This window comes from Blochmannia endosymbiont of Polyrhachis (Hedomyrma) turneri (genome assembly GCF_000973505.1).
In the GTDB taxonomy this organism is placed as follows: Bacteria; Pseudomonadota; Gammaproteobacteria; order Enterobacterales; family Enterobacteriaceae; genus Blochmanniella.
Window position 1 is genome coordinate 57,672 of record NZ_CP010048.1, and the last position, 57,671, is coordinate 115,342.

46 protein-coding genes, 3 tRNA genes, 1 other RNA gene and 1 pseudogene (2 of these 51 cut by a window edge) are annotated in these 57,671 nt (G+C 29.0%); 37 read left to right on the forward strand and 14 right to left on the reverse strand.

Annotated elements, in window-relative coordinates; translation table 11 throughout:
• Positions 1-269, forward strand: partial view of a 50S ribosomal protein L13 gene (gene rplM, locus BTURN675_RS00225; protein WP_046288603.1) — the 3' portion only. It extends 178 nt beyond the left edge of the window; the window shows 269 of its 447 coding nt (coding positions 179-447); its start codon lies off the left edge, out of view; its stop codon occupies positions 267-269.
• A gap of 53 nt (positions 270-322) precedes the next feature.
• Complete coding sequence (rpsI, locus tag BTURN675_RS00230; RefSeq protein ID WP_046288604.1) at positions 323-724, forward strand: 30S ribosomal protein S9; 402 nt, start codon at positions 323-325, stop codon at positions 722-724.
• Between the two features lie 117 nt (positions 725-841).
• Here rpsI and dolP read toward each other — a convergent pair whose 3' ends face one another.
• Positions 842-1,432 carry a division/outer membrane stress-associated lipid-binding lipoprotein gene (dolP, locus tag BTURN675_RS00235; RefSeq protein ID WP_052722563.1) on the reverse strand — a complete coding sequence of 197 codons (591 nt, stop codon included), beginning with the start codon at positions 1,430-1,432 and terminating at the stop codon, positions 842-844.
• A gap of 373 nt (positions 1,433-1,805) precedes the next feature.
• On the opposite strand from dolP, the gene rsmI reads away from it, so the two are divergent.
• From rsmI to BTURN675_RS00245, 3 genes are all read left to right on the forward strand, one after another.
• Positions 1,806-2,654, forward strand: coding sequence for a 16S rRNA (cytidine(1402)-2'-O)-methyltransferase (gene rsmI / locus BTURN675_RS00240; protein ID WP_046288605.1), 849 nt, complete (start codon positions 1,806-1,808; stop codon positions 2,652-2,654).
• Between the two features lie 72 nt (positions 2,655-2,726).
• An RNA gene (gene rnpB, locus BTURN675_RS03185) (RNase P RNA component class A) lies at positions 2,727-3,143 on the forward strand.
• Positions 3,144-3,419: 276 nt separating this feature from the next.
• Positions 3,420-4,082: a DedA family protein gene (locus BTURN675_RS00245; RefSeq protein WP_046288606.1), complete on the forward strand. Its 663-nt coding sequence runs from the start codon at positions 3,420-3,422 to the stop codon at positions 4,080-4,082.
• 72 nt (positions 4,083-4,154) lie between these two features.
• Here BTURN675_RS00245 and BTURN675_RS00250 read toward each other — a convergent pair.
• The 4 genes from BTURN675_RS00250 to rpsU form a co-directional block, all read right to left on the reverse strand.
• Positions 4,155-4,229, reverse strand: a tRNA-Ile gene (locus tag BTURN675_RS00250).
• Between the two features lie 52 nt (positions 4,230-4,281).
• Positions 4,282-6,138, reverse strand: a complete 1,857-nt coding sequence (rpoD, locus tag BTURN675_RS00255; protein ID WP_046288607.1) for an RNA polymerase sigma factor RpoD — start codon at positions 6,136-6,138, stop codon at positions 4,282-4,284.
• Between the two features lie 392 nt (positions 6,139-6,530).
• Complete coding sequence (gene dnaG, locus BTURN675_RS00260; RefSeq protein WP_046288608.1) at positions 6,531-8,285, reverse strand: DNA primase; 1,755 nt, start codon at positions 8,283-8,285, stop codon at positions 6,531-6,533.
• A 229-nt stretch (positions 8,286-8,514) separates the two neighbouring features.
• Complete coding sequence (rpsU, locus tag BTURN675_RS00265; RefSeq protein WP_046288609.1) at positions 8,515-8,730, reverse strand: 30S ribosomal protein S21; 216 nt, start codon at positions 8,728-8,730, stop codon at positions 8,515-8,517.
• Between the two features lie 240 nt (positions 8,731-8,970).
• On the opposite strand from rpsU, the gene tsaD reads away from it, so the two are divergent.
• Positions 8,971-9,978, forward strand: a complete 1,008-nt coding sequence (gene tsaD / locus BTURN675_RS00270) for a tRNA (adenosine(37)-N6)-threonylcarbamoyltransferase complex transferase subunit TsaD (RefSeq protein ID WP_046288610.1) — start codon at positions 8,971-8,973, stop codon at positions 9,976-9,978.
• Between the two features lie 77 nt (positions 9,979-10,055).
• Here tsaD and plsY read toward each other — a convergent pair whose 3' ends face one another.
• On the reverse strand, positions 10,056-10,658 hold the full coding sequence (gene plsY / locus BTURN675_RS00275; RefSeq protein WP_046288611.1) for a glycerol-3-phosphate 1-O-acyltransferase PlsY: 603 nt from the start codon (positions 10,656-10,658) through the stop codon (positions 10,056-10,058).
• Between the two features lie 514 nt (positions 10,659-11,172).
• On the opposite strand from plsY, the gene BTURN675_RS00280 reads away from it, so the two are divergent.
• Positions 11,173-11,532, forward strand: a complete 360-nt coding sequence (locus tag BTURN675_RS00280; protein WP_046288612.1) for a dihydroneopterin aldolase — start codon at positions 11,173-11,175, stop codon at positions 11,530-11,532.
• A 129-nt stretch (positions 11,533-11,661) separates the two neighbouring features.
• Positions 11,662-12,489 carry an undecaprenyl-diphosphatase UppP gene (gene uppP, locus BTURN675_RS00285; RefSeq protein WP_046288613.1) on the forward strand — a complete coding sequence of 276 codons (828 nt, stop codon included), beginning with the start codon at positions 11,662-11,664 and terminating at the stop codon, positions 12,487-12,489.
• A 28-nt stretch (positions 12,490-12,517) separates the two neighbouring features.
• On the opposite strand, the gene BTURN675_RS00290 is transcribed toward uppP, so the two are convergent.
• Positions 12,518-13,747, reverse strand: coding sequence for a multifunctional CCA addition/repair protein (locus BTURN675_RS00290; RefSeq protein WP_046288614.1), 1,230 nt, complete (start codon positions 13,745-13,747; stop codon positions 12,518-12,520).
• A 594-nt stretch (positions 13,748-14,341) separates the two neighbouring features.
• On the opposite strand from BTURN675_RS00290, the gene hldE reads away from it, so the two are divergent.
• Positions 14,342-15,781, forward strand: a complete 1,440-nt coding sequence (hldE, locus tag BTURN675_RS00295) for a bifunctional D-glycero-beta-D-manno-heptose-7-phosphate kinase/D-glycero-beta-D-manno-heptose 1-phosphate adenylyltransferase HldE (protein WP_071840772.1) — start codon at positions 14,342-14,344, stop codon at positions 15,779-15,781.
• 1,141 nt (positions 15,782-16,922) lie between these two features.
• Positions 16,923-17,654, forward strand: coding sequence for a 1-acylglycerol-3-phosphate O-acyltransferase (locus BTURN675_RS00300; protein ID WP_046289070.1), 732 nt, complete (start codon positions 16,923-16,925; stop codon positions 17,652-17,654).
• A gap of 152 nt (positions 17,655-17,806) precedes the next feature.
• On the opposite strand, the gene metC is transcribed toward BTURN675_RS00300, so the two are convergent.
• From metC to cutA, 3 genes are all read right to left on the reverse strand, one after another.
• The gene (gene metC, locus BTURN675_RS00305; protein ID WP_245592136.1) at positions 17,807-18,994 is read right to left on the reverse strand and encodes a cystathionine beta-lyase; all 1,188 of its coding nucleotides are present in this window, start codon (positions 18,992-18,994) and stop codon (positions 17,807-17,809) included.
• A gap of 520 nt (positions 18,995-19,514) precedes the next feature.
• Positions 19,515-19,587, reverse strand: a tRNA-Phe gene (locus BTURN675_RS00310).
• 486 nt (positions 19,588-20,073) lie between these two features.
• On the reverse strand, positions 20,074-20,334 hold the full coding sequence (gene cutA, locus BTURN675_RS03200) for a divalent-cation tolerance protein CutA (protein WP_245592137.1): 261 nt from the start codon (positions 20,332-20,334) through the stop codon (positions 20,074-20,076).
• Here cutA and BTURN675_RS03270 point away from each other — a divergent pair.
• From BTURN675_RS03270 to efp, 4 genes are all read left to right on the forward strand, one after another.
• Positions 20,267-20,410 carry a hypothetical protein gene (locus tag BTURN675_RS03270; RefSeq protein WP_245592141.1) on the forward strand — a complete coding sequence of 48 codons (144 nt, stop codon included), beginning with the start codon at positions 20,267-20,269 and terminating at the stop codon, positions 20,408-20,410. The two genes, cutA and BTURN675_RS03270, sit on opposite strands and share 68 nt — an antisense overlap.
• 729 nt (positions 20,411-21,139) lie before the next feature.
• A complete protein-coding gene (locus BTURN675_RS00315; protein ID WP_046288616.1) occupies positions 21,140-21,433 on the forward strand; it encodes a co-chaperone GroES in 294 nt (97 codons plus the stop codon).
• A 70-nt stretch (positions 21,434-21,503) separates the two neighbouring features.
• The gene (gene groL / locus BTURN675_RS00320) at positions 21,504-23,147 is read left to right on the forward strand and encodes a chaperonin GroEL (RefSeq protein WP_046288617.1); all 1,644 of its coding nucleotides are present in this window, start codon (positions 21,504-21,506) and stop codon (positions 23,145-23,147) included.
• A 177-nt stretch (positions 23,148-23,324) separates the two neighbouring features.
• Positions 23,325-23,909, forward strand: coding sequence for an elongation factor P (efp, locus tag BTURN675_RS00325; protein ID WP_046288618.1), 585 nt, complete (start codon positions 23,325-23,327; stop codon positions 23,907-23,909).
• A gap of 57 nt (positions 23,910-23,966) precedes the next feature.
• Here the strand turns inward: efp and mscM are convergent, their stop codons facing one another.
• Both mscM and asd read right to left on the reverse strand, forming a co-directional pair.
• Positions 23,967-27,335, reverse strand: coding sequence for a miniconductance mechanosensitive channel MscM (gene mscM, locus BTURN675_RS00330; protein WP_046288619.1), 3,369 nt, complete (start codon positions 27,333-27,335; stop codon positions 23,967-23,969).
• A gap of 20 nt (positions 27,336-27,355) precedes the next feature.
• Positions 27,356-28,261 (reverse strand): archaetidylserine decarboxylase, encoded by a 906-nt coding sequence (asd, locus tag BTURN675_RS00335; RefSeq protein ID WP_046288620.1) that lies wholly within the window; start codon positions 28,259-28,261, stop codon positions 27,356-27,358.
• A 516-nt stretch (positions 28,262-28,777) separates the two neighbouring features.
• Here asd and orn point away from each other — a divergent pair.
• The 15 genes from orn (at position 28,778) to BTURN675_RS00410 (ending at position 47,135) form a co-directional block, all read left to right on the forward strand.
• Entirely contained in the window at positions 28,778-29,323 is a 546-nt protein-coding gene (gene orn / locus BTURN675_RS00340; protein WP_046288621.1) for an oligoribonuclease, read from the forward strand.
• Between the two features lie 171 nt (positions 29,324-29,494).
• Positions 29,495-29,566, forward strand: a tRNA-Gly gene (locus tag BTURN675_RS00345).
• Between the two features lie 165 nt (positions 29,567-29,731).
• Positions 29,732-30,220 carry a tRNA (adenosine(37)-N6)-threonylcarbamoyltransferase complex ATPase subunit type 1 TsaE gene (gene tsaE / locus BTURN675_RS00350; RefSeq protein WP_046288622.1) on the forward strand — a complete coding sequence of 163 codons (489 nt, stop codon included), beginning with the start codon at positions 29,732-29,734 and terminating at the stop codon, positions 30,218-30,220.
• On the forward strand, positions 30,214-31,578 hold the full coding sequence (locus BTURN675_RS00355; RefSeq protein ID WP_052722565.1) for an N-acetylmuramoyl-L-alanine amidase: 1,365 nt from the start codon (positions 30,214-30,216) through the stop codon (positions 31,576-31,578). Before tsaE ends, BTURN675_RS00355 begins: the two co-directional genes overlap by 7 nt.
• A 317-nt stretch (positions 31,579-31,895) precedes the next feature.
• Complete coding sequence (gene miaA, locus BTURN675_RS00360; protein ID WP_046289072.1) at positions 31,896-32,864, forward strand: tRNA (adenosine(37)-N6)-dimethylallyltransferase MiaA; 969 nt, start codon at positions 31,896-31,898, stop codon at positions 32,862-32,864.
• A 561-nt stretch (positions 32,865-33,425) separates the two neighbouring features.
• Positions 33,426-34,709 (forward strand): FtsH protease activity modulator HflK, encoded by a 1,284-nt coding sequence (gene hflK, locus BTURN675_RS00365; protein ID WP_082086669.1) that lies wholly within the window; start codon positions 33,426-33,428, stop codon positions 34,707-34,709.
• Positions 34,710-34,712: 3 nt separating this feature from the next.
• Positions 34,713-35,741 (forward strand): protease modulator HflC, encoded by a 1,029-nt coding sequence (hflC, locus tag BTURN675_RS00370; RefSeq protein ID WP_046288623.1) that lies wholly within the window; start codon positions 34,713-34,715, stop codon positions 35,739-35,741.
• Between the two features lie 155 nt (positions 35,742-35,896).
• Complete coding sequence (locus BTURN675_RS00375; RefSeq protein ID WP_046288624.1) at positions 35,897-37,216, forward strand: adenylosuccinate synthase; 1,320 nt, start codon at positions 35,897-35,899, stop codon at positions 37,214-37,216.
• A 592-nt stretch (positions 37,217-37,808) separates the two neighbouring features.
• A complete protein-coding gene (gene rlmB / locus BTURN675_RS00380) occupies positions 37,809-38,552 on the forward strand; it encodes a 23S rRNA (guanosine(2251)-2'-O)-methyltransferase RlmB (RefSeq protein WP_046288625.1) in 744 nt (247 codons plus the stop codon).
• A 410-nt stretch (positions 38,553-38,962) separates the two neighbouring features.
• Positions 38,963-39,352 (forward strand): 30S ribosomal protein S6, encoded by a 390-nt coding sequence (rpsF, locus tag BTURN675_RS00385; protein WP_046288626.1) that lies wholly within the window; start codon positions 38,963-38,965, stop codon positions 39,350-39,352.
• Between the two features lie 264 nt (positions 39,353-39,616).
• Positions 39,617-39,841 carry a 30S ribosomal protein S18 gene (gene rpsR / locus BTURN675_RS00390; RefSeq protein WP_046288627.1) on the forward strand — a complete coding sequence of 75 codons (225 nt, stop codon included), beginning with the start codon at positions 39,617-39,619 and terminating at the stop codon, positions 39,839-39,841.
• 57 nt (positions 39,842-39,898) lie between these two features.
• Positions 39,899-40,351, forward strand: a complete 453-nt coding sequence (gene rplI, locus BTURN675_RS00395; RefSeq protein ID WP_046288628.1) for a 50S ribosomal protein L9 — start codon at positions 39,899-39,901, stop codon at positions 40,349-40,351.
• Between the two features lie 177 nt (positions 40,352-40,528).
• Positions 40,529-41,284: a 3'(2'),5'-bisphosphate nucleotidase CysQ gene (cysQ, locus tag BTURN675_RS00400; RefSeq protein WP_046289074.1), complete on the forward strand. Its 756-nt coding sequence runs from the start codon at positions 40,529-40,531 to the stop codon at positions 41,282-41,284.
• A gap of 245 nt (positions 41,285-41,529) precedes the next feature.
• Positions 41,530-43,311: an autotransporter assembly complex protein TamA gene (locus BTURN675_RS00405; RefSeq protein WP_046288629.1), complete on the forward strand. Its 1,782-nt coding sequence runs from the start codon at positions 41,530-41,532 to the stop codon at positions 43,309-43,311.
• Positions 43,308-47,135 carry a translocation/assembly module TamB domain-containing protein gene (locus BTURN675_RS00410; RefSeq protein ID WP_082086670.1) on the forward strand — a complete coding sequence of 1,276 codons (3,828 nt, stop codon included), beginning with the start codon at positions 43,308-43,310 and terminating at the stop codon, positions 47,133-47,135. The genes BTURN675_RS00405 and BTURN675_RS00410 overlap by 4 nt, the downstream gene beginning before the upstream one ends.
• Positions 47,136-47,201: 66 nt before the next feature.
• On the opposite strand, the gene ppa is transcribed toward BTURN675_RS00410, so the two are convergent.
• On the reverse strand, positions 47,202-47,732 hold the full coding sequence (gene ppa, locus BTURN675_RS00415) for an inorganic diphosphatase (RefSeq protein WP_046288631.1): 531 nt from the start codon (positions 47,730-47,732) through the stop codon (positions 47,202-47,204).
• Between the two features lie 567 nt (positions 47,733-48,299).
• Positions 48,300-49,268 (reverse strand): octaprenyl diphosphate synthase, encoded by a 969-nt coding sequence (ispB, locus tag BTURN675_RS00420; RefSeq protein ID WP_046288632.1) that lies wholly within the window; start codon positions 49,266-49,268, stop codon positions 48,300-48,302.
• A gap of 332 nt (positions 49,269-49,600) precedes the next feature.
• Between ispB and rplU the strand changes: the two genes are divergently transcribed.
• The 8 genes and pseudogenes from rplU to glmM all read left to right on the forward strand — a co-directional run.
• Positions 49,601-49,915: a 50S ribosomal protein L21 gene (gene rplU / locus BTURN675_RS00425; protein ID WP_046288633.1), complete on the forward strand. Its 315-nt coding sequence runs from the start codon at positions 49,601-49,603 to the stop codon at positions 49,913-49,915.
• 75 nt (positions 49,916-49,990) lie between these two features.
• A complete protein-coding gene (rpmA, locus tag BTURN675_RS00430) occupies positions 49,991-50,248 on the forward strand; it encodes a 50S ribosomal protein L27 (protein ID WP_046288634.1) in 258 nt (85 codons plus the stop codon).
• Between the two features lie 349 nt (positions 50,249-50,597).
• The gene (gene cgtA / locus BTURN675_RS00435; protein WP_046289075.1) at positions 50,598-51,629 is read left to right on the forward strand and encodes an Obg family GTPase CgtA; all 1,032 of its coding nucleotides are present in this window, start codon (positions 50,598-50,600) and stop codon (positions 51,627-51,629) included.
• Positions 51,630-52,600: 971 nt separating this feature from the next.
• A complete protein-coding gene (greA, locus tag BTURN675_RS00440; protein ID WP_046288635.1) occupies positions 52,601-53,077 on the forward strand; it encodes a transcription elongation factor GreA in 477 nt (158 codons plus the stop codon).
• 512 nt (positions 53,078-53,589) lie between these two features.
• Positions 53,590-54,228, forward strand: coding sequence for a 23S rRNA (uridine(2552)-2'-O)-methyltransferase RlmE (gene rlmE / locus BTURN675_RS00445; RefSeq protein WP_046288636.1), 639 nt, complete (start codon positions 53,590-53,592; stop codon positions 54,226-54,228).
• A 50-nt stretch (positions 54,229-54,278) separates the two neighbouring features.
• A pseudogene (gene ftsH / locus BTURN675_RS00450) lies at positions 54,279-56,093 on the forward strand (ATP-dependent zinc metalloprotease FtsH); the annotation flags it as partial.
• Between the two features lie 188 nt (positions 56,094-56,281).
• Positions 56,282-57,148 (forward strand): dihydropteroate synthase, encoded by an 867-nt coding sequence (folP, locus tag BTURN675_RS00455; RefSeq protein ID WP_082086672.1) that lies wholly within the window; start codon positions 56,282-56,284, stop codon positions 57,146-57,148.
• Positions 57,135-57,671, forward strand: the start of a protein-coding gene (gene glmM, locus BTURN675_RS00460) for a phosphoglucosamine mutase (RefSeq protein WP_046288637.1). It continues 825 nt past the right edge of the window; the window shows 537 of its 1,362 coding nt (coding positions 1-537); its start codon is at positions 57,135-57,137; its stop codon lies off the right edge, out of view. Before folP ends, glmM begins: the two co-directional genes overlap by 14 nt.

Below are 57,671 nucleotides of genomic sequence, written 5' to 3' on the forward strand. Positions count from 1 at the left end.
GAATTGTTGTTACTGGTCGTAAAAAAATAAATAAAAGATATTTTCATCATACTGGCTATCCTGGTGGTATTAAGGAGTGTACGTTTTCTGAGATGTTAGCACGTGCGCCTGAGAGAGTTATTGAAATTGCTGTAAAAGGAATGTTGCCAAAGGGACCATTAGGTCGGATAATGTATCGAAAATTAAGGGTTTATTCTGGTTCTAAACATCCTCATGTAGCACAAAAGCCTAGTGTGTTAGAGTTATCAAATAGCAAAAAAAGATACTAAACTAAAAGAATCAAGCCGTATATTGATTTGTAGTAAATTAGGTGTTATTCATCATGAAGTTAAATTCTCATAAATATTATTATGCTACCGGTCGTCGTAAACATTCAACGGCTCGTGTTTTTCTTAAAGATGGCACGGGTGAAATTGTTATTAATAATCGTGCTTTGGATCAGTATTTTGGTAGGCGTACTACCCAGTTTCTTGTGAAACAGCCATTAACGTTAGTAAATATGTTAGATGAGTTTGATTTGTATATTACAGTAAAAGGTGGTGGTAATTCTGGGCAAGCTGGTGCCATACGTCATGGCATATCACGTGCTTTGTTGAAATATGATGAAACATTAAAAGTATTGTTGCGTCAAGTCGGTTTTGTTACCCGTGATGCTCGACGGGTAGAACGAAAGAAATGTGGTTTTCGTAAATCTCGCCGTCGACCTCAGTTTTCCAAACGGTAGTGTAATTATTATTATTTGTTTATTTTAATAATTTGTTATTTTATTTGATTGATTGAGTTTTTTTAGTTTTTTTATAAATTATTAACTAATCGGGATTGTTTAATTTTAATTTAAATACTAAATATATTGTATCCCAAGTATTATATGTGTGATACCTTGTATTTTACTCACAGTGCGTATTATTGTTTTTTTTTCTTGGTGTGATGTTTGTCCTAAAAGAAATACCTCTTTGTTTTCAGTTACAATTTTTATATTCGATAATGTTATATTTTTGTTCATTAGGCAGTATAGGTGAATTTTGCTACTAATCCACCAATCCATGAGTATTTTATTTAATGTTAGTGGTTTAATATTTCGAATTTCGTTATACACTTTTTTAGTGCCTGGAATGTTCATTATGATTTTTTCAGCTTGATGAATGATAGTAATTGAAGGTGATTGTCCTGTTAGTAGGACATTTCCTTGATAGACCGAACTGATAATTCTTGTCTTTTGTTTTATTTGTTTGTTGTTGGATAAAGCGTTAGCAATGTGTATTTCTAATGTTTTATCATTTATTTGTGTTCCAAGTGTTCGTGGGTCTTTAAGTATTTTAGTAGCAAGAGTAGCTGTTCCAAGTATGAGTGTTCCTGAACATTGTTGTAGTATTGTGCACATTAGAAGTAATACTAATCCTAGTGTGATATACCGAGTATTCAATATTTTCATTTTAGACCTTAGTTAATAATATTAATGACTGGATCTTATTTTCATTGTTGGATGTTTAATTAATGTTGTGTATGATTTCTTTAACATGGTTGTTATTAGATATATTATATTGTAATAAATAAAAAATTTTTATAATGTTTGTGATTTATAATTTTTATGTTTTTGTTTATAAAATGTTTTTATAGGTATCTTTTTATATGTGTTGTATTTTCAAGTAAATTATTGTATTTTATTTATATATATTAATATTAAATATTAATATTAAATTATAGTTGTTGTAGAATGTGTTTTTTAGTTATTTATTGATATTCAGGTTAATTGTTATGTTGTATTTATAAAATATAAAGATGGATTTTTCTTATGGAGAAAAACTATTTCTTCGACATTATATATAGTTCCTACTCCTATTGGAAATTTAGAGGATATTACATATAGGGCTTTGTCGGTTTTACGTAAAGTCAATCTTATTGCAGCAGAAGATACACGGCACACTAGTTTATTGTTAAATCATTTTTCTATTAATACTCCATTATTTGTTTTTCATGCGTATAATGAAAAAAAGAGAGTGCCGGTGTTGTTATCTAAATTGCGATTAGGCCATGCTGTTGCTTTAGTTTCTGATGCAGGAACACCATTAATTAATGATCCCGGATACTGTTTAGTGCGTTCTTGTTGTTTACTTGGTGTCCGTGTAGTGCCGTTGCCTGGTGCATGTGCTGCAATTACTGCATTATCAGCTTCTGGATTACCTACGAATCGTTTTTGCTTTGAAGGTTTTTTACCGTCCAGACAGCGAGTGCGTATAAATTATTTAAGAAAAATTTTTAATGAAACACGAACGTTGATTTTTTATGTTTCAAAGTATGATATGTTAAATGTTTTACGAGATATGGTGGTTGTTTTTGGTTCAGAACGTTATGTTGTTTTAGTTCGTGAATTAACAAAAATGTGGGAATCTATCTATAGGGGGGTGTTAAAAGAGGTATTAGATAGGGTAGAACATGGTCAGATTTCTATTCGTGGTGAAATAGTTTTAGTTGTTGCAGGGTATTGCATTAATAAGCAGAAAAAAAGAGAAGAAATGTTATCCATGGAGGTTAGATATATAATAGATTTATTAGCAAAAGAGTTGCCATATAGAAGAGTAATAGATTTAGTGGTGAAGATATGTGGAGTCAATAAAAACATGGTGTATAAATATCTATTAAAGGAAGAAATTTAGAATAAAATGTTGAATGTTAAGTTATATCAAATATAATATGTAGAAAACGTAGTTTGTTTATTGTAAGATGGTGGTGTTGATTAGACAATCGCTGTTTTTATTTCGTTATTTTTAATTATAGAAGCAGAGGAAAGTCCGGGCTCCACAGGGTAGAGTGCCAGGTAATTCCTGGGGGATGTGAAGTCCACGACGAGTGCAACAGAAAATACACCGCCTTATAATATTATATAATTATTAATCATTATAGTTATAAGGTAAGGGTGAAAAGGTGCGGTAAGAGCGCACCGCATATTTGGTAACAATATATGGCAGTGTAAACTCCACTTGGAGCAAGGCTAAATTGGAAAGATATTATAATAACAACAATAAATAATAGGTATGGCCCGTGCCTTAATCTTTTGGGTGAGCCGCTTTTGAGCTAGTATGTGAATGCTGGTCTAGATAGATGATTGTCCATGACAGAACCCGGCTTATCGGTCAACTCCCCATCTTGTGTGTGTTTTTATAGTAATCTTGAATGATTGTATTGTGTTTTTTTATGATTGTTGTTTTATAGTATGTGTATCATAATATTTATATATTGAATATACGTCATATTATATATTTATATATGTATAAGTTTATATATAAATTTAAGATTTATAAACAGATGTTGAAATTCTTGTTAAGATTCCATATTTAATGTTATTTATTAATTTTTATTTTTTAAATAAAATATATTGTATTATTGTTCAGTAAAAATATTTTTATAGAGTATCATATATAATGCGTGTGTTTGAGGAAGTGCTATATGCATTTTGGAATTATGATTGTAAATCATTTTCTGATGTTAGTAATTTAGTAACAGTAGTGTATTTATTGGCTTTTATAGTATTGTTTTTAGAAAATGGAATACTTGTTACTTCTTTTTTGCCTGGTGATACTTTGTTAATTTTTTTTGGTATGTTGATAGCAAAAGGTATTTTAAGTTTTCCGCTTACAGTATGTATATTAACTGTTGCAGCTAGCTTAGGTAGCTGGGTAGGTTATATACAGGGAAGGTGGTTGGAAAGCGCGGTTTTAAAAAATTCTTGGTTTGCGTATTTACCCCAACGTTATCGTTGTTTGGCTTTTCGAATTTTTGATTCTTATGGATTGTTTGCATTATTTATTGGTCGTTTTGTTGTTTTTGTTCGAACTTTGTTGCCTATGTTAGCTGCTTTATCTGGTTTTCATGGCATCCGTTTTCATTTTTTTAATTGGGTTAGTGCTTTTTGTTGGATATTAATATTGACTGTATTAGGATTCTTTTTAGGAAAAACGGATTTAATTCAATCGTACGATCATCAACAAGTAGTGTATTTTTTGTTAATTGTTATTTTTTTTGTGGTAGTATTAATTGGTATTATAAGAGTCATTTTCTTTAAGATATCACATGTAAAAAAATAATATTCAGATAGTGAAAAACAAAATTATTATTGTTTTAGCACAAACAACATATATTACTTATTTATTATTTATTGGCCCCTGCTGGATTTGAACCAGCGGCCAAGCGATTATGAGTCGCCTGCTCTGACCAATCTGAGCTAAGGGGCCGAGAATTTAAGATATAAGTTGAATTTTTATTATTGCTCTTTTTTTATTTATTTTAATCTTCTAGAAAGCTTCGTAATACTTCTGATCGACTTGGATGCCGTAACTTTCTCAGTGCTTTAGCTTCAATTTGTCGAATACGCTCTCTAGTTACGTCAAACTGTTTTCCCACTTCTTCTAGGGTGTGGTCTGTGTTCATATCAATTCCGAATCTCATTCGTAATACTTTTTCTTCTCGTGGGGTTAATCCGGATAGTATATCGTGAGTAGCAGTACGTAAATTATCAAATGTAGCTGCGTCTAACGGTAAATCTAATGAAGTATCTTCAATAAAATCTCCTAAATGAGAATCTTCATCTTCACCAATAGGTGTTTCCATTGAAATTGGTTCTTTAGCAATCTTTAATACTTTTCTGATTTTGTCTTCTGGCATTAACATTCGTTCTGCTAACTCTTCTGGTGTTGGTTCATGTCCAATTTCTTGCACTATTTGACGAGAAATTCGGTTGAGTTTGTTAATAGTTTCAATCATATGTACCGGTATTCGAATTGTTCTTGCTTGGTCGGCGATCGATCGAGTAATTGCTTGTCTAATCCACCAAGTGGCATATGTAGAAAATTTGTACCCTCGTCGATATTCAAATTTGTCAACAGCTTTCATGAGTCCAATGTTGCCTTCTTGAATTAAATCTAAAAATTGTAATCCGCGATTAGTATATTTTTTAGCAATCGATATAACTAAACGAAGATTAGCTTCCACCATTTCTTTTTTAGCTCTTTTAGCTTTAGCTTCGCCTATCGACATTCGTCGATTTATATTTTTCATTTGTTGGATTGTGAGTCCGGTTTCGTGTTCAATGTCATGTAATAAATGTAAACTATGATTGATTTCTTTATTGACATCAAGTAATTTTTTTGACCATGGTTGGTTCATAGCTATTGCGGTATTTAGCCAAATACCGTTGCTTTCATTTCCGGAAAATAAATCAATGAATTTTTTTTTTGGCATTTTACTGATTTCAATACACAATTTCATAATTATTCGTTCTTGAATGCGAACACGATTCATGACTGCTCGCATATTGTTGACTAGGTAGTCAAATTGTTTTGGTGCCAGCCGAAATTGTTTGAATATTTCAGATAGTTTAAATATTTCTTGTAATGATTGATAATGGTTACGACCATTAAATTTAATAATTTTTTTAGTTATCTCATATTGTTTTTGTAGTTCTTTGAATTTTGTATGAGCAAATTCAGGATCTATATTGTGATCATCATCGTTATTGTTTTCATCGTTATCTTCATCTGTTGATATTGTATTTGTTCGTGATAAAATTTCCTTTATTTCATGAGTAATGTTTATTTGTATTGTGTTGTTGTTGATTTCTAATGTATCATCGTTGGGGTCAACAAATCCAGTGATTAGGTCTGATAGTCGTGTTTCTCCAGTTTCTACACGTTCGTACTGTTCTAGTAAATAAGTAATTGCTTCTGGGTATTCAGCTACCGAGCATTGAACTTGATTAATTCCATCTTCGATACGTTTTGCAATGTCTATTTCTCCTTCTCTGGTTAGTAATTCTACACTTCCCATTTCGCGCATGTACATTCTTACTGGATCAGTTGTTCGTCCTATTTCTGCTTCTACGTTGGATAGAGCTTGTACAGTAGCTTCTGTTATGTCTTCATCACTATTATCAGTATTTTCTGAGAGTAAGAAGTCATCGATATTTGGTGCTTCTTCCATGATTTGTATACCCATGTCATTAATCATTTGAATGATGTCTTCTATTTGTTCAGAATCAATAATTTCTTCTGGTAAATGATCGTTAACATCAGCAAATGTTAAATATCCTTGTTCTTTTCCTCGTGTAACAAGTAGTTTAAGTTGTGATTCCTGATTATGTTCCATAACAATCATACCAATATAACGCAAGTTGATTACAATATTATTATATTATATATTATTATTATTATTATATTATATATTATTAATTATTATGTAATTAAATTATCATTAAAGTCTGTATTATATCTTTATTTATATTAAATAATATATTATTAGTATTAATATATTATATAGTAGCATCATTATAATAATACAATAGTATCATTATATTATATCTGTACTGTAATTATAATTTTATAATGTTTTGTTACAATATTTGTTATAATATTTGATTCATATATATTTTTAATTATTTTTGTTTATTATTTTCATTTTATAGTTGATTTTTATTAGTTTTTATATGCGTTAATGTTAAATCATTATTTTTAAAAAAGAAATATTTTCTTGCATATTTATTATTTATTTTTTGCTAATATTTTGTTAATATGCCACAGTCTTTCAGACTGTTCTTTTGTTAATTTGTTGTTTCTAGACATAGCAATTAATGTTTCTTGTTGTTCTATTAGTATTAATTTTTTTAAGTTAAGTAGAGTGTCTTTGAAAATTGTTTGAATAATATCATTTTTAGGCGCGTAATTCCATGTAATGAATTGTTTAATTGTTCTATACATTATTGTTCGTCTATAATGTTCTAAAATATATCCAAGTGTTGTTTGTGGATAATTTTTACAAAATTCAATTAATTCAATTAGTGTGTGAGTATAAGCTTCTTTGATATTTATTAAATCGTTTTTGTTGATTGATATTAGTGTAGCGAGTTGGGGTTTTTGTAATAGTAGTTTTATTAGAATATTAATTGTAGTGTTTTTTATTTTTGGTGTTTGATGTTTAGTTTTATGATTATTAGTGGTATTATATGCGGATAGTTGTTTAAGTTTATTATCGTCTAAAATACCAATTTTATTTCCTAGTTCTTGATGCAGTTGCATACGTAATATTTTTCCCGGTATAACATTAATTATTGATAATGCTAAGTGGCCAAATTTTGACCGTCCCTCTATAGTTTTTATGTCTACTTTTTTTAATAGTGTTTTGAATAGGAAAATAGATAATGGTTCTGCGTTTTGTATATATTTCAAGAAATTTGTTTTTCCTATTTTTCGTATTAATGTATCAGGATCTTCTGTTTTTGGAAGAAACACAAATGATAATATTCTGTTATCAGTTAGGTAAGGAAGCGTTGTTTTTAATGTTCGCCACGCTGCTTTTTGTCCTGATTGATCTCCATCATAGCAACAGATAATTTTCTCTGTATTGTGATATAATAATTGTATGTGTGTTACGGATGTTGACGTGCCTAGTGAGGCTACTGCATGATGAATTCCAAATTGTGTTAAAGTGATAACATCCATGTAGCCTTCTACGAGAAGAATATACGGTGGTGATTGGTTTGTTTTTTTAAGTTCATATAGTCCGTACAGTTGTTTCCGTTTTTTAAAGATATCGGTATCTGGTGAATTCAAATATTTAGGTGTTTTATTTCCAATCGCGCGTCCTCCAAATGCAATTACTTGGCCGTTCTTATTTCGTATTGGGAATATAATTCGTTCTCGAAATCTATCATACATATGACCCTGATTGTTTATAATTAGTATGCCAGCTTTATTTAGTAGTCGTTGAGTTTTTTTTGATGTTCCAATTTCTTTCGCGACATTTTTCCATTCATTTTTTGCAAAACCAATGTTAAAATATTTAATTATGGTAGGATTTAATCCTCTTGTTTGTAAATATTCACGAGCTTGTATAGCTGAGTTTTGCGTTAAGTTATTTTGATAAAAAATATTCAAATTGTTCATTAAGTTGTATAGCTCTTGTTGTTCTTGGTATTGTGCACTGTTAAATTTTGAATTATATGGCGTTATATTAATTCCATGTATGGATGCTAGTTCTTTAATAGATTCAACGAATCCTATGTGTTCATAGTGTATTAAAAAATCAATTGCGTTACCATGTACACCGCAGCTAAAGCAGTAGTAAAATTGTTTTTCAAAACTTACACTGAAAGATGGGTGTTTTTCTTGATGAAAGGGGCAATAACCATAAAAGTTTTTTCCTGTTTTTTTTAATTTTATTCGTGTGTTAATTAAATCGACTATATTTGTTCGTGATAATATGTCATGTATTATTGATGATGGTATTAAATGTGTCATATATTATATTTATATGAATTATGAAATTTGGTTTTCTTATCAATATAATATTAATAGCATTAACAGGACAGTACTGTAAAATATTTTACATAATAGTTTAATTTTCAAAAATGAATATTTTTATTGATCTTGCGTGTTATTGGGGCAAGACAGGTGTAATATTTACTTTGAGTTTAAATTGTAAATTGTTTTATTTGTTATATTGTTCGTTTCGCAAATATCTTTAATATTAATATAAACGGTTTCGTTGTATATTTTCACGTGCTATTTTTTTAATATGCCTTTTAATAGCAGATGCTTTTGCTCGTTTTCTTTCTGTAGTTGGTTTTTCATAGAATTCTCGTCGTCGAACTTCAGCTAAAATTCCTGATTTTTCACAGGATCGTTTGAAACGGCGTAAGGCCACATCAAATGGTTCATTATCTCTAACTTTTATAATAGGCATGTTTCCCTCGTGGTATAATTTTTATTTTTATAGTTTGATAAAATCAACTATATTTAGTATAACATTTAAAAAAAACGATCGCAATATTCAACTTTAATAGGATTTTGTTTGTAGAATTTTTTAAACATTTTATTTTTTTATTATTGTTAATATTGTGATTGTTTCCTTATGATAGGATGATAGGTATAGATTTTAAGGTTAGAATAATTTTAAATTTTTTTATGTAATGCGAATTATAGTATGCGTGTATTGGGTATTGAAACATCGTGCGATGAGACTGGTATAGCAGTTTACGATGAAGATTCTGGATTAGTTGCTAATCAATTATATAGTCAAAGTGAAATTCATTCTTGTTATGGTGGAGTGGTTCCAGAATTAGCTTCTCGTGATCATATAAGAAAGATAGTTCCTTTGATTCAGCATGCAATATTAGAATCGGGATCTATAGGTGTAGATGCTGTTGCTTACACTGCTGGTCCCGGTTTGATGGGTGCTTTAATGGTGGGTGCAACAGTGGGACATGCTCTTGCTTATGCTTGGCGAGTTCCTGTTATTAAAGTAAATCATATGGAAGGTCATTTATTAACCCCCATAATGTTAAAAGAGAAAATATTAATGTTTCCTTTTATTTCTCTTTTGGTGTCCGGGGGGCATACCCAATTGATTTTTGTACATGATATAGGGAAATATAAAGTGTTAGGTGATTCATTAGATGATGCGGCAGGAGAGGTTTTTGATAAAATTGCACAATTACTGGGGTTAAAATATCCAGGAGGTGCTATGTTGTCAGAAATTGCGAAAAAAGGTGTTTCTGGTCGTTATATTTTTCCTCGTCCCATGAGTAATCGATCAGGTTTTGATTTTAGTTTTTCTGGTTTAAAAACGTGTGTAGCAAATGTCATTGCAAAGAGTAAAGATAATGATCAAACTCGTTATGATATAGCGCGTGCTTTTGAGGATGCCATGGTAGATACTTTATTAATTAAATGTAAACGTGCCTTAGATTGGACAGGTTGTAAATTATTATTAATTGGTGGCGGGGTTAGTGCTAATCGTTGTTTGCGTCAACGTTTATCGGATACGTTGTCAGCGAAGGGAGTGGAAATTCTTTGTGCTCCTCTTGAATTTTGTACTGATAATGCCGCTATGATTGCCTATGTGGGTATGTTGCGTTTTCGATCGGGACTATTTAGTCAAGATTTATCTATTATGGTCAATCCTCGTTGGTCTATTGAAGATGTATTGTAGTGTAGGTGAAGATATATTGTAATATAGGTACAATATTATGTTAATATATTATATTTTATGTTGATTTTTATATCATGTTACTGTTTTATTTTACTATGCCATATTTTGATTTCTTGACCTTGATATAAACGCATTATGTTATCATAATGTCTAATTAATATTAGTAGAGATAATATTATTGACAATGCTGTGAATTGTGGATGCATGCAGCAGATATATATAGGAGTGATGAAGGATGTAATAATAGTTCCTAATGAGACATATCCGGAAATTAGAATACTGGATATCCATGTCGTGATCATGATTCCGGCAATGTCTATACTAATTATTGATAGTGATCCGAATGCAGTTGCTACGCCTTTTCCACCGCGAAAATTAAAAAATATTGGATAAATATGTCCTATGTAGGTACTGAGGGCTAGTATTTCTGTTTCTAACGAGTTGATTTTCAGAAACACAGATCCTATCCAAATAGGGATTATACCTTTTAGAATATCAAATATTACCACAATGGTAGCTGTTTTTTTTCCTAGTTTTCTTAATATATTTGTTGCTCCTGGATTTTTAGATCCATAAGATCGTGGGTCTGGGGAATTTTTATATTGACTAATTAAAATAGCGCTTGAAATTGAACCAATAAGATAAGAGAATACTATAAGAATAAGTGTATTGGTATTCATAAATTATATACCTTAAATTAATTTTTTAAGTTTGATTGTATTGAATATTTTAAACTGTCCGTAATTTTTTTAATAGTTTTTTTAAAATAGTGTTATTATAATTGTGAATTTAGAGATCTGTATATCTGTATACTGATGACTTGTTATTATATAATCATATATTTATTATATTTATATTGATATATTATTGTATATATATTTACTATTTATATTATTTTATTACTTAATTTTTATTACTTATATTATATATTATAATTATATATTATAACTGTTATTACTATAAATTATATCTATAAATTATATGTTATAGTTATTACTATATAATAATATTATAACAGTAATATAATAATAAAATAATAAGTAATATAATATATTGAACGATAATATATTAAAATATTATAACAATAATATAAATAATAATAACAATAATAATATATATATGAATAATTACAATCATTATGCATATTATATCGTGGTGTTGTATGTGACAAGTTGTCTAAGTTGGTATTAATTTATGAACATTTTGTTTATTAAAGGGTTAGTTGTTACAACTGTTATAGGAATATATAATTGGGAACGAAATTGTTTACAAAAATTAATTTTTGATTTAGAAATTGGTTATTATTATGATCAGACAAAAATTTTTAATGATCAAATTCAAGATTATTTGAATTATCAAGATGTTAGTGATGTTGTGTCTGTGCTAGTGTCACATAGGTGTTTTTTTTTATTAGAGTCTGTTGCAGAATGTGTTGCCAGTGAATTAATGTTTCGTTTTGGTATTCCATGGATTCGTGTTAAGGTTAGTAAATTTGGAGCTCTTGCTAAGGATGTTGATGTAGGTATAATTATTGAAAGGGGTAAAAAAAGATAATATGTTTTAATTTCATAATACAATAATTTAGAATACAATGAACATTCAGGTAAAGGGTCAATTAAAAAATATTTAAAATTATTTCTGGATATTTTGAGGTGGGTAGTTTGTGTTTTTTGGGGTAAAATAATGTTAGATTTGTATTTGTTGGTTATTTCTTTTATTTTAGGGATGGTGGAAGGTTTAACAGAGTTTTTGCCTATTTCTTCTTCATTACATATGAATTTTGTCGGTGAATTATTAGGATTTAGTGATGATAAAGTGGGGATTGTATTGAATGTTGTTATTCAATTAGGTGCGGTGTTATCTATTGTATTTGTTTTTTGGAAAAGTTTTTTCGTTGTATTCATTAAGAGAGTATGTTTTGGTAATTTTGGATTTTTTAGTGGGTCATTTTTATCGTGTGGTCATATTATTTTGGGAGTTTTGCCTACTGTAGTATTAGGTTTAATATTTTATGAGAACGTTAAGAATGTATTTAAAATACAATATATGATTTATTTTTTGATTTTAGGAGGTGTGCTTTTATTAATAGCTGAATGGTTTACACGTGAGTTTTATGTTTTGGATCATATTTCTAACATTGATGATTTAAGTTATTTGCAAGCTTTTGTCATTGGGTGTTTTCAGTGTTTGTCATTATGCCCGGGATTTTCTCGTTCCGGAGTTACGATCAGTGGTGGATTGATGGTAGGTTTAAATCGTTATGTAGCATCAACATTTTCTTTTGTGTTGGCAGTTCCAATGATATTTAGTGCTACAGTGTTAGTTTTATATAAAAATTTTTATTTTATTACTTGGGAATATTTTCCTGTGTTGGTTATTGGTTTTTTAAGTTCGTTTTTTACATCTTTATTTACAGTTAAATTTTTTATGGAAATTATTCGATGTGTTTCTTTTGTTCCGTTTGCTGTATATCGTTTTATTGTAGCTATTGTTCTTTGTTTGTTTTATTAATTTATTTGTTTTATTAATTTATTTTTGTTTATTTTGATTTATATGTTTTTTTCGGTAAAATTTTCCAGTGGTATAGAGCATGTTCTCGTCTTAAACTTAGTTCTTGTTTAATTGCTGTTTTTTCATATCCGTCCTGGATTATTTTTGTAACACATACTGATTTTGTGATTAAGAATGCCTGATGTAAAAAATATTCTTGTGGAAATTGTTGTTTATTGTTATAACCTTGAATGTTAGCTTTTATAGTAAGTATTATTTGTTCTAATTTTTTTGGTTGTCGCCAGAGATTGAAGGAGTGAAATAGGTTTATTATTGTTTTTGGTGGGATATTTTCTATGTTTTGTAATAATGTGTGATATTTAGCGATTTGTTTTGAAAATGCACACAAGTGGTTTTCTATTTTAAATCGGCGACAAAGATTTTCAATTATTTTTGTTCCAATTTCTTCGTGTTTATTATGGTAGGGCCATTGGTTTCTTGGTGTTTCACCTTTTCCTATATCATGGCAGAGTGTGGCGAATCGTACTGTAATGTCGTTACTTAGTTTTCCAGATGCTTTAAGAGCCATCATGGTATGAGTACCTGTATCAATATTGCTATATGTTTTTGATGATGGTATGCAAAACAATTTATTTATTTCAGGAAATAGTATTTTTAATGCATGACATTTTTGTAATACTAGAAAATATACTTCTGGATTTTTTGTCATTAAAGCTTTTTTTGTTTCTGTCCATATTCTTTCTGGAGGTAAAAATAATAGTTCTGGACTCATTTCCTTCATGAGTTTCAAAGTATCTGTAGCTATGCAAAAATGCATGTGGAAAAGTTTAGCGGCAAATCTAGCAACACGTAATACACGTAGTGGATCTTCTTTAAAAAGAACGGAAACATGTCTCAATATTCGTAGTTTCATATCTCGTTGTCCATTATATGGGTCAATGATATTTCCATATTTATCACGAGCGATAGCGTTAATTGTTAAATCTCTTCGATATAGATCTTCTTTTAATGTAATTTTTGGGGATGCATTACAGATAAAACCAGTATATCCATGTCCAGTTTTTTTTTCTGTTCTGGCTAGTGCATGTTCTTCATGGCTAATAGGGTGTAAAAATACTGGGAAATTTTTTCCAACTTGTTCGTATCCTATTTTTAACATTTCTTGAGGTGTGGTGCCTACTACTACCCAATCTTTTTCTTTAATTGGTAATTGTAACAAACTATCTCGTACTGCTCCTCCTACTAAATATTTTTTCATTTTTTATTTACTACAAAAGAAATTTATGAGTTATGTTTATAATTATATTTTGGTTTTTAATTTTTGATAATAAATTATTATAAAAAAACTTTAGTAAAAGTGTTATGATTTTCGTTTTTTATTATTATGTGTTATTAAAAATATATATTTTGTTATTGTTAGATGTTATGTTTGATGTGTTTTGATTAGATATAGTGCATAATGAATATTGTTATGTATATTTATATTATAGTGCATATTGTTATGTATATATATGACAATATACTATAGACATCAGTCATGATTAAGACCGTTATTTATTAAAATAGTATGTGAGATTTTTATCATTTTTTATCATGATGATGTTTATTAATAATTAACGTATTCGAAATGTTGTGTGTTTATTGTTTAATTTTTAAATATTAAAAGTAAATAATAATAATTAGATTGTGTAATGATTGTGGGATTATATAGTAATATGTTATTTCTTTGCAATTCTGTAATGACAATTGTCATAATGTTTTAATGTTTTATGTAATTAAAATGGTATTTATTTTGTGAATTTTTATATTTAATTTTTTGATTACTTGATTATTTTTAATTGTGGAGTTTATAGTGAATTTTATTTTTCCTGATTTTTCACAATCTCGTGTTTTGGTGATAGGAGATGTGATGTTAGATCGGTATTATTTTGGGGATACCCCACGTATTTCATCGGAAGCTCCAGTAGTTGTGGTTAATGTTGATCGTATTGAAGAGTGTCCTGGAGGGGCAGCTAATGTAGCCATGAATGTTGCTGCTTTAGGTGCAAAGGTAAAATTGATTAGTGTAGTTGGTGTTGATGATACCTCAAAAATTCTTGCAAGAAAGTTAAGTTTATTTAATGTAGATTATAGTTTTATTTATAATGATAATTATCTTACAACTATTAAGTTGCGAGTGTTGTCACATCATCAACAATTGATTAGATTAGATTTTGAAAAAAAGTTTAGAAATAGTGATATTTTGTCTTTTATTGAATATATTAAATTAGCATTGTTATCTGTAAACGTGTTAGTTATATCAGATTATGCTAAAGGTTTACTAAATGGTTGTTTGGAAGACATTATTGCTATAGCTCATGAGTTTTCTGTGCCAGTAATAGTAGATCCCAAGGGTTCAGATTTTTCTAAATATTCAGGGGCTACTTTGTTAACTCCAAATTTATTAGAATTTGAACATGCGTTAGGTTGTTGTTATAACCGTGAAGATGTTTTAATTACTCGGGGTATGGAGATTATTTTACAGTGTCGATTGTCGGCTATGTTAATTACTCGTTCTGAAAATGGAATGTTGTTATTACAACGAGGAAGAGAACCGTTGTATTTTTCAGCTAGAGCTAAAAAGGTGTATAATGTTACTGGTGCAGGTGATACAGTAATAGCTACATTAGCTGCTTCTATGTCTGTTGGTAAAAGTTTGGAGGAAGCTTGTTTTTTAGCTAATGTTGCGGCTGGTCTTGTGGTTGAAAAATCAGGTACTTCTGTTATTAATTTATCTGAATTAAAAAGTGTAATTAATGGTCATGTGGATATTGTTTTTGGTGTTTTGAGTGAAGATGATTTATTAAGAAATGTGGATTTAGCGCGTCAGCGAGGAGAAAAGATAGTTATGACGAATGGTGTATTTGATATTTTACATTCTGGTCATGTCACTTATTTATCGAAAGCTAAGCGTTTAGGAGATAGATTAATTGTAGCTGTAAATAGTGATTCCTCTACTAAGCGTTTAAAAGGTATAAATAGGCCAATTAATTCTTTAGAGAAGCGCATGGTTGTTTTGTCCGCATTAAGTGTTGTAGATTGGGTTGTTTCTTTTAATGAAGATAGTCCGAAGCGATTAATTGGAAGTTTGTTGCCTGATGTTTTAGTAAAAGGAGGGGATTACCAGTTTTGTGAGATAGATGGAAGTCAGGAAGTGATGGCTAATGGTGGTCAAGTGTATACATTAGATTTTGAATTAAATTGTTCAAGTAGTAAAATGATTGATGTTTTGCAACAATCGAAAGATAAATAAAATTTTAACTATTAGTTGGTATTATATAGTATAGTATTATTATATAGTATGTATTGATTAGTAAAAGATTTTAAAATTTTTTGTTGTGTATTTTGTTTAGAAGTTTTGATTTATGTATATTGGATATTATATTTTAAGATTTTTTATGTCCATATAATTTTTTATGTTTTGAATTAGATGTATGTTTTATTTGTTTTGCATGTATAATTTGTTCAGAACATTTTATTATTTATATTAAGAAATATTATAAGTATTTAAATGTAAATTGTTGTATAAGAATGATGATATATTTTTGGTTTTTTGGTGTTTTTGTTAGAAGATATTGTATAAATAATATGTTTAAGAGTGTTTTTTGAGTTTAGCCAATTATTTTATTGATAGAATATCTTTAAAGGGTGTTTATTATTTTTGAGTGATAGTGCATTAATAGATAATTAATAATGATAAATAAGTAAGATAAATAAAAAATAAGATAAATAAATTAAGTAGATGTGTGTGGATTTTAATGAGAGATATGTATTTTAATTAATTATTTAGGAACATATTAGGGAAGTGATTTATTTTTTTTAATTAGAGGTTGTTTTTTTATTAATTGAATGTAGTGGTGATGCTGTAGTGTAAATATTATCAAACAGATTTTATTGTTATGGTTAAAGATATTGTTGGTGTAGTGTTGTAGTTTTTGTGTGGGTTAGGTCAATAACTTGTGTATTATCAAAAACTTTATAATTTAAAAAATGATTTGTATAATAATATTATTTGTGTCCTGTGTGAAATAAGATTTTTGGTGTTTGTGTCCATATTATATGGTGGTTTATTTTGGGTAATTTAATTTAATGTTGATTGTTTTAATTAGTTAAAAATTATTTGATATATTATTATGTGAAAGAGGTTGATAAAGAGGGGTGTAGTATGTCATGTGTGGATATGGAAAATTTATGTATATTTTGAGTATAATGATCGTAATAATTCAATGATTTATTGATTTAGCATGTTTTTTTTATATAGCATTTAATTGTGGTTATTTGTTTTATTTGTTTTTTCGTTTAGTGGTATTTTATTTTTTTGATACATTTTCGTTTAGTGAATTATTACGGTGAAAGTGTATTGTTTGGGAATTTTATATGATAATGGAGAGGTTATGCTTGCTGTTGTTCGAATGTTTTTAGTTGTAACTATATCTATTATTATTTGTATATTTGGTGTTATTTATTGTTTATTTAATCCGAGAGATCCGTCTCATGTTTCTTTTTTTGGGCGTTTATTTGGATGTATGGCTCCTATTTTTGGTATTCAGGTAGAAATTCGTCAATTATTGTTTACAGCTATTCCAAAAAATTGTATCTATGTTGCCAATCATCAAAATAATTATGATATGGTAACTGTAGCATATGTAGTACAACCACGAACAATAACAGTTGGGAAAAGAAGTTTATTGTGGATACCGTTATTTGGTTTATTATATTGGTTAAGTGGTAATTTGTTGATTAATCGTAGTAACAGTATTAAATCTCATCGAATGTTATATCGAATTATTCAAAATATTAAAAAATATGATATTTCAGTTTGTATATTTCCTGAAGGGACTCGTAGTCGAGGAAGAGGGTTGTTGCCTTTCAAAAAAGGTGCTTTTTATGCAGCTATTTCTGCTGGGGTACCAATAGTTCCAATTTGTGTTTCTAATCTTAGTGGGGATAAGATACGTTTAAATCGTTGGTCTAATGGATCGGTCATTATTGAAATTTTACCTCCTATAGAAACTACGAATTATACTATCAAAGAAGTAGATATAGTAACTGATAATTGTTATATATTGATGAAAAATAAAATTGAGGAGCTAAATCAAGAAGTGATGTTACGTGATTCTTGCTAGTTTATAATAAATAATATAGACTTATTTTATAGGTTTATTTAATATAATGGAATGTAGTTTAATAATATTATTGAATTATTGTAAAATTTTTTAAGTTAAGACAAAATATATGATTTTTATCGATTTTACATAAATATTATTATGTGGTTTTATTACAATATTCTTTTAAAGGCATTGTCGAGATCATAAATTAAGTCGTCAACATTTTCTAGTCCAATGTGTAGTCGAATTAATGTTCCTGTAAAATCTAGTTTAATATTTTTACGTATTTTTTGTAGTTCTTCAACTTGATAGGCAAGAATTAATGATTCAAATCCGCCCCAAGAATATGCTATTTGAAAATGTTGAAAATTATTAATATAATTATCTAATTGTTGATTGTTTAAACGTTTTTTTAGTATAAATGAAAATAGTCCACATGATCCAGTGAAGTCTCTTGTAAAATATTCATGTCCTGTGCAACTTGGTAAAGCTGGATGATTAACTCGTGCAACTTGCGGGTGTGAGGAAAGCCAGCGAGCTACCATTAATCCATTTTTTTCATGTTGTTTTAGTCTTGTGTATAATGTACGTAATCCTCGTGTTGCTAAATAGGCGGTGTCGGGATCAATTGTTTGTCCCATTAAATAAGAATGTTCGCGTAGTTGTGTCCAACAACGTTGATTGGCTACTGCAGTACCAATCATAGCATCTGAGTGTCCAATGATATATTTAGTACCTGATTGAATAGAAATGTCAATTCCCATGTCAAGTGGTTTTAAGAATACTCCGGCAGACCAAGTGTTGTCTAATAGAATGATAATATTAGGATTTTTATAGCGTATTGAGTTTATAATAGTTGGAATATCTTCTATTTCCATAGTTATGGATCCTGGGGATTCTAATAGAATTAATCGTGTGTTATTTTGTATTAATGTGTTAATTTTATCGCCAATTAATGGATTAAACCAAGTTGTTGTGACGTTCATCTTGTGTAGTAAATATTGGCAAAAGTTTTGGGTAGGTTCGTATGCAGAATTTGTTATTAAAATATGATCTCCTGCTGATATAAATGAGAGGATACTGTGGGTAATTGCTGCTGTACCACATGGATATAATGCACAACCGAATCCATTTTCTAATTTAAGCATTGCTTTTTGTAATGAAAAGTGTGTTAATGTACCTTTTCGACCATAGAATAATTCATAATTGTTGTTATTTTTACTGGCCTGGTTTTTGTGATGGATAGAGTCAAATATTATTGATGATGTGCGTTGTACAATAGGATTTATGGCACCTTGGGTATATTTTTTTTTCCTTCCAGCTTTGACTAATATTGTTTCTATATTTTTTTCCATAATAATGATTTGTATTGTTTTGAGTTGATTTTTTTATTAGTTGTATAGTTATAGTTTCGCAATCATCTGTTGTTTGTTTTTTAATTTTTTTGTTTAATTTCTATATTATAATTTATTTTGTTAATTAGTAAATAACTGTTACTACGACGGATTTAAATTGTGTTTATATTTTTTGTGTTTACTTTTATGTGTTGGTAGTATTTGTTTGGTTTTTGAATGTTATGTTGTTGGTAGATATGGAAAAGGATGATATATCAACAAGCAGGATTGTGTGTGAGATATATTATGATTTTGATTTTTTGGTTTAGTTTATTATTATGATAATGGTTTTGTTATTATTTATTTGAGAGAAATTTTGTTTCTTGGGTAAGGATTTTTGATAAAAATTGGGAGGTACATTATAAATAAGTTAATGAAAAAAATATGAATGGTAGGGATAGTTTTCTTTATTTAAGTTAAGATTAAGTTAAGAAGGAAATAGATACTAATGTTTTTTAATTGACGTGGTTTTTTATTGTGACTATGCCCGGACTTGGAATCGAACCAAGGACACGAAGATCTTCAATCTTCTGCTCTACCTACTGAGCTATCCGGGCTTAAGGTGTTTTTGTATTTTATTGTAATTGTCCACTGTTAGCTATATTATATTACAATGACTATATTCGATTTATTACATCATTATCAATATAAATATAAATATAATTTGATAAATTAAGCTCATTTAGTTAGTTAATTACAGTTATAGTTAGTTAATTAAAATTAACTAGTAACTAGTTAGTTTAGATTGAATAAATTTATTCAGAATATTGTAATATATTTTCAGATATATTACAAAATTTATTGATATTCAGGATCCATCGAGATTTTGGCGCGGTATTAATTTTACGGTTCAAGTTAACTTATGTTTATGTTTATGTTTATTTATTATTTATGTTGTTATGTTTTAATGTTGTTATGTTTTAATTAATTGGTTTTTTGTGTTAAATTTTTTTTAGAAAATACGTGTAATAATAGTAAAGTGATTATTAAATGTTATTAGTATTATTAGTACGAGTAATATATTCCGTAGTGTAATTTTAGTGTTAATTTAACAAATTATAGATCCATAGTAGATAATTTGGTTCTCCGTTAGTGATTTTCAATGTTAGCAATTCTGGAATTTGATATGGATGTTTAGTTTTTATGTATTGAAAGACGGATTGTTCTAATGTTGCACATGTTTTGATGATTAGCTGTATTTCTTCTTGTTTTTGTATTTGATTCTCCCAATAGTATATGGAATGTGTGTTAGGTAGTATAGTTACGCACGCAGCTAGTTTATTTGTTATTAATGTTTTTGCGATGGAGAGATGTGTGGATTTGTTATCATTTGGTACAGTACAGATGATAATAATGGTGTTTTTTATTAAAATGTTATGATTGATTTTTTTTTGGAGTGGTGTAATATTCATCGTTGTCTTGTGGTTTGTGGTTTTTTTTAGTGAATTTTGATTATAAAATTTAAAATTTATATATTGTGTTATCGTGCATTATGTAATGTTATTGCAATTTGAAGTATAGATCAAGTCTTTAAAATAGTTTTAATGAATGGTTTTTAGATAGTTTTGTTTGGAGTATTTTTGGAGTATTTTATTTGGTTTTGGTGTGTTTAAAGTAATTTAATGTAACATTTGCAGAAAAGATTAAAATACAACTACAATAAAAGTTACATAATAAAAAAGTTACATAATAAAATATCAAAAATACTAAGTAAAGATAATAAAAAAAATTATTAGAAGAGTGTTATTATCATTATCATCATCAATATTATTATTATTATATTGTTTGTGGTAATAATTATTGTATAGTATTATTCGTGTTACTTTATATTTTTTTATTTATTTTTTTCTGATTAATGAAATATAATTTTTTTGTTGATTACCCTTGAAGGTTTTTTAAATATCCCCATCTACTTAACTGTAAAGTAGAGTTGTAAATGTTTTAGAGTTAGTATTTTCGGGTTTTTTAGTATTGTTATTTTATTTAGGTTAATAGTTTGGTAGTTGGTAGTCAGTAGTTTGGTTTTTAATTTAATTAATTTTAAAATTTAAAATATTGAAATAGTTAGTAAAGATTTGAACTATTCTTATCTTAGGGGGCTAGTCAAAAATGAAAATTCGTCCATTGCATGATCGTGTTATTGTGAAACGTAAGGAAGTTGAATCAAAATCGTCGGGGGGTATTGTGCTGACTGGTTCTGCAGCAGGTAAATCTACTCGCGGAGAGGTGTTAGCAGTTGGAAACGGACGTGTTTTAGAAAACGGTGAAATAAAAGCGTTAGATGTGAAAATTGGGGACACTATAATATTCAATGATGGTTATGGTGTAAAGGTGGAAAAAATTGATAATGAAGAAGTTTTAATTATGTCAGAGAGTGATATTCTTGCTATTGTTGAAAAATAATTTACGCGTAAAATATTTATTAATTGATCAACTGATAAACTGAACAAATTTTTTTTTAAGGAACAAAAAAATGGCAGCTAAAGATGTGAAATTTGGTAACGATGCTCGTGTGAAGATGTTACGAGGTGTTAATGTTTTAGCGGATGCAGTGAAAGTTACTTTAGGCCCTAAAGGACGTAATGTTGTCTTGGATAAATCTTTTGGGGCGCCAGTGATTACAAAGGATGGTGTTTCTGTAGCTCGTGAAATTGAATTAGAGGATAAATTCGAAAATATGGGAGCGCAAATGGTAAAAGAGGTCGCTTCTAAGGCAAATGATTCGGCTGGTGATGGGACTACTACTGCTACTGTATTAGCTCAGTCTATAGTTAATGAAGGATTAAAAGCTGTGGCTGCTGGGATGAATCCCATGGATTTAAAGCGTGGAATTGATAAAGCGGTAGTTGCGGCGGTTGAAGAGTTGAAGAAAATATCAGTACCATGTTCTGATCGTAAAGCCATTGCTCAAGTGGGTACGATTTCTGCAAATTCTGATGAAACTGTTGGTAAGCTTATTGCGGAAGCTATGGATAAAGTCGGTAAAGAGGGGGTGATTACTGTAGAAGAGGGATCTGGATTACATGATGAATTAGATGTTGTTGAAGGTATGCAATTTGATAGAGGTTATCTTTCGCCTTACTTTGTGAATAAGCCTGAAAGTGGTGCTGTTGAGTTGGAACATCCGTTCATTTTATTAGCAGATAAAAAAATATCAAATATTCGTGAAATGTTACCGATGTTAGAGTCTGTCGCTAAATCTGGTAAGCCTTTGTTAATTATAGCCGAGGATGTTGAGGGTGAGGCTTTGGCTACTTTGGTGGTCAATAATATGCGCGGTATTGTAAAAGTGACAGCTGTAAAAGCACCTGGTTTTGGTGATCGTAGAAAAGCGATGTTACAAGATATTGCAGTTTTAACTTCTGGAACTGTTATTTCGGAAGAGATTGGTTTAGAGTTAGAAAAAACCACTTTGGATGATATGGGTCAAGCTAAGCGTGTTGTTATTACTAAAGATACTACTACGATTATTGATGGTGTTGGAAATAAATCTGCTATAGATAGTCGTGTTGCGCAAATAAATCAGCAGCGTGATGAAGCTACATCTGATTATGATCGTGAAAAACTTCAGGAGCGTGTTGCCAAATTAGCCGGAGGGGTCGCGGTAATTAAAGTAGGTGCAGCTACTGAAGTTGAAATGAAAGAGAAAAAAGCTAGAGTAGAGGATGCCTTACATGCTACACGTGCTGCTGTTGAGGAAGGAGTGGTTGCAGGTGGTGGTGTGGCATTAATTCGTGTAGCAAATGCTATTCGAAATTTACGTGGAGAAAATGAAGACCAGAACGTTGGTATTAAAGTAGCTCGTAGGGCTATGGAAGCTCCTTTACGTCAAATCATGGCGAATGCTGGTGAGGAACCTTCAGTAATTGCTAACAATGTTAGATCAGGAGAAGGTAATACTGGTTACAATGCTGCTACTGAACGATATGGTAATATGATTGAATTAGGCATTTTAGATCCTACAAAAGTCACTCGTTCGGCTTTGCAATATGCGGCTTCTATTGCTGGTTTAATGATAACTACTGAATGTATGGTTACTGAGCTTCCTAAAGAAGATAAACCAGATTTAGGAGGTGCTGCTGGTGGTGCAGGTGGAGGAATGGGTGGTATGATGTAAATTTAAGTAGTTTTACGTTTGTTGTTTTTTATTTTGTTTATGTAACCCCCAAAAGTATTATAGATTGGGGGTTATTTTTGTTTATAACAATAGTAGTTTTTCAGATGATTGCATGAGTAATTTAGAGAATCTTTGTATTTAAATTATTAATAGATCTTAAGAGTAAAGATATAGATTATGATAATAAGATTAAATGATATAAATAAGTTTTGTGTAGGTTTAAAAATTATGCAAGATGGTGAGCCATGTATTGTCATTAGTAATGAGTTTGTAAAACCTGGTAAAGGCCAATCTTTTAGTCGTGTGCGTTTTCGAAAGTTAATTACTGGTAAGATTTTAGAAAAAACTTTTAAGTCTGGGGATTCTGTTGAATTAGCTAATGTTGAGGAGTTATGTTTAATATATTTATATAATGATAGAATATTTTGGTATTTTATGAATAATTTTACATTTGAACAAATATCTCTTGCTGCGGAGATTGTTAGGAATAATGTAAAGTGGTTAATAGCGCAGTCATGTTATGAGATAACATTTTGGAATGATAATCCAATTTTTATTACTCCTCCAAAATTTGTTAATCTGGAGGTTGTTGATATACAGCCGGCTATTAAAGGGGATACTGTATCTGCATCTACAAAATTGGCTATTTTAAGTACTGATGTAGTTATTAAAGTTCCGTTATTTATTGAGAAAGGTGATTTGATTAAGGTTGATACTCGTTCTTCTGAATATGTTGCCCGTATTAGTAGGGAAGGTATATGATTTATTTAATAAACAAAGATGTTGGTTTGTCTTGTTATGTTGTTATTATTAATTAAATTATGTGTTATGTTCATTTGTATTAATGTGTTTTATGTGCGGGAATGGTATTTGTAAGCCATGTTTTTTGTAGAAATGAATAATTAATATATGTACTTGATGTCGTACTGTCATTCTGTGTTTTATGTTTGAGGTGTAAATTCTGATTTCGAATAATGGTATTCCTTGTTCTAAATTTATTAAGTATACTTCTGGTTGGGGAATGTGTAGTACAAGAGGGCAGCTTTTTACGGCTTCTAGTATGATATGTGTTATTGTTGCGGTGTTGATTTCTGGTGGGCCAGGAATTTTTAGTGCGATTCGTGTAATTGTATCTGATAATGACCAATTAATAAATTTTTTAGTAATGAATTCTTTATTTGGGATAATGATATCTTTATGGTCCCAATCCGTGATTGTAGTTGCTCTGGTGTTTATTTGTGTGACGTGTCCAGTTAAATTCTCAATTGTTATTGTATCTTCGATACGGATAGGTTTTTCAAACAGTATTATTAGCCCAGAAATAAAATTGGCGAAAATTTCTTGTAATCCAAATCCTAGCCCAACACCTATTGCGGCTATTAACCATTGTAGTTTAGACCATTCAATTTCTAAGTGTGAACAGGATATTATAATACTAAATAGTATTAGAGTATGTTTTGTTAAAATAATAATAGCGTAATTTGTTCCAGGTGTAAAGTTCAAGTATTGTAATATGGTTAGTATCAATAGAGAGGGTAAATATTTAGTGAATTTTATTGTAAAAAAACATATTAATGTAATTGTTAGTAGTTTTTTTATGGTGATTGGTTGAATATTATTTGTGTTTACAATTATAGATGTTATTGTATCTAGTATAGTAGTTTTTTCTAGAAATACATATATGTAATGAAGTTCAGACCATAGTGATAATATGATAACAATTGTGATGAAATTAATAGTTAATCGTATTAATTGTAGTGATTGGTTACTAATATGATATAAATCATTGTTTGATAGATCATGAATGTTTTTTTTAATTATGGAATGTGCTGTTGGTATATTAATTGTATTGTTAGTTTTTGTGTAAGATTTAGGTAATAATGATATATTGTGTTTTTTTGTATTTATTATATGTTTTGTTTGTTTTACGCGTTTGGACAAAATTTTGTATTTTTGAATAATGATCCAACGATGTGTAGTATAATAAATAATTGATGATATAATTCCTATTATCAGTGATGTTTCTAATTGTAATAATAATGTTTGAGCGGTTGATAAATATCCGAAACAAGCGGCAGTTGCGCTGATTATTGGGAAGTATGTCATTATATACCATAGGTATTGGTTGATGATATTATTAGGTGATGTGTGTTTGTCTGTATACAACGGAAAATTTGCTTGTTTTAGCCGATATGTTATTAATGTTAAGCATATACATAATATAGTAAAAAATAATCGACTTAAAGTATCGTACAGTTCTTTATTGTTATAATTATTGCAAGTACTTATCGTAACAAGTAGTGTAGTGATTGCTATTATAAAAAAAGTTGGGTGATATAATGCTTGTTTTATTTTATTTTTTTTCCATTTAAAGTGACTGATAAATAATCCATTTTGTGATGTGAAGTATGAAAATATCATTAGCAACCATAGAATTGGTGCAGCGGTTATTATGCCTTCCCCGATAGCTGAGGCGATTGGATATTCCCATGATTGATATAAATTATATCCGAATAACATTAATAGTATTGGTATTGGTATAGCAATAATTATTGACCAAAAGATATTTTGTAATGTGAGCAAAAAATTATTTGTGTATTTTAATTGTTGGTTGGAGTGTTTCAAAAAAGAGTAGTATTTATTTTGGCATGTGATATGGCTTGAACATATAAATAACAAGAGTGTTAAAGATAATATTGAGCTTTTTTGATTGTTGATAAAAGATTTTTTTATTGCGGATGTTAATTGAAATAAAGTATTACTATTTAATAATAAGTGCAGATCATGATATGTTTTGTATAGATAAGATAGATTAATTGGATGAATATCGGGAATCCAAAATAAATAATTATGTGCAGCGCATTCTATATTTTTAATAATATCTTTGAGTTGTTCATGTGCAATTTTTAGTTTGGTTAATTCGAGAATTTGAATATCACAATTTGATAATAATGAATTTAATAGTTTTTTTTGGGTATCTGTTTGTGTTTTTAAAATATGTATTTGATTAGGTGATAATATTTCATTATTTTTTATGTTTTGTGATGATATTACAGAGAGTTTGTAAATTTGTTTTTCATATTCTAAGTGATTTTTTTTTAGTTTGTTCATTTCATGGTTTAATTGTTGTGTTTGGTGGGTATTTTTTTTTGATAGTTTAAAGATTTGTGAACGTAGTGTTTCTCCAAGTGCTGGAGATCGGTCAATCCATTGCGATTGTTCCAATAATTTAGCCAGTGTTTGTCTCGCTTGAAGAATATGTGAGGCGGTTTGTCGTTGTTGTAGAGTGATTAGGTTTATGTGTTCTATTTGTTCTTTTAACGATTGTGAAAGATGACGATTGATTGTTAGTTGTTGAGCAATGTTTATTGAGTATATTCCTATTTTTTCTGTTGTTTTTATGAGTGTTTCTATTTCTTCGATTGTGTGTGCTGTTTCTTGTTGTCGCATTTTGTGTAGTTGGATATGTGTCATTTGTAATTCATTATCTAGTCGCTCATATTTATTTTTTAGTAATTCAATGCGTAGTTTTGATAGTTCTTGTCGATTATTGGCACTTATTTGAGCGAGTTCTATTTCAGTGATTTTTGTTTGTTTAGATTCTTTTATTGCTTGTAGTGCAATTATTTTAGCTTGTTCTAAATAAGACATTGTTGTTGAAAAATTAGATATTTTTTGATGTATATCGTTTAGTTCTTTTTTTATTTTGGTGTGTTGTTGAGGTAATGAGATTAAAGAATCGTTTATAGAACGTAGTAAATTTTGTTCTTGTTGTAATTCTTGATCTAAATTAGTTAATTGTTGGTTTATGTGTAGTAAATATTGTCTTAATTTATTACTATCAGAGATGTTTATGTTATTTTTGTTGTTTTTAGAATGAGATTCAATATTTTTTTCTTCATGAAGTTGGTGTATTATAGATGAAAAGTTATTTATAATGTTTTGGTATTCTTCTATTTTTTTTTCAGAGTATCTTGTTTCCGATATTGATTGTAGTGCTGATGTTAATTGTTTTACAATGTTTTCTTTCTCTGTGTTAGATATATTATCTTGTGTGATAATATTTTTTATTTTATATTGTATTTCGTTTTCATCTAGGATGTTATTGCTTGGTAATATTGTAGCGATTAATGAAAAAGAGGTACTTACGTTCCATAATGTGATTAAAAAAATAATGATGATCCGCATATTAATAATAATAATGATAACTATTGTTTAAGTGTGTTATGAGATAGTTTTGTGTATTCATTTACTCCTATTTTTCCTAGTGGATGTCCAACTTTTGTAATGTCGTTTGTGTTTAGATTTTTTTCGAAAGTAATTGTTCCATGACTAAATAAGTTAATAACTGTGGAACCTATTTTAAATAGTCCCATTTCTTCTCCTTTTAATAAAGTTAAAGGATTATTAGATGTGTGTGGGTAGTGCCAATGTTTTATTATTCCCTCCCGTGGTGGTGTTATGGTTCCTAGCCATTTAGTTTCAATACTTCCTGTAATTGTAGATCCTATTAATATTTGTACCATATAACCAAATTGAATTTCAAAAAAGCAAATAACTCTTTCATTCCGTGCAAATATATTGTCAATTTTTTTTACTATTGTAGGATGTACTGAGAATAATTCGCCTGGTACATATATTACTTCTCTTAATATACCTTTGCATGGCATGTGAATTCTATGATAGTTTTTGGGTGATAAATAGATTGTTATAAAATCTCCATTATAAAAATGGTTAATGATTGCGTCTTGTCCGGCAAGGAGTCCTTCTAGGTTGTATGTATGATTTTTTGCTTGTAACAGATTTCCTGTTGAATTAATTTTTCCCATTTGTATTATTTTCCCATCAGCTGGCATGGTTATTATTTGTGGATCTGTATATATAGGACGGGCGTTTTTATGTAATTTTCTAGTTAAAAATTCATTAAGCGTTAAATAATCTCGTGAATTTTGTTTTTGTGCTTCTTGCATGTCAATTTTGTAAATATATATAAGAAATTCTATTATGCATTGGGTTAGTAATCCCCCTTTATAATTTGCAATTAGGCCAATTAATTGTGTTATTCCACGTTTTGGTAATAGGTACTGTAATGTTATTTGTATTTTTTGTAGCATAGAATGAATCCTATAAAATTAAGTTGGGTGCAATTTAAGTTATGTTAGGAGTGTTATTAAAAATTATTTTATTTAAAGTGATTTTAAAAAAATTAGTTGTATTTTAATAGATTCTAAAATATTTGATAAAAAGTATTTGTATATTTATTTATAATTTATATTTATTTATAATATTTATAATTAAGTATATCATTTATATTTATTATTTTGAGATTTATATATGTGATTGATTGATAAATATTTAAGTATTTTATGATCATACGATTTTTTTAAAGTTGTATGATTAATTGTATTAGAAGTGCTATAAAGTAGTAGAATTTTCTGTATTTTCAAAAAAAATATTTTTTAAGTTAATTATTGTTGGTTGTTTTAATATTTATTGAAGATGTGTATATTTTTTATTCGTTATTATGAATTTTTTGTGTGTGGTTGTATATATTTTTTTATTATGTTACAATTTTAAGTTAATTGTATAATTGTTGGTATGACTATAATGATTGTTTGTATGAGATTGAAATGTTAATAAGTGATGATAATTTAATATGGATTGATCTTGAAATGACTGGATTAGATCCAGACCGTCATCGTATAATAGAAATTGCAACGTTAGTTACTGATAAAGAATTGAATATTTTAAGCGAAGGTCCTGTTTTGGCTATACGTCAATTAGAAGAGGATATATTGGCGATGGATCTTTGGAATGTTCGTGTTCATACAAGTACTGGGTTGATAGATCGAGTCAGAAAGAGTTGTATTAATGAAGAAGAATCATCTGCTTTAACTTTGGATTTTTTACGAAATTGGGTCCCAGAGGGCAAATCTCCAATTTGTGGTAATAGTATTGCGCAGGATCGTCGTTTTTTATTTCGTTATATGCCAGAGTTAGAAGCATATTTTCATTATCGTTATTTGGATGTGAGTACTGTGAGGGAATTAGTGCGTCGTTGGAAACCGGATATTTTATCTGGATATCAATTATATTCTGATCACACAGCATTAAATGACATACGTAAATCAGTTGCTGAGTTGATTCATTATCGTGAACATTTTATACGTTTATAGGTAAGTAGTGGATATATTATTTATATAATCATTAATGATTATTCTTTATATTTTTTTTGTGAAAAATAATTTTGTATGTTGTAAGTGGCGTAGTGTTGGTGTGTTTGTGTGTTTTTTGTGATGAATTATATTTGAATGTATTTAAGTATAGTTGGTATGATTGTAGTATTAGCGGGAGTAGCTCAGTGGTAGAGCATAACCTTGCCAAGGTTGAGGTCGCGAGTTCGAGTCTCGTTTCCCGCTTAATTTTTTGTTGTTTTTAATGATAATTCGGTGAATTTGTTTTGTTTTTTATGTTTATTAAAATGCGGTGGTATTAAAAAATTACATTTTTAATGTATAATAATTTAGTTATGTATTTCAGTACATTTTTTATGAATACTGCGTATTGTTGTTTGATTGTGGTATATGGGACAATATGAGATATTTTCTAATTCTGAATTAGAGACGATTAAATTAGCGAAGTTGTTAGCTAGTATTTCAGGTGTAGCCTGTAATATTTATTTACGTAGTGATATTGGGTTGGGAAAGACCAGTTTTTGTAGAGGGTTTTTGAGAGGTTTAGGTTATTCCGGTCGAGTAAAAAGTCCAAGTTATAGTTTAGTGGAGGCTTATGTTTTTAGCTGTTTGACTGTGTATCATTTTGATTTTTATCGTTTGCGTAATTTTGAAGAAGTTGAGTATATCGGCATTCGGGATTATTTTAATTGTTGTTCTTTGTGTTTGGTAGAATGGCCAAATTTAGTAGAAAATATTTTACCACAGGAAGATATATCTGTGCTTCTGGAGTATCATCGCTCGTTGTTTATTCGTAAAATCACATTTCGATCTTATAGTTTTTTGGGAGAATCAATTTTAAAAAAGTTGTGTATTTATGGAAGTATGCACGTATGTTAAGATTGAAATTTAGTGTAATTTTGGTAGTAGCGTATTATTTGTTTATAATACATGAGGTATATGCTTCGGTAGTACTTAATAATTTTTGTATTATGAATGACTGTAATAAATCAATAATAGTATTCAGTTTTCAAGATATTCCTAGTTATAAGTTTTATGTTTTGCATAATCCAGAAAGATTGGTTATAGATATTTCGAATATTATTATTCCAATGCATCGTGAGAAATTTCCTGTGAATTTTTCTAATGAAAATATAATTCATCGTGTTCGTGTTAATAAAACAATAGATAAAAATAATGTACGTTTTGTATTTGATCTATCGTATATATCGTGTATAGATGATGTTTTGTTGGAAGATATTAGTGGGTATTATACAGTATTTTTAATAATTACTCGAAATTTATCATTTTTACATGATGTAAGTTCTTTAGATCTTAATTTTCGTAAAAAAAGTATTGAAAATTCGAATATTAAATTATCTAAATTGCAAAAGAATAAAAGTTCATTTTGTGATTATATAGGAAATAAGTTATCCCAACAAGTTTTGTCGTGCCCAATGAAAATATTTCCTGTGCCCATTGTAGTAGCTATTGATGCGGGGCATGGTGGTCATGATCCTGGGGCTATGGGGTATAGTGGTTTATGTGAAAAAGATGTTACGATAGCTATTGCCAAAAAGTTTAAAAAATTGTTGGATACTGATCCAGTCTTTAATCCTGTGATGATCCGTGAAGGGGATTATTTTATTTCTGTATTGAAACGTGCTGAGTTGGCTCGTAATAAGGGTGCTAAGATATTATTATCGATTCATGCTGATGCTGTTTCAAATCGCGTTAAAAGTAATAGTGTTCGAGGTGCTTCAGTGTGGGTATTATCTGATCGTCGTGCTGATATTGAAATAAGTCATTGGTTAGAAAATAGGAACAAATTATCACAATTATGTGGAGCAGTCAGTGATATATTGGGTGAATCTGTTAGTTCTGATCCCTATTTTAATCGTGTAATTTTGGATTTACAGTTTTCTCATGCTCAAAAAGTTGGGTATGACATTGCATTGAAGATGTTGCGTGAGTTGGAAAATATTGGTGTATTACATAAATATGTACCAGAATATTCTGATTTTGGAATTTTGCGTTCTTTAGATATTCCATCGGTTTTAATCGAGACTGGTTTTATTACTCATGCAGGGGAGGAAAAGTTACTTGGTAGTGATTTTTATCAAGAAAAAATAGCTTGTGCTTTATATAAAGGGTTACGTTCGTATTTTGGGGAGTGTGTTTCTTATGTTTCAAAGAAAATAGAATCTAAGAGATCTTATAATTATAATATTAAGAGTATGAGTGGAAAAATGTTATAAGTAATGAACTTATTTTGTTCATGGGTGTTATATTGTTTTGAAGTAATGAGTTTAATTTTGTAAATCATGTTGGATGTTTTGAAGATTTTGTTATTGTATGGATTGTTTGATATTATAGTATTGCGTTTAGATTTTTTTTGAAACTTTGTTAGAAAGAGTTGGATTGTTAGTTATTAATTGTTGTTTTGTATGTTTTTGAAATTTTTTTTATAAGATGGTGTGTTATAATATTATTACTATTCTTATTTATTTGAGCATAAGTTGGTAAAGATTATTAGTTGTTTTTTTATTATTTTATAAAAAATATAAATTTAATGATGCTTACGAAAACAAGTATTAAATATCAGCCAGCAATTATTTGTTTAATGGGTACAACTGCTTCTGGTAAGACTGAATTAGCGATTACTTTAAGTAAGAATTTTTCTGTAGATATTGTTAGCGTGGATTCTGCGTTAGTTTATCGAGAAATGAATATTGGTACTGCTAAGCCTACTGTGGAAGAATTAATTATAGCACCTCATCAATTGATAGATATTTGTGATCCTTGTGAGTTTTATTCTGTTTCGGATTTCTGTCATGATGCTTATTGCGCTATTAAAAGAATTACTTGTGTTAATCGTATACCATTATTAGTAGGTGGAAGTATGTTATATTTTAAAGCATTATTAGAGGGTTTATCGTTTTTACCACCTAAAAATGATATAGTACGAAAAAATATTATGTGTGATGCAAAATTATTAGGGTGGATGACTTTATATAATAAATTGAAAGAGATTGATCCTATTGCGGCAAGTAAAATTCATTATAATGATCATAAAAGGTTATTAAGGGCGTTAGAGGTTTTTTATGTTTCAAAGAAAACTTTGACTGAGTTAACTATGGTGTCAACTCAAAATTTGTTAGTGGATTATTCAATTTATTTATTTGCCATTCCGCCGGTGGATCGTATGATATTACATAAGCGTATTGAGAATAGATTTTATTATATGTTAGAAATTGGTTTTGAAGAGGAAGTTAGAAAACTTTTTTCTCGAGTTGATTTACATCGAGATTCTCCATCGATTTCTTGTATAGGGTATCGTCAGATGTGGTTATATCTGTCTGATCAAATAAACTATCATGAAATGATTTTTAGATGTATTTGTGCTACTCGTCAACTTGCTCGCCATCAAATAACTTGGTTGCGTAAATGGTCTAATATTTATTGGTTGGATAGTAAAAGTAATATATATGGTTGGGTGGACGAAATTAATCGTGTTGTGAATTTAGATCGTGTGGTTATTTAATATTTGTATGATGTATTGTTGGTGCTTATATTTTGGGTGTTTTGGGATATAAATATGTTGTATATTTTTTAAAACGGCATAATTTGTGTTTTGTTTTAAGTTTTATTGTTGTTTTCTGATGTTTTTAATTTTTTTTTATTTTTTATTATTTTTTATAAATATTAGATGTATTACTTTTGTGTATAGTAAATTTTTACATATGTATTATTTATTATTTGTAGCTTGAACTTTGATGAATTTTAGAATTATTTATTTATTGGTAATGTTTTTTTTAGATGTTTATTGTGTGAAGATGTTTTTATTGTTTTTTATTAGGTTTTATATATTTTAGTTAATTTGAGATTATGATATTACACAAAATTTATTTATTTATATTTTAATTTTTTACTGAAATAGTTTTATTTTTTTTTGATTGTTTGGTCTGTATTTTATCAAATGTGATAATTTTAAGTATTTATGTTGTACTATATAAGTATTTTTTTAGTGGTGGATAAATTAGAATTATAATTTTGATGAGATGGTATAAATTATGATATTTAATAATATTTGGAGTGACATGTAATGTGGGATGATGTTTATTGTTATAAATATGATTTTGATACGTTAAAATTGATTGAGCATTCTTCTAGTAGTAATTGCATTAGTCATACTAAACAAAACAGGTATAAGTTATATTTTTTGGATTTTATAGAAAAATTTTTATATAAATTAGATCATGCAGTAAAATTATTTAATAACAGGGGCATTGGATCTAATAAGATGCCTGGGAAAAAGTATTATTTTGTTGTGAGTATTTTTATTATTGTGTGTGTTTTAGTTTGGATTGGAAGTGGTTTGTATACTATTAAAGAGGCTGAAAGAGGAGTGGTGCTTCGTTTTGGAAAATTTCATCATGTAGTACAGCCTGGTCTTAATTGGCGTCCTGTGTTTTTTGATATTGTTATTCCTGTAAATGTAGAATCTGTACGTGAATTAGCAGCATCCGGTATGATGTTGACTTCTGATGAAAATGTTGTTCGGGTGGAGATGAATGTGCAATATCGAATTACTGAGCCAGAGCGTTATTTATTTAGTGTGACTAATGCTGATTATAGTCTTCGGCAAGCGACAGATAGTGCTTTGCGAGGAGTCATTGGAAAATATACTATGGACTTAATTTTGACTGAAGGTCGTACTGTAGTTCGTAGTGATACCCGTCGTGTTTTAGAAAGTACTATTTATCCATATAATATGGGTATTACTTTGTTGGATGTTAATTTTCAAACTGCTAGGCCTCCAGAAGAAGTAAAAGCAGCTTTTGATGATGCTATTGCTGCTCGTGAAAATGAACAACAGTATATTCGTGAGGCTGAAGCCTATTCTAATGAAGTTAAACCTCGTGCTAATGGTCAAGCGCAACGTATTTTAGAGGAAGGTCGTGCATATAAAGCCCGCACAGTATTAGAAGCACAAGGAGAAGTACAGCGTTTTTCTAAAATATTACCTGAATATAAGTTAGCACCTAAAATTACTCGTGAACGACTATATATAAATACAATGGAACGGGTTTTAAGTCAGAATCAAAAATTTTTAATTAGTGATAAAGGGAATAATAATTTATTATTAATACCTGCCAATCGTATTGATCGTGTTAATAATCATCGTAAAGATGTTCAGTATGGTAATAGTGATGGGAATATTAATGGTGTGTTGTCAGTTTTTAGTGGTGATGATAATGTAGTAGCTAATGATATTTCACGTTCTTCTCCATCTTCTATTAATCTTGATTCATCACTGATGAATCATCGAAAAATTAGTGAAAAGAATCATGATATGGTTGTAGCACGTGGCAATAGGGGGAAGTAAGGTATGCGTAATTATTCGATTATTGGTGTGGTTTCTTTATTTTTAATATTATGTTTGAATTCCTTATTTATTGTGCAGGAAGGCCAGCGAGGTATTGTTTTACGTTTTGGGAAGGTTTTGCGTAATATTAATAATCAAGCGTTAGTTTATGATCCAGGATTGCATGTAAAGGTTCCTTTTATTGAGTCGGTAAAAATTTTAGATGCTCGAATTCAAACTATGGAAAATCAAGCAGATCGATTTGTTACTATGGAAAAGAAAGATTTAATTATTGATTCTTATATTAAGTGGCGAATTAGTGATTTTAGTAGATATTATTTAGCTACTGGTGGTGGTGATATTTCACAAGCGGAAGTATTAATTAAGAGAAAATTTTCAGATAGATTACGTTCAGAGTTAGGAAAATTAAATGTTCAAGGTATTGTTACAGATTCTCGAAACCGATTAATGAGTGATGTTCGTGAAGCGCTTAATTATGGAAATTCCGGTGAAGATTCAGAATCATATACTACTACTATGATAGATCGTACACTTGCGTCTGCTACAGCCCGTGTAGATGAATTAAATGGTTCTTCTGTATATTCATCTTCATTATCGATTAATCCTAATAGTATGGCAGCATTAGGAATTAAAATCGTTGATGTTCGGATCAAACAGATTAATTTGCCCACTGAAGTATCTGATGCAATTTATCAAAGAATGCGTGCTGAACGTGAAGCAGTGGCTCGCCGTCATCGGTCACAAGGGCAAGAAGAGGCTGAAAAATTGCGTGCTGCTGCGGATTATGAGGTGACGAAAATTTTGTCAGAAGCAAAACGAGAATCATTGATAATTCGTGGAGAAGCAGATGCTGAAACTGCTAAATTATATGCGAGTGTGTTTAGTGTAGATCCAAATTTTTATGCATTTCTTCGTACTCTTCGTGCTTATGAGAATAGCTTTATGGGTGCTAATAATGATGTTTTAGTGTTAAATTCAGAGAGTGAGTTCTTTCGGTTTATGAAAGCTCCTGATGATTTTTTTTCTAAGTGAATTTGTGGTTTGTGATTTTTATGTATTACATAGTAGTGAATATTGTGTTGTATTATTATGAAATATATTAATTTTAATGTATAATATGGTATACATTATATAATATAATATATATTATAATTATAAGATAGAAATATAATTGGTACATTAAAAGCATGAGTAAGAGTAAGAGTATTGTTATATTAGGTGGTCAATGGGGTGATGAAGGCAAGGGTAAGGTTGTAGATTTGCTTGTTGCTACTAAGTGTATTAAATATGTTGTACGTTATCAAGGGGGGGATAATGCCGGTCATACTTTTTATATAAATTCTAAAAAGATTGTTTCTCATATAGTACCTTCTGGTATTTTTCATAATCATATCATTAATATCATTGCTAATGGTGTAGTTTTGTCGCCTTTTAGTTTAGTTCAAGAAATTAATGTATTAAGGTCAGAGGGTGTGAATGTTGATGGACGTATTTTGATTTCTGAATCTTGTCCTATGATTTTACCGTATCATGTAGCTATGGATCGTGCACGTGAGAAATTTGCGGGTGTTCATGCTATTGGTACTACTGGATGTGGTATTGGTCCTGCATATGAAGATAAGGTAGCTCGTCGTGCATTACGTATTGTTGATTTATTTGATAAAAAACAGTTTGCGAATAAATTAAGAAAGGTAGTAGATTATTACAATTTTCAATTATTACATTATTACGATGTAGATGTTATTGATTGTGAAATTGTTTTATCGAAAATTTTGTCGATTGCTGATTATTTGTTAAGTATGGCTGTGGATACGTCAGATTTATTGTATAGTGCTCGTCAGCGGGGTGATGTAATTGTATTTGAAGGTGCCCAAGGTGCTTTATTAGATATTGATCATGGTACGTATCCTTATGTTACTTCTTCAAATACTACTTTGGGTGCTGTTTTTTCAGGTACCGGAGTTATTTTACGTGATAATGATTATATTTTAGGTGTGTTAAAAGCTTATTCTACTCGTGTGGGTGCGGGGCCTTTTCCAACTGAACTATGTGATAATATAGGTGCTCGTTTATGTGATTATGGTAATGAATTTGGTTCTACTACTGGTCGTCGCAGAAGAGTTGGTTGGTTTGATGCAGTTATTGTTTGTCGTGCGGTAAAAGTTAATTTTTTTTCTGGTTTATGTTTAACTAAATTGGATGTACTAGATGGGTTGGAAGAAGTAAAGGTATGTGTTGGTTATCGTTTGAAGAATGGGAAAGTAATATATTGTGCTCCATTGGATTTAAATACATGGGAAGCTGTTGAGCCGGTGTATGAAATATTTTCTGGGTGGCTTGGAGCAAGAACATTTGGTGTTAAAAAATTTAGTCAGCTTCCAGAAGCATCTCGTATTTATATTCGGCGTATAGAGGAAATTATTAATGTTCCTATAGATATTATTTCTACCGGTCCCAGTCGTTATGAGACAATTGTTATACGGCATCCATTGTTGTTAGATTGTTAATATTATGTAATCAGTGTTTGATGTGTTGTTTATTTGTAAAAACTACAAATATTTATAATATTATATGATGTGATGTTTATTTTAATTTCTTTATTAATTATATATGTCATGTAAATTAACTGTATAATGTGGGCATGATTATAGTTGCAGTTACAGAGGATAGACGAAACGTAATATTATTTTGTAATCAATATGGTAAGGGTGTTTTATATATTGAATGTTTATGGATTATTTTTTGATGTTAATTATCTTTTTTTTATGATTTTATAGGAATTGTTTTATTTTTTGAAATATAGTGATTATAAGTTTTTTTATATGATCATTATTATCATAGATAAGAGTGGTTTTATTTATATTTTGAGTAAAAATGATGAATGTTATAGTTTATAGTGTTGTAATATAGTGATTATTTTTATTGTTATTGGTGGTTAGTAGTTTTTATGTTGATATTTATTAATGTATAATGTGTAATGTTAATAGATGTTAGAGATTGTTGAGTAAATTATAGCGTGGTGTATCATATTAAGCAGTTGAATTTAAACAAAAGTTTTAATATTGGTGTATTTGTTAGTTTTTTTATCGTATATGAGTTATGAGTGAATTAATTTATGGTATTCATGCTGTACAGATATTATTGAATAGCAATCCAGATCGTTTTTTGTATATTTATATTTCAAAAGGTTCTTTGAATAAACGTTTGCGTTTATTGTGTCAGCAGTCAAAACAATTTAATATTCCAGTACAATATTGTGATCGTGTTTTTTTAAATAAGAAAGTTAAGTGTGCTGCGCATCAAGGGGTGGTTGCTGAAATTAATACAAGGTGTTCTTTTCAAGAAAAAGATATGTTGTGCTTATTACAAGCACGTAACAGGAAAGATTTGTTATTGCTTATATTAGATAGTGTGACTGATCCAAGAAATATGGGAGCGTGTTTACGTTGCGCGGTTGCTTTTGGAGTAGATTTGGTGATTGTTCCTCGTCATCGTTCAGTGGGGTTAACTGCTGTTGTTCGTAAAGTATCAGCTGGGTTAGCAGATAGTGTTCCATTTGTTCGTGTTGTTAATTTAGCACGTACTTTAATATTATTACAAAAATATAATGTATGGATTGTGGGTACTGTGCTTGCATCAAAAAAAAGTATTTTTCAAGCTAATTTAGCTGTTCGTTTAGGGTTGGTGATGGGTTCTGAGGGAATAGGAATAAGATGTTCAACTAAAAAATATTGTGATGAGTTAGTTAATATACCAATGGTTTCTGAATTGACTTCTTTAAATGTTTCTGTTGCTACAGGAATTTGTTTATTTGAAATATTAAGACAACGTGCTTATATGTAGTTACATGTTATAAGATATTTATTTTAATAAATATATATTATGACTATGAACAGTTAAGATATATTTTGTTAAAATAATTAATATAGTGTTACTATTTTTTTGTATTGAATGTTTTTTGTTGATAATTATTTTATAAATTTTAGTTAACGTATATTATAATTATGAAAAATTGTGAATATAAATATGAAGTTTTTTGAATAAAACGTTAAATTTTTTATATTGAGTGGGTATTGTTTTATTAAATTTACTTTAATTACTGATTATTTGCAAGGTGTTTTGCATGGTTCTTTAGTTATGTTTTTTGTTACATCAAAATATCAAATAAAGATTATTTAAATATTGTACATGTTTTAAGTTATAGGAAAGAAATAAGTAAAGCATTAATTAATATGAAGTGGAGATAAATATCAATGCGTCATTATGAAGTTATTTTTATGGTACATCCTGATCAAAATGATAATATTTCTAATATAATTAATCATTATGAAAATATCATTAGTGTTTCTAAAGGTAAAATTCATCGTTTGGAAAATTGGGGTCGTCGACAGTTGGCATATCCAATTAAAAAATTACGGAAGGCTTATTATGTATTAATGAACATAGAAGTATTACCTGAATTTATTGATATTTTGGAAGCTGATTTTCGTTTTAATGAAGCTGTTATTCGTAATATGATTATACGTGTTAGGTGTGCAGTAAGTGAACCATCTCCTATTATGCGTATTCAGGAACAAGAGGAATCAAATGACATCTTGAATAATATGAAATATGTTGCTCGTTCGCATGTAAAATTACAGTAAGTATTTTAATATTAATTATATACATAGGATTAAGTAAAGATAAAGATATTGATAGTTTTGGGTATGTTGTTATTTTGTTTATTTTAAGTTCATGATGTATTATTGTGTAATTTATGTTTTTAATGTTGAATGTTTTTTAGAATATATATTATGTAGATTATATGTTTTTTATATCGTTTTTTGTAGAATGTATGTAATGATGTTTTATAATGAATCAGTTCAATGATTTTGTATTGGACTAAAAAGGTACTGTAGGAGTTTTTTATGGCACGTTATTTACGTTATCGGAAATTTTGTCGTTTTACAGTAGATAAAGTTGTTAATATTGATTATAAAGATCTTAATGTATTGAAAGGCTCTATTATAGAGAGTGGTAAAATCATTCCTAGTCGAATTACTGGTACTAGAACAAGATATCAGCGCCAACTTGCAGTAGCTATTAAGCGAGCACGTTATCTTTCTTTATTACCATATACTGATCATCATTAGTGTAGTTATTAGTTAGAAGCTGTTAGTTAAATATGTATTATTATTATATGAGGATATATGAAGGTTATTTTATTAGATAAAGTTAAAAATCTTGGTATTGCTGGTACAGAGGTTAATGTTAAATCTGGATATGCGCGTAATTTTTTAATACCTAGTGCTAAGGCTATGTTGGCTACCGAAGAGAATGTTTTATTTTTTAAATCTCATCGTATTTTTTCAGAAAGTAATGCAAACAAGATGCGTTTGGAGGCTGAATGTAAAATTTCTAAAATTCAGAATATTGGATCTGTGACTATTACATCAAAATCTAGTATTTTAGGAAAGTTATTTGGTTCCATAGGCACGCGTGAAATTGCAGATGCTGTTACAAAGTCTGGAGTGCAGATTTCTAAAAATAATGTGTTTTTACCTGATGGAAAGATACGAGCTCTTGGTGATTATGATGTTGTTATTAAATTTTATCGTAAGATATCTACCATTTTACATATACATGTGATTAATCAGTCGTGAGTAGTGATTGTTTACAGTAGTTAATTTTTGTAATAAATGTTGTTAACAATAATGCATACATTGTTTGTGGTTTTTATTATTGTAGTTGGTGGTAATATATTAAATGTTAATTATTGTTGTTGTTTTGAAAATTTATTATGTTTATTGGATGTTGTGAGTATATTGCTGGAGTATTTAATGATTGAGTCCATTATTAATATTTGTTTACAGGCTGGAAGAAAAGTAATGCAGGTATATGATGGAGAAAAAGTCTTTCATTGCAATAAGAAAAAGGATGATACTCCAGTTACTTCTGCTGATTTATTTGCTAATGATATAATTATTGCTCGTTTGGAGAATTTAACGCCTGAAATTCCAATTTTATCTGAGGAGAATTGTTCTTTGTGGGTATATCATAAAGAGGTAGATTCTTTTTGGGTTGTGGATCCTTTGGATGGCACTAAGGAGTTTTTATCTCATAATTATGAGTTTACAGTAAATATTGCATTAATAGAGCATGGAAGACCTGTCATGGGAGTGATATATGCACCAGCGTTTGGTATTTTATATGCAGCTGTCAATGGTCAGGCGTGGAAGATGAATGTTAATACACAATACTGTGTTAAAATTTCGGCTCATCATTCATATCCTCCTGTTATAGTTATTAGTCGTTTTCACAACGATTTGAGACAATTGCAAAATTATTTAATGAAATTTATGCATTATAGAATAATCACTGTTGGGTCTTCTTTGAAGTTTTGTTTATTAGCGGAAGGTGTTGTGCAAGTATATCCCAGATTTTCTTTTATGCATATTTGGGATATAGCTGCTGGTCATGCTATAGCTGAAGCTGCTGGTGCTATTATTAATGATTGGAGTGGTGCTCCTTTGGTGTATTACGGCAAGGTGTGTTCGTCTTTTATGTATTCTGGATTTTGTGCGTCTGTAGTTTAATGTATTGTATTTTTAATTATTATATTAATAAATAGTATCATGGTATATGTGTGCATTTTAATGTTAAAGATGCATATGTTTTATTTTGTTATTAAGTATTTATGAGTGTAAAATTCACCTTTTTTCAATATAATATATTTTTTATTGTAGTATGTTTTGTTTCAAGAAGTATGTTATTTACATATGTAGTGTTCTAGAAGTCATCATTTGGGTATAATAAAGGTATTTAATGTGATTTATATAGCATGTTGATTTTAAAATTTGTAGTTATTCTTATCATATTTAAAATTTTAATAGTGTATGCAGATAATGTGCAGATTAAGTTAGAAGGCTTGAATGATGTATTAAGATCTCATATTGAATCAAAATTGTCTAGTATTAGAAGTAATGATATTGTGATTGATCAGTGTTTTCGTAATGTAATTAATAGTGTGGTTTATTCTGGATTACGTTCTTCGGGATATTATTCTTCAATTATAAATTTTTTTTTATATCCATCATCTTCAGATTCCAATAAGCAAGAAAATTATATACTTGTTGTACGTGTTAATCTGGGTGAACCTACAAAAGTTTCAAAAGTTGATGTCAATTCAAGCGGTGATATTTCTCATGATAGCGATTATCAAAAATTGTTAATAGAATCTCAATCGTATATAGGGCAGATATTAAATCATAACAAGTATGATAACTTTAAAAACAAATTATTGAATTTATCTTTGTCTAAGGGTTATTTTGATTTTAAATTTTACGATAGCAAGCTTATTGTGATACCTGCTTCTTATAAGTCTTTTTGGAGTATTAATTTTGATAGTGGTCAGCGTTATTATTTTGGAGATACTCATTTTTATGGTGGTGGATTAGTTAAAATAGAGTATTTAAAAAATTTGTTTTATGTGCGTTCTGGAATGCATTATGATAATCAATTGTTGATTGATTGCCATCGTCGTTTGTTTGCTACTAATTGGTTTCATTCAGTAGTTATTTCTCCAAATTATGTTAATAGTGTAAATCGAACTGTAAAAAGTATACCATTAGATGTATTTCTTGTCCCTGCAATTACCAATAATATTGAATTTGATTTTGGTTATTCTGGTGATATAGGTAGTCGATTAAAAATAGTTTGGAAAAATCCTTGCATTAATTCGTATGGACATAGTTTTAAAAATATATTTAGTTTTTCTCTGTTAGAACAGTATGTAGATTTAAATTATAAAATTCCTTTAGTTTGTTCTCCTTTGGAAAAATATTATTTATTAAAGGGTGTGATTAAACATGAAAATATTTGTGATACGCAATCTAGTTTTTTAGTTACTATGAATGTTTCTCGTTGTTGGGATTCCGTAATTGGTTGGAATCGGGGTATAAATGTAAATTGGTGTCTTAATTGTTGTAATGAATTAAAAAAATTGCAGTCGATGATGTTAATATATCCTGGAGTTAGTATTCATCGCATTCGTCAACGAGGTGGGATGATGCCCTTTTGGGGAGATAATCAGTGTTATTCGATGAATATATCTAGTGATTTATGGCATTCAGATGTTAATTTTTTCTTTTTACAATCCAGAAACATTTGGATTCGTACTTTATTAAATAATAATCGTGTGATTATACGTAATAATTTAGGTTGGATGAAATGTAATGATTTTCAATCTATTTTTTCATTTATTAGAGAGTTTATTTTTTTTAATAATTATTTAATTCGTGGTTATAAATATCAATTTTTATTTTTTAAGAATACATTATTAGATCAGTTATATGTGCCATCTAAATTTATGTTTGGTTCATTAGAGTATCAGTATAATGTGGTAGAGAGATGGTGGGGTGTATTTTTTGTTGATGCTGGAAATATTGTTAAAAATATTAATGGTGATTTTTGTTTTAGTTTTGGTACTGGAGTTGGTGTTCGTTGGCAGTCGTCGATTGGACCTGCTAGGTTAGATTTTGCTGTTCCTTTGTCATGTTTTAATAAGGCAGGCAGTGTATTGCAGTTATTGCATATTTATGTTGGTTTAGGGCCAGAACTATGAAATATTTAAAGAAAATCTTTTTGATTTTCTTGACAATAATATTTTTGTTATTTGTTTCTGTAGTATTTTTTTTTGCTACTGATCGTGGTGTCTGTCTCATGTTAAGGACATTTACAGATTTGGTACCTGGTTTAAGTATTGGTGACATTAATGGAAATTATTTTAGTGGTTTAACGTTAAAAAACATATGTTATCAAAAGGATGGAGTGTTGATAGAAGGTGCTGAGTTATATGTTTCTTTGGATTTGTGTCATTTATGGGATAAAAATGTTTATGTTAGTTCTGTATTTGTGAAGAATTTTTTTATTAGTGTTGATGTGCCTAAGTTTAATGCAGTATTATTTGAAGTGTATGAAAATAAAACAATTGGTTATATTTTCAGTTTGTATTCAGTAGTATGTCGTCATATTATATTAGATAATGTATGTGTTAAATTAAATGATATGGTTATTACATTGTACAAATGTGATACTGGTTTGATTTGGGACAAAAAGTCATTAATTTTAACATCTACTTTTTTTTCAGGATTAAAGTTGTTTAATTATTCTCATTTTATACGTTTTAGTTTGCCAAATATTAAAGAATGTTCTTTGAAAGATATTTTATGTTGTAAGTCTTTTATTTTTCCATGGTTTAGTGATTTATTTTCTGTGTCTTTTTTTAAAAAAAAAAATGTAAAAGAAACTTTATCATATAATTTAATTTTAGAAGGTGTAGAAGGAGAAAATTTGTTTTTTGTAGATCATGAAAATTTTTTGATTGAGAGATTTTGTTTAAAAGGAATGATTTCAAACGATTGTGTTCGATTGATTACATTAGATGTAATGACATTGAATGGAAAAATTCATATTTCTGGCAATATAAAATGTAATGAGGATCGTTTAATATATTTAGTGGTTGATTCTGTTTTTCGTTCTTCTTTGTTAATGAAAGAAGAAAAAATTAGTTTTACTATTTCTGGTCATATTGGTAGTACGTTATATGTTTATTCTGATTTTTTAGGTTATTTAAATGGTTATTTAATTTTAAAAATAGAATTAGATAAAATAGATCTTCCAGTCAATTTCATGTTAAATGTTGATAGCATGCATAGTTCATTATTTTATAATACTCATTTTTTAGTGCAAAACTTAAATTTATATTTTGATGGTAGTATTTATGATTATCGTATGAATTTAAAATTAATTGCATTTTCTTCAGATTTGTCATGTTATTTTAATATTTCTATGAGTGCTTATGGTGATTATAATAGTTTAGTGTTATCTAATTGCAATGTACAAGGTTTGGGTGGCATTATAGACATTACTGCTGCTGTTAAATGGAAAGATACGGTTGATTGGAATGTTAAGTTAATTTTAAAAAATATTAATTTTTCTCAATATAATTTTATTCGGCCAATAAGCGTTTGTGGTGAAATTAATATAGATGGAGGTATATCTAATGATATTTTAAAATTAAAATTATTGAATATTTCTTTATGTGGAAGCGTTGAAAATTATTATCCTTTTATTTTTCGGTGTTATTGTGTCAGAAATCGTTTGGAGGAGTGGAGTATTTTGCAATTTGTGTTATCTATCGGATCTAATATATTAAAACTTGATGGTGATTTTAATGATCATTCTTCTGTTGTTGGTATTATTAAATTCCCATCTATTCATGATATATTTCCCAATTTAAATGGCAGTATATTTGGTACTATAACTTATTTCAAATTTCCTACATATTCTAAATATTTAATAAATATTGTTAGCGAATCGTTTCAATGGAAAGATAAACATTTAAATGTTAATCATATTGCTATTAAGAGCAATTTATTATATCGAGATGTTTTGGAAGGTAGTTTTGAATGTCAATTAGATGATGTTATATATTATACCTTTTCTATTTCTAAGTTTCATTGTCAGTTTGTTGGTAGTATAGAACGACATAATATAGAAATATTTTTATATAGTGATTTATTTAATATTGCCTTCAATATTAATGGATCTGTCAATTGTGTTCACAATAACTGGATTGGTAATATTTTAAAAATCAGTATTGTAAAGAATGTGTTTTTTTGTCAGTTGGATAAAAGATTATCGATATTTTGTCGTAATTTACCAAATCAATTGATAATTTTTTCAGATGATTTATGTAGATCTACATTTCAAGTTAATTTTTGTGGTGATTTAGGAAAGGTAGGAATTCAAAAATTTATACAACGTGTGCAGAATGTTCATTTAGTAATCAAACACTCATGTTTTGTAGAGTCTTTGAGTATTAATGGTCAATTATCATTTTTATTGGATTTAATGTGGGATAGAAATAGTTTTGTTCCTTACGGGACGATATGTTTATTAGGAGATCGATTGGAATGGACTAATATGTTTTTCCAGAAGAAATCTATTGTTGCATATGAAAAATTTGTTTTCAATATTGTTTTAAATCAAGAGTGGTTGTTGTGTGATTGGGTGATTAAAACTTATCGTCATGGTCAATGTGATGGGAAATTTAAAATATTTTTATATGATCAATATCCAGTGTTTGGAAATTTGCGTGTTGATAATATGTCATTATTGTTTTCAAATATGTTTTTAGAACCTGCTGATATTATAAATGGTACCTTGAATGTGTGTTTGCGATTTTCTGGTAGTCTTTTGTATCCAGAAGTTTATGGGAATGTTGAGTTAAGGAATTTAATAGTGAAAGGTTCTCATGTTCCGTTTGTTATGACTTCTTCCAATGTTTCGTTAAGTTTTACTAGGTCTCGCGCGGTATTAAATGGAGCGATCAGGACAACTCGGGGAATATTATATTTGACTGGTAATATGCATTGGAATAGTTTTCGATCTTTTTATACACATATTCGTATTGTTGGTAATAATGTTCAAATAGTATTATCACCAGTTGTTAAAGTAGATATTTCTCCTGTTATTATTTTTGAAATGACTCCATTAGAATGTATTATTAAAGGGACATTAAATATTCCGTATGGTTATATTGAGTTAGAGGGAGATAATTTAAAAACTGAGGTGGTTGATGTTTCTTCGGATGAATATGTTATTGCCAATAGTGTTAATTATGATTCATATTATATTCAAAAAAGTGAAAATATTTTTTTCAAAAAAATTATTGTTCATGTAATATTGCATTTTGGTGATAATGTTAAAATTAGTTCATTTGGCTTACATGCTAATCTTCGGGGTAATTTAGAAGTTATTCAAGATCAAAACGGATTAGGATTAAAAGGTTATATTAGTATTTTTCAAGGACATTTTAATATTTACGGGCGAAGTTTATTTATAAAAAAGGGTCAATTGTTATTTTCTGGATTAATTGATAATCAGCCTTATTTAAATATTGAAGCAATATGTAATTCTGAATTAATCAAGAATAATAGTTTTGTTGGTAGTATACGAATTACTGGTTGTATTCCCGCTCCAGAGCTGCAATTTTTTTCTAATCATATGATGTCCCAAGAAGCTGTGATATCTTATTTATTACATAGTCAACGAATAGATATTGTAAATATGAATAGTCATAGTATGTTTAGATCTGTTTTAATAAGGTTTGGTCTTTTTCATGTCGAAAAATTTGTAAAGCAAATTGGCAGTATATTAAAAGTGAATAATTTAGTTCTTGATACTTATGGGTTTGGTTCTGAGTCGAAAATAGTACTTAGTGGACGAATTGCTCCTGGTTTACAAGTAAAATATAGTATTGGTGTGTTTGATTCGTTAGCTACAATATCTGCCCGTTATTGTGTATTACCTGATTTATATTTAGAAGTTGTATCTGGGAGTTTAAATCAGACATGTAGTGTCGTATATCAGTTTAAGTATTAAATAAATGAATAAATGTAAATATTATTCGGTAATTAATTTATGGTTTTTTGTTTTTTTTGATTTATTTTATTTTAATAATGCTCTTTGTACGGCAGTACAAATTTCATTTTGAGAAGCTTTGGCGTTTTCCCAACCCTCTATTGTTGACCATTTTTTAGCGTCTAACTTTTTGTAATATTTAAAAAAATGTATAATTTGGTTTTTTAATATAGGTGGAATATCGTTAATATCTTTAGTGTTTTGATAAACTTCTGTTAATGTTTGGTGTGGTACTGCTATTATTTTGTTATCTTCACCCATTTCATCAGTCATGTTTAACATTCCTACTGGTCGACAGCGTATTACTGATCCTGCTTGTATGGGATATGGTGTGATAACCAGAGCATCGATAGGATCGCCATCTGATGATAGTGTTTTATTAATAAAACCATAATTGCATGGATAAAACATGGTGGAATACATAATCCGATCGACAAATATTACGCCAGTTTGTTTATTTATTTCGTATTTTATTGGTTTGCTAAAAGCTGATATTTCAATAATTACATAAATATCATTTGGTATATTTTCCCCTGCGGGTATTTTGTTTAAATTCATAAATCAGCCTTATATGGATTTTATTTTTAGCAGCAAGTAATTTTTTTGTATCTATAGTTACTGATTAACATAGAATATCATGATGGAGGTGATATAAATAAAAAAATTAATAATTAAATTATAACATAATGTTTTATTTTTAGTCGAATATTTTATATATTTAATTGATATAATGTCTATTTTTATTTTGTATTTAAGTATGTCTGATGTGTTGTTGCATAGTATTAATAAGATATTAAGATATTTTGTTAAGAATTTTTTTTAGAAATAGTAATGAACATGTGTGTAAGAATTAATTTATATTTTTTATAAAATTTTTATTAATATGCAAATTTTTATGAACAAGTTATAAATATTTGCATGAAAAACAGGAATGTCATGAAGTAAATTGTTAAAATTTCTCTAATTGACGATCATAAAATCGTAAATGTTTGTCTTTACTATGTATCATGTTTTGTATATAATTACAATGTAACGTCGGTAGTTATTGTTAATTTAAATATTTTATTATCCTTGAGTTAATATGTATATTGTTTTGTGTATTTAGTATTTAGTGGATTAAAAATTTCAAAAATCACGATGTATAATTATATATGCTAAGTGTTTTAATGCATTTAAGTGTGGTGATGGCGTTAAGCATTCTAGTGCTGTTATCGCTTTTTTTGCTTGCATGTTGGCATATTGTCTTGTATATTCTAATGAATTATATTGGTGCATAGTATTAAGAATGATTTCAAGTAGTTTATTGTTGCCTTGTTGAATAGCTTTTTGAATAATTGATACTTGTTTTTTTGTTCCATATTGCATGGAATGTAATAGTGGGAAAGTAGCTTTACCTTCGTTAAGGTCATTTCCTATGTTTTGTTTTAGTTTTTTATTGTTTGTATTATAATCAAGCATATCATCAATAAGTTGAAACGCAAATCCTAAATATCGACCATAATTTCGTAATGCCAATTCTTGATTGCGGGTTGCATTTATTAAAATTGCGGAAGATTGTGCAGATGCTTCAAATAAGCAAGCGGTTTTTTTATAAATAATTTCCATATATGTTTTGATTGTAGTGTTTGGATTGTTACGTTGTGTTAATTGTAAAATTTCTCCTTCTGCAATAGTGTGCACTGTTTTAGATATTAGTTGTAGTATTCGTGGAAATTTGATTGTCACCAAGATTTTAAGTACTTTAGTATAGATAAAATCGCCAACTAGAACACTTGCAGAATTTCCAAAGATTGTGTTAGCTGTTTTTTTACCTCTTCTGATATTTGATTTATCTATTACATCGTCGTGTAGTAGTGTAGCGATATGGATAAGTTCCATGAGTGCTGCAATCGTAATATGTTGTTTTTTTTTGTATTTAAGTGCTTGAGCTGTTAAAATAACAATCATTGGTCGCAATTGTTTACCACCATTGTTGGTAATATGATAAGTCAATTTACTAATTAAAGGAATTTTAGAATTTAATTGATTATTGATTATTTTGTTAACAGATCTCATATCTTGTGCAGTTAAATTTGCAATTTTTTTAAAATTCATTACGGTTCATATGTGTTATGTATGTTGTTATGTATTTTATTTTATGATAGTTTTTTTTGAGATTATTATATTATTTTAAGAGTATTGTTAAAATATTTTATTGGAAAAATATATGGTGTTTTTGTATTTTATATTTTGAATCATTAAAAATTTCAATAAGTTATTTTGAGTATTTAGTTTATTTTTTTGTATGTATGTAACACATAGGATAATGATGTTTAAAATTTATTTATGTTAATATAATCGTGTTGATTTAGTGTAGGTAATATATTATTACTAATTTAGTAGTGTAGTAGTGATAATTATAAATTTCAAAGGTGAGATATTTTATTATGTACGCAATATTTCAAAATGGTGGAAAGCAATATCGGGTTAGTATAGGAACAGTTGTTCGATTGGAAAAAATAGATCTTCCGGTTGGGGAAATGTTTAAATGTAATCAAGTAATGATGATTGCTCATACAGGTGGTGTTCAATTTGGTAGACCTTTTCTTATGTCATGTAATATTCTTGGGGAGGTTGTGAGGCATGGTCGTTTTTCGAAAATTATGATTATTAAGTTTCGGCGTCGCAAACATTTTCGAAAATTTCAGGGACATCGACAATTTTTCACTGATGTAAAAATTAATACTATTAGTGTTACATGATTTTTTATTTTAAAAAATGATGTTAAATATTATTTTGAATTTTTTAAATGTATAATTAATTATGGGGTGTTTTGTATGGCACAGAAAAAAGCTGGTGGATCTACTCGTAATGGACGAGATTCAAAAAGTAAGCGGTTAGGTGTTAAATGTTTTGGGGGGGCGTTTGTTACAGCGGGTAGTATTATTATTCGTCAGAGGGGTAATAAATTTTATGCTGGTAAAAATACAGGTTGTGGTAGAGATCATACTATTTTTGCTTTGCGGGATGGAAGAGTGCAATTTGTGAGAAGTAAAGTAATGCGCCGAAAATTAGTTAATATTATTAATTATTAATTGATTAATGTAGACGCAAATTGTCGATGGGGTGTTTTTTAAAATTTTTTTGTTTTATGTGTTTATATTTTTTTATACTGTCAAACAAGTATTATGGATTATAAATCGATCTAGTGAAATAGCATGATGAATAATATGTATTAGTATTAATTATTAATGATGTGCATCATTATTCTTGTTTAGTATATCAAATTATATCATTATGGATATTTTAGTTTTTGTTGTTGTGTTGTGTTTATTTTAGTGGATATTAAATGTTATTTTATTTAAATTTACAGTTTATGTTATGTAGGTTTATGTTATATATATGTAATTGTGTTAATTAGAGATATTTTTTTAGAAGTTGTATATGAGATTTATTGACACCGCTGATATTGTTGTGAGATCTGGTAATGCTGGAAGTACTGTTGTGCATTTTAAAAAACAGAAAAGAGGTGGTTGTCGATATTTTGTCAATTATGGGGGAAATGGAGGAAATGTTTGGTTAATCACTGATAGAAATTTGAATACGTTAGAGTATTTTTCGTTTAAAAGGAGTTTTTTTGCTGAACATGGTCAAAATGGTCGAAGTCGTGGTTGTCGAGGGAGGTCTGGGAGAGATGTTTTTATTCGTGTTCCGATAGGGACACGGGTGTATGATCGAAGTTCTAATGAATTAATTGCTGATTTAGTGTTTGATAGTGATGAGTTAATGATAGTTAAAGGGGGTGTGTGTTCGTCTTTAGGGTGTGGGAAATTTCGTAATAGAAAAAAGTATAGTACGTATCAAGAATTAGTAGATTTTTTAGGTGTTTCTTCTAAAAGTCATGAATGTTCTGGAAATCAGCGTGATATTAGGTTGGAATTATTATTGTTGGCAGATGTAGGAATGTTAGGGTTGCCTAATTCTGGGAAGTCTACTTTTGTTCGTGCTGTATCTGCTGCTAAACCTAAAGTAGCGAATTATCCTTTTACTACTTTATTTCCATGTTTAGGGGTGGTATATGTTAATGGCGATCGTTTTGTGATAGCGGATATTCCTGGTTTAATTCAGGGGGCTAGTGTTGGTTTAGGACTTGGAATATCTTTTTTGAAACATTTGCAACGTTGTCGTATGTTGTTACATATTATTGATATTGTTCCTATTGAATATTCTGTAATTTTAGATAATGTTAGAATTATTATGAGTGAATTAAAGTCTTATAGTAGAGAATTGGCTTGTAAACCGATCTGGTTAATTTTTAATAAAATTGATTTATTAAGTATTAATGAATTGAACGATAAAGTTAGATGTATTCTACATGCTTTAGATTGGAAGAATAAATATTATTTGATTTCTTCAAAAAATCAATTTGGTCTTAAAGAGTTATGTTTAGATTTAATTAAATTTATTAATGATTGATGAATATATTAAAGAAGTTGGATTATTAAATTAAATTATGTATTAGTCTTCTGTAAGATAGCATGTTTTTATTAAGTATTTTAATTGATATCGTGATGTGTAAATTGTATTAATTTACATTAAAGTATAAAAGTATAGTTGACCATGTATTGTGTGTGTTGTTTTGTAGTAATTGTAGGTGTGTTTTTGTATTTGGTTGTTTATAAAATATGTGTAGGTATTATTTGGTTATTTTTATAGAGATAAGTGATTAGAATGTGTTTTAAATTATTTATAATTATTTTATTAACGTTGAGTTAATTTACTTTAATTTATTTGTTTATTCGTATTGTATATTGTCATACTTAATTAAAGAATTAAAGATATATTTTTTATTAAGTATTTTTAGTGTATTAGTATATTACATAGTGATGTTTTTTTAGATATGTGTAAATGGCTGACATGTTTATATGAATAATTTTAGCATCAGTGATGATATAATTTTTATTATTGTTTAAGTTTGATTTTTGTTGTTTATGCTATGTGATATATATTTTGAATAAAATTAGATAAATTTCATAAGTATGTGTGAATTAATTTATATTAAATTATTTTTCTATTTATGTTATTTTTGGTTTATGTTTTGTAGAGTATTTAATGTGTAAAACCATGAAATGTTTTAGATTATTTTTTATTTGAAGGATTAATTTGTGGTTAATTGTTTTACATCTTTGTATGTGCATGTATATTGATTATATTGCATGACTTTTAAACAGTTATTATTGTAATTTTTTTAGTAAGTATAAGACCCATATTATTAAATCTTTATAGATTGGGATTACATGTTTTTAATATAAAAATAGTTCTCGTTGTTTTAATGTCAATTGATTTTTAACTTTTTTTATTATTGATAATTGGGTATTTTTGCATGGGTTGATAGTATTGTGAGTATTTTGTTTTTTTAGGTGCAGTAATTTATATGGAGGTTAATTATGAAAAAGACTCCGATGACTTTACGTGGTGCTGAACAGTTAAGAAAGGAATTATATTTTTTGAAAAATGTACGAAGGCCTTTAATTATTAAAGATATTTCTGAAGCTCGTGAACATGGTGATTTAAAAGAGAATGCTGAGTATTATGCAGCTCGTGAACAACAAAGTTTTTGTGAAGGCCGCATTCAAGAAATAGAAGAAAAACTTTTTCATGCGCATATTATTGATATTAGTAAATTATCTCCAAGTACCAGAGTGGTGTTTGGGGCAACTGTCAGCATTGAAAATTTAAATACGGAAGATCGGAAGACATATCGTATTGTGGGTGATGATGAAGCGAATTTTAGAGAGAATATGATTTCTATTAATTCGCCAATTGCCCGAGGGTTAGTTGGTAAAGAAGAGGGTGATATTGTTATGATAAATACACCTGGAGGAAATGTGGGATATGAAATACTTAAGGTGGAGTATTTATAGGAATTTGTTATTAAGATCGTTTATATGATTAGTAGAAAGTTATATAATATTTAATAAATATGGGTAACATAATTTATTGATGTTTGTCGTGGATGAATTTTTTATACTTAGAATATTTAAAATAATGTTTTTGTGTATTATATAATGTTTGGAATTTTGTATTCAGTATGTAAAAATTGACAAAATATTTTATACACATGATGTATCTCGATGTTAAAATGCAACCAATTATGAGTATATTTAGATTTTGATTTATTTTTTATGAATAAATTGTATTGAGTTCAATGTTCATTGCAGCTGAAATATATTTTAATGCTTATTTTTTTGGTATAATTTAGAATAATTTGTTATTGGTTTAGTTATAATATTTTTTATTGAATAAATAAATTAATTATTTATATCATGTTGTAATTATACTTTTGAGTAATATGTTAAAATTGGAATTTTATTATATTATATATTTTTTGTAGTTTATTTTATAAGTGTGATTTTTGTATAATTTTTAAAAATGGATGAAAAAATTTAAACGTTTTTCACATATTAGGCATAGTAAGTGGTTACAAGAACATTGTAATGATCAATATGTTAAACGAGCAAAACAGATTCAGGTGCGGTCTCGTGCGTGGTTTAAGCTTTGTGAAATAGATCGTATTGATTCTTTGTTTTATCCTGTGATGAGTGTGGTAGATCTCGGGGCAGCTCCTGGTGGTTGGTCACAATATGTAAGAAGAAAATTAGGTCAACATGGACGTATTATAGCTTGTGATATTTTACCCATGGATAGAATTAGTGGTGTTTATTTTTTAAAAGGGGATATTTGTGATTCGAATATGTTATATATGTTAATTAATTTAGTAAATAACGAAAAAGTAAATATTGTCTTATCTGATATGTCTCCAAATCTTAGCGGCATAGCTAATATTGATGTATCTAAATCAATAGATTTAGGAGAGGCGGCTTTGCGAGTGTGTAAGTGTATTTTGATATTTGGCGGTAGTTTTTTAGTAAAAATTTTTCAAGGAGAAGGTTTTGATGAATATTTAGGGAATGTGTGTTCTTTATTTCATACAGTTAAAATTCGTAAACCTGATGCTTCTAATATACGTTCTCGTGAGGTATATATTGTTGCAAAAGGATATAATAAATTATAATTCCCGCCCGTATATGCTAATTATTTTATGAGGTGAATCTTTTGAGCGACATGGCGAAGAATTTAGTTCTTTGGTTGGTTATTGCAGTGGTATTAATGTCATTATTTCAAAATTTTGGGCCAAGCGATTCAAATAGTCGTAAGGTTGATTATTCAACATTTGTATTTGAATTAAGTCAAGATCAAATCAAAGAGGCACGTATTAATGGTCGTGAGATTAATGTAGTTAAAAAAGATAGTACGCGATATATTACATATATTCCTGTTAATGATCCTAAATTGTTAGATATGCTTTTGAGTAAGAAGGTTAAGATAGTTGGTGAACCTACAGAAGAACCGAGTTTATTAGCATCTATTTTTATTTCTTGGTTTCCGATGTTGTTATTGATTGGTGTATGGATTTTTTTTATGCGTCAAATGCAAGGTGGTGGTAAAGGAGCTATGTCGTTTGGTAAAAGTAAAGCACGTATGTTAACAGAGAATCAAATTAAAACTACTTTTGCTGATGTTGCTGGTTGTGATGAGGCTAAGGAGGAAGTTAGTGAATTAGTAGATTATTTGCGAGAACCTAGTCGTTTTCAGAAATTAGGTGGAAAAATCCCGAAAGGTGTTTTGATGGTAGGACCTCCTGGTACTGGTAAAACTCTTTTGGCTAAGGCTATTGCAGGTGAAGCTAAAGTGCCATTTTTTACTATTTCTGGTTCTGATTTTGTAGAAATGTTTGTGGGGGTAGGAGCTTCGCGAGTTAGAGATATGTTTGAACAGGGCAAGAAGTCCGCACCATGTATTATTTTTATAGATGAAATTGATGCAGTTGGTCGGCAACGAGGTGCTGGTTTAGGAGGTGGGCATGATGAACGAGAGCAAACATTAAATCAAATGTTGGTAGAGATGGATGGTTTTGAGGGTAATGAAGGTGTTATTGTAATAGCTGCTACTAATCGTCCAGATGTATTAGATCCAGCTCTTTTACGTCCTGGTCGTTTTGATCGTCAGGTAATAGTTGGTTTGCCTGATATACGTGGTCGTGAGCAAATATTAAAGGTGCATATACGTCATGTACCCTTGTCATCAGATGTGGATGTATTAGTTATTGCTCGGGGTACTCCTGGATTTTCTGGTGCAGATTTAGCGAATCTTGTAAATGAATCTGCATTGTTTGCTGCACGTGATAACAAAAATGTGGTTTCTATGATAGAGTTTGAGAAGGCTAAGGATAAAATCATGATGGGTGCCGAACGGCGTTCTATGGTTATGACTGAGTTGCAACGTGAATCGACCGCATATCATGAATCTGGTCATGCAATTATTGGTCGATTATTACCTGAGCATGATCCAGTTCATAAGGTGACTATTATTCCTCGTGGTCGTGCTTTGGGAGTGACATTTTTTTTACCTAAAGCAGATGTAATTAGTGCTAGTCGACAAAAATTAGAGAGTCAAATTTCTACATTATATGGTGGTCGTCTTGCAGAGGAAATTATTTATGGGGTTGATAAAGTGTCAACCGGTGCTTCTAATGATATTAAAATTGCTACTTCTATTGCTCGCAATATGGTAACCCAGTGGGGTTTTTCTGATAAGCTTGGTCCATTATTGTATTCCGAGGAAGACGAAGAAGTTTTTTTAGGTCGTTCCGTACTTAAAGCAAAGCATATGTCTGATGAGACGGCACGTATTATAGATCAAGAGATAAAATCTTTAATTGAACGTAATTATAATCGTGCACGTGATTTACTTTTAGAAAATATAGATATATTACATGCTATGAAGGATGCATTAATGAAATATGAAACTATTGATTCGAATCAAATTGAAGATTTAATGAGTAGAAAGTTAATACGACATCCAGATGATTGGTATGATGAGGAAGAGATTGGTTCTGTTAAAAAAACTGTATTTCCTCATAATGATCATGAGGGCGTAGTTGATACTTCTTCTAGAAGAAGTGATTCGGATTTAATTAATAATTAATCGTTATATATTTTTGAGCTATTATGGCGGGATTGTATTTATTGTTTTTTAATTATAATGTGGAGAGCAACGTCTGAAGAATGATGCAACAATACATTATAAATGATAGCGTTTTGAGTTTTTCTGAAATACAAGTTATGGGTATTTTGAATTGTACGACAGATTCGTTTTTTGATGGAGGGAAGTACGTTTCTATTGATAAGGCGATTGATCATGTTGCTAATATGGTGCGTTTAGGGGCTGATTTTATTGATGTTGGTGGTGAGTCTACCCGTCCAGGTTCTATTGAAGTTGATGAAGATGAGGAACTTTGTCGTGTTGTTCCTGTTGTGGATGAGATATCTAGACGTTTTGATGTTTTTATTTCTGTAAATACTTCAAAGGCTTTGGTGATGCGTGAAAGTGCAGAAGTTGGGGCTCATTTAATTAATGATGTTCGTTCTTTAAGTAAACCAGGAACGATGGAGGTTTTTTTAGATTATCCTAAGTTATCAATATGTTTAATGCATATGCAAGGTTCTCCAGATAACATGCAAAAATCCCCCCGTTATAATAATGTTGTTCAGGAAGTTAATGATTATTTTGTAGAACAAATCAATAGGTGTGAATTTTTTGGAATTAGCAGGAATCGTTTATTGATTGATCTTGGTTTTGGTTTTGGTAAAACATTATTTCATAATTATAAATTATTAGCAAATTTGATGAGTTTTCGTCATTTTAAGTTACCATTATTGGTTGGTATATCAAGAAAATCAATGTTAGATGTGTTTGGGGATACTCCTCCCCGTAAAAGATTAATTGTTAGTATTTCATCTGCGGTTATTGCAGCTATGCAGGGTGTACAAATACTTCGTGTGCATGATGTTAAAGAGACTATAGAAGCTCTTCGAATTGTTCGTGCTACGATTCAAGAAAACAGGAAAATTTTTTCATATGGGTCGAAATAGATATTTCGGTACTGATGGAATTCGTGGGCAAGTTGGAAAATTTCCTATTGTTCCGGAATTTATTTTTAAGCTTGGTTGGTCGATTGGTCGTGTACTGTCTAAGAATGGGTTAAATACAGTAGTTATTGGAAAGGATACGCGTATTTCTAGTCATATGTTAGAGGCTACTTTAGTGGCTGGTTTATTGTCTTCCGGTGTTGTATCTGTTATGTTTAGCGGTGTTATACCTACTCCGGCTATAGCATATTTAACTCGTGTATTTCGTGCTATGGCTGGTGTTGTAATTTCCGCTTCTCATAATCCGTTTTATGATAATGGTGTGAAATGTTTTTCTATGAAGGGTGTGAAATTATCTTTTGATTTTGAAAAAGCAATTGAGTTAGAAATAGATAATAGAAAAACTTTTAATTATGTTGTTGATTCTGTAGGATTTAACAAGTCGAGTTATATTGTTGATGCTGCGATTCGTTATATTGAATTTTGTAAAGCGACATTTCCAAGTGATTTAACTCTTAGAGATTTT

Bases quoted from the DNA above. Each gene is read 5' to 3' on its own strand.
- rpsI (WP_046288604.1), top strand. From the start codon at position 323: ATGAAGTTAAATTCTCATAAATATTATTATGCTACCGGTCGTCGTAAA.
- dolP (WP_052722563.1), bottom strand. From the start codon at position 1,432: ATGAAAATATTGAATACTCGGTATATCACACTAGGATTAGTATTACTT.
- BTURN675_RS00245 (WP_046288606.1), top strand. From the start codon at position 3,420: ATGCGTGTGTTTGAGGAAGTGCTATATGCATTTTGGAATTATGATTGT.
- rpoD (WP_046288607.1), bottom strand. From the start codon at position 6,138: ATGGAACATAATCAGGAATCACAACTTAAACTACTTGTTACACGAGGA.
- dnaG (WP_046288608.1), bottom strand. From the start codon at position 8,285: ATGACACATTTAATACCATCATCAATAATACATGACATATTATCACGA.
- rpsU (WP_046288609.1), bottom strand. From the start codon at position 8,730: ATGCCTATTATAAAAGTTAGAGATAATGAACCATTTGATGTGGCCTTA.
- tsaD (WP_046288610.1), top strand. From the start codon at position 8,971: ATGCGTGTATTGGGTATTGAAACATCGTGCGATGAGACTGGTATAGCA.
- plsY (WP_046288611.1), bottom strand. From the start codon at position 10,658: ATGAATACCAATACACTTATTCTTATAGTATTCTCTTATCTTATTGGT.
- BTURN675_RS00280 (WP_046288612.1), top strand. From the start codon at position 11,173: ATGAACATTTTGTTTATTAAAGGGTTAGTTGTTACAACTGTTATAGGA.
- uppP (WP_046288613.1), top strand. From the start codon at position 11,662: ATGTTAGATTTGTATTTGTTGGTTATTTCTTTTATTTTAGGGATGGTG.
- BTURN675_RS00290 (WP_046288614.1), bottom strand. From the start codon at position 13,747: ATGAAAAAATATTTAGTAGGAGGAGCAGTACGAGATAGTTTGTTACAA.
- BTURN675_RS00300 (WP_046289070.1), top strand. From the start codon at position 16,923: ATGCTTGCTGTTGTTCGAATGTTTTTAGTTGTAACTATATCTATTATT.
- BTURN675_RS03270 (WP_245592141.1), top strand. From the start codon at position 20,267: ATGGAATGTGTGTTAGGTAGTATAGTTACGCACGCAGCTAGTTTATTT.
- BTURN675_RS00315 (WP_046288616.1), top strand. From the start codon at position 21,140: ATGAAAATTCGTCCATTGCATGATCGTGTTATTGTGAAACGTAAGGAA.
- groL (WP_046288617.1), top strand. From the start codon at position 21,504: ATGGCAGCTAAAGATGTGAAATTTGGTAACGATGCTCGTGTGAAGATG.
- efp (WP_046288618.1), top strand. From the start codon at position 23,325: ATGATAATAAGATTAAATGATATAAATAAGTTTTGTGTAGGTTTAAAA.
- mscM (WP_046288619.1), bottom strand. From the start codon at position 27,335: ATGCGGATCATCATTATTTTTTTAATCACATTATGGAACGTAAGTACC.
- asd (WP_046288620.1), bottom strand. From the start codon at position 28,261: ATGCTACAAAAAATACAAATAACATTACAGTACCTATTACCAAAACGT.
- orn (WP_046288621.1), top strand. From the start codon at position 28,778: ATGTTAATAAGTGATGATAATTTAATATGGATTGATCTTGAAATGACT.
- tsaE (WP_046288622.1), top strand. From the start codon at position 29,732: ATGGGACAATATGAGATATTTTCTAATTCTGAATTAGAGACGATTAAA.
- BTURN675_RS00355 (WP_052722565.1), top strand. From the start codon at position 30,214: ATGTTAAGATTGAAATTTAGTGTAATTTTGGTAGTAGCGTATTATTTG.
- miaA (WP_046289072.1), top strand. From the start codon at position 31,896: ATGCTTACGAAAACAAGTATTAAATATCAGCCAGCAATTATTTGTTTA.
- hflK (WP_082086669.1), top strand. From the start codon at position 33,426: ATGTGGGATGATGTTTATTGTTATAAATATGATTTTGATACGTTAAAA.
- hflC (WP_046288623.1), top strand. From the start codon at position 34,713: ATGCGTAATTATTCGATTATTGGTGTGGTTTCTTTATTTTTAATATTA.
- BTURN675_RS00375 (WP_046288624.1), top strand. From the start codon at position 35,897: ATGAGTAAGAGTAAGAGTATTGTTATATTAGGTGGTCAATGGGGTGAT.
- rlmB (WP_046288625.1), top strand. From the start codon at position 37,809: ATGAGTGAATTAATTTATGGTATTCATGCTGTACAGATATTATTGAAT.
- rpsF (WP_046288626.1), top strand. From the start codon at position 38,963: ATGCGTCATTATGAAGTTATTTTTATGGTACATCCTGATCAAAATGAT.
- rpsR (WP_046288627.1), top strand. From the start codon at position 39,617: ATGGCACGTTATTTACGTTATCGGAAATTTTGTCGTTTTACAGTAGAT.
- rplI (WP_046288628.1), top strand. From the start codon at position 39,899: ATGAAGGTTATTTTATTAGATAAAGTTAAAAATCTTGGTATTGCTGGT.
- cysQ (WP_046289074.1), top strand. From the start codon at position 40,529: ATGATTGAGTCCATTATTAATATTTGTTTACAGGCTGGAAGAAAAGTA.
- BTURN675_RS00405 (WP_046288629.1), top strand. From the start codon at position 41,530: ATGTTGATTTTAAAATTTGTAGTTATTCTTATCATATTTAAAATTTTA.
- BTURN675_RS00410 (WP_082086670.1), top strand. From the start codon at position 43,308: ATGAAATATTTAAAGAAAATCTTTTTGATTTTCTTGACAATAATATTT.
- ppa (WP_046288631.1), bottom strand. From the start codon at position 47,732: ATGAATTTAAACAAAATACCCGCAGGGGAAAATATACCAAATGATATT.
- ispB (WP_046288632.1), bottom strand. From the start codon at position 49,268: ATGAATTTTAAAAAAATTGCAAATTTAACTGCACAAGATATGAGATCT.
- rplU (WP_046288633.1), top strand. From the start codon at position 49,601: ATGTACGCAATATTTCAAAATGGTGGAAAGCAATATCGGGTTAGTATA.
- rpmA (WP_046288634.1), top strand. From the start codon at position 49,991: ATGGCACAGAAAAAAGCTGGTGGATCTACTCGTAATGGACGAGATTCA.
- cgtA (WP_046289075.1), top strand. From the start codon at position 50,598: ATGAGATTTATTGACACCGCTGATATTGTTGTGAGATCTGGTAATGCT.
- greA (WP_046288635.1), top strand. From the start codon at position 52,601: ATGAAAAAGACTCCGATGACTTTACGTGGTGCTGAACAGTTAAGAAAG.
- rlmE (WP_046288636.1), top strand. From the start codon at position 53,590: ATGAAAAAATTTAAACGTTTTTCACATATTAGGCATAGTAAGTGGTTA.
- folP (WP_082086672.1), top strand. From the start codon at position 56,282: ATGATGCAACAATACATTATAAATGATAGCGTTTTGAGTTTTTCTGAA.